This window comes from Kitasatospora sp. NPDC051702 (assembly GCF_040681575.1).
In the GTDB taxonomy this organism is placed as follows: domain Bacteria; phylum Actinomycetota; class Actinomycetes; order Streptomycetales; family Streptomycetaceae; genus Kitasatospora.
Map to the genome: position 1 here is coordinate 1 of NZ_JBFAZB010000049.1, position 56,806 is coordinate 56,806.

The window sequence follows — 56,806 nt, forward strand, 5'->3', positions numbered from 1 at the left end:
GCGTTCATCATCGGGATGTGCGGGTGGCGGTCGTGCCAGCGTCGGCAGAGGTCGGCGGGCAGGGCCTCGCCGGTGACCATCAGCCAGCGCAGGTCGGGGAGTTGCGGCGCGGTGCCGTCCACGTCCCAGGCGTCGAGGGCGGCGCGCAGGAGGGAGGGGACGACCTCCAGGACGGCGATCCGCTCGTCGCGGGCCATCCCGAACAGGGCGGTCGGGTCGGCGGCCATGTCGGTGCCGGAGACCCGGACGGTGCCGCCGACGACGAGCGGGGCCAGCATCTGCCAGACCGACACGTCGAAGGTGAGCGGGGCGTTCTGGACGACGCCCTCGCCCTCGGTGAGCGAGAGGTCGTCGACCTTGGCCCAGAGGTGGTTCATCATCCCGGAGCGCTGCACCATCGCGCCCTTGGGCTTCCCGGTGGAGCCGGAGGTGAACATCACGTAGGCGAGGTCCAGGCCCTGGCCGCGGGTCGGCAGGGCCGCACCGGCGATGCCGTCGGCCGGGTCGGTCAGCGGCAGCACGGCGGCCGCCCCGGCGGCGACCTCGGCGGCCTGGTCCCGGTACCCGGCGCCGGCCAGCAGGTGGCGGGCGCCGCTGTCGGTCAGCAGCCCGGTGTTGCGGGCGGCCGGGGCGGTCGGGTCGAGCGGCAGGTAGGCGCCGCCCGCGGCCAGGACGGCCAGGACGCCGGTGACGAAGGGGACGCCGGGTTCGGCGTACATCGCCACCACCGAACCGGTGGTGACCCCGGCGTCGCCCAGCCGGGCGGCCAGGCCGCCCGCGCGGGCGAGCAGCTCGCGGTAGGTGATCCGCTCGGTGCCGTCGGCCGCGGCGACCGCGTCCGGCCGGGCGGCCGCGACGTCGCGGATCCGCTCCACCAGTCCCTGGTCGGCGGCGGCGCCGCGGTCCCAGCCGCCGAGCAGGCCGAGCTGCTCGCCGGTGGCGCCCAGGCCCACCTGGCCCAGCGGGCGGTCCGCCGGCATGGTGGCGAGGGTGCCGAGGAAGGTCTCGAACCGGGCCAGGTGGGTGGCGAGTTCGGCGGCGTCGTACAGCTCGGGGTTGCCGTCGAGGTGGATCTCGACGGTGCCGTCGTCCGCGTTGAGGACCGTCATGATGAGGTCCTTGACGATGCCCGTGGACAGGTTGACCACGACCCCGCGGCAGCCCTCGCCGAAGGCCAGCTCCGGGTCCTGGTTGAGCACGTTGATGAACGGGCCGAAGGCGCGCTGGTCGTCGATCCGCAGACCGATGTCGCGGCGCACCCGGTCCCCGCGGTAGCGCTGGTGCTTCAGGGTGCCGGCGACCTCGATCCAGGCCGCGCGCAGCAGCTCGGTGCGGGTCATCTCCGGGCGCACCCGGACGGCCAGCGGCAGGTAGTTGGCGAGCATGCCGGGGATCTCGCGGCTGACCGCGCCGACCCGGCCGGTGACCGGCAGGGTGAGCAGCGGCGCCGGGACGCCGGTGACGCGCTGGGTGTAGGCGGCCATCGCGGCGACCATCAGGACCGGCATGGTGACCTTGCCGTCCTGGGCGAGGGCGTGCAGCGCGGCGGTGGTCTCCGGGGAGAGCCGGGCGGTCTCGCGCAGGGCGACCCGGCCAGGGGCCGGCTCCTGCTCGGAGAGCGACACCAGCTCGGGCACCGCGCCGTGCCGGGCGGAGGTGAGCCGGTCCGTCCAGTAGGCGCGGTCCTTCTCGACGCTGGTGGAGTCGAGGTACTTGCGCTCGGCGTCCAGCAGCCGGTGGAAGGCCGGCATGGCGTCGGCGTCCAGCTCGTCCGGGCCCTCGCCGGCGGCCAGCCGGGTGTAGACGGCGGAGAGCTTCGGGTACAGCAGCGAGCGGCTGAACCCGTCCGCGAGGATGTGGTGCATGCACAGGTAGAGCAGGTGCCGCTCGGCGTCCAGGGTGATCAGGGCGCCGCGGAACAGCGGGAAGTCGGTGACCTTCATCGGGTCGGCGTGGTCCGCCCGCATCCAGCGCTCGGCGGCCGCCAGCGGGTCCGCCTCGCCGCTGAGGTCCACCGTCCTGAGCGGGATCTGCGCGAGCGGGCGGATGATCTGGCCCGGCGCGCCGTCCTCCTCGACGAACTGGACGCGCAGCCCCTCGGCCTCGTGGCCGAGGCGCTGCAGCGCCCGTCCGAGCAGCTCGGGGTCGAGCGGCCCGCGGATGTCGATGTAGTCCGCCATGTTGTAGGCCAGCGGCCCGTCGGCGAACTGCTCGTCGAACCAGATCTCGGCCTGCGCCGCGGTCAGCGGCAGGACTGCGTTCCGGGTGGTGGTCACTGCTTTGCTCTCCGTCATCCTCGGCCTCGGCCCCGCCGCGACACTCTCGACCTCTGACACCGCTGTTCGCGCCCGTGCGGTCCGCTCAGCCGGACACGGGCTGCAGCCCGGCGGCGACGCCCGCCCCGAGCCCGCGGTGCTCGATCCCGGGCAGCAGGCCCTCCGGGCCGACCGTGTCGCGCACCCACGCGTCGTGGTAGACGGTGTCCATGTAGCGCTCGCCCAGGTCCGGGGCGATGGTCACGGCGGTGATCCGCTCGCGCACCCCGCCCGCGCCGTCGCCGTGGTGCTCGTCCAGCCAGCGCAGCGCCCCGCTGACGGCCGTCCCGGTGGACCCGCCGAACAGGAAGCCGCCGCGCATCAGCTCGCGGCAGGTGCGGACGGTGTCGGCCTCCTCGACGAGGATCGGGGCGTCGACCAGCGTGTCGTCGAGCAGCGGCGGACGGACGCTGGTGCCCAGGCCCGGGATGTGCCGGGTGGCCGGCGGGGTGCCGAAGGTGACCGAGCCGACGCTGTCGACCGGGATCACCCGCACCGAGGGGCGCCGCTCGCGGAAGTACCGGGCGCAGCCCATCAGGGTCCCGGTGGTGCCCGCGCCGACGAACAGCACGTTCAGGTCCGGGAACTCGCGGGCGATGGCCGGCGCGGTGGTCCGGTAGTGGGCCATCCAGTTCCCCGGGCTCAGGTACTGGTTCAGCCAGACCCGCTTCTCGTCGGCGGCGAGCAGCGCCTTGACGTGGCGGATCCGGGCACCGAGGAGGCCCTCGGTCTCGTGCGGCACGTCGATCAGGTGCACCTCGGCGCCGTACGACTCCATGGTGCGCCTGGTCACCTCGTTGCAGCGCGAGTCGGTGACGCAGATGAACTTGTAGCCGCGGCTGGCGGCGAGCACGCTCAGGGCGACGCCCATGTTCCCGGAGGACGACTCCACCAGGGTCGAGCCGGGGCCGAGCACCCCGGCGGCCTCGGCCTGGGCGACCATCTCCCGGGCGGCCTTCAGCTTGATGGACCCGGCGAAGTTGAACCCTTCGACTTTCAGGAAGAGACGGTGCCCGAAGAACGGCTGCAGATTCACGAAGAGGTCGCTGACCTCGAATTCGTGCGACGCGGAAATGACCGGCACTTGGAGACTCCTGGCCTTCGGTAACGAATTAGCCTCGGCGGCAAGCCTCTCGTCGCGCGCTGACGAGGGGCTGACGGATTGCTGACGGGGCCCGCCACCAGGGTTTCGGGCCGCCGGGGAGCCGCGCGTCAGCGGTCCGTCAGTTGCCGGTCAGTTGCCCGTCAGCGCCATCGGAAAACGTTTGTTATTCCGCACCATGCAGGCCTTCCATGAGGAGCCCGGTTTGAATCGGCCGTCCGCCATCAGTGAAGTCCTCCCGCTCTCGCCGCTGCAACAGGGACTGCTCTTTCTCTCGGAGTACGACCGCGAGGGGACGGACGTCTACACCATTCAGCTGGTGCTCGACCTCGAGGAGCTGACCGACGCCGACGCCGCAGCGCTGCGCACCGCGGCCGGCCTCCTCCTGGAACGGCACCCCAACCTGAAGGCCTGCTTCCGGCACCGCAAGAACGGCGAGGCGATCCAGGTCGTCCCCACCTCCGTCGAGCTGCCCTGGCGGGAGGTCGCGGTGACGGCCGCCCCGGCGGGGCCGGAGGAGGAGTTCGACCGGCTCGCCGAGGAGGACCGGCTGCGCCGCTTCGACCTCGCCCGCCCGCCGCTGCAGCGGATCACCCTGGCCCGTGCCGGGGGCGGCCGCTGCCGGCTGATCTGGACCGTCCACCACATCCTGGTGGACGGCTGGTCGATGGTCTCGCTGATCGGCGAACTCGCCGCGCTTGCAGAGGAGTTGAAGGCCGGCGGTACGCCGTCGAAGGAGCCGCGCACCGGCGCCGCCCGCTACCAGGCGCACCTGGCCTGGCTCGGCGCGCAGGACAAGGAAGCCGCCCGGCGGGCCTGGACCGGCGCCCTGGCCGGAGTGGTCGACCCGACCCGGCTGGTGCCGGCGGGCCGGGCCCGGGCCGAGGGGGCCGGCGCGCTGCCGCAGGCCGTCCCGCTGGACCTGACCCCCGAGGTCTCGGCCGCGCTGACCGCCTTCGCCCGCTCGCGCGGTCTGACCGTCAACGCCGTGGTGCAGGGCTGCTGGGCGCTGCTGCTGTCCCGGCTGACCGGCCAGGACACGGTGCTGTTCGGCGCGGTCACCTCCGGCCGCCCGGCCGAGGTCCCGGACGTCGAGCGGATGGTGGGCCTGTTCGCCAACACCCTGCCCGTCCGGGTGGACGTCGACCCGGCCCGCACCCCGGCCGAGCTCTTCGCCGACGTGCAGCGCTCGCAGGCCGACCTGCTGGCGCACGAGCACCTGACCCTGGCGGAGGTCCAGCAGCTGACCGCCGTGCGCGGCGAACTCTTCGACACCGCCCTGATGTTCCAGAACTACCCGATGGGCGGCCTGCCGCTGGCCACCGCCGGCGGCCCCCGGGTGACCGGCGCCGACGTCCGCTCCGCCACGCACTTCCCGCTCACCCTGACCGTCTTCCCCGGCACCCCGTTCGGCCTCGCGGTCAACCACGTGCCGGCGCTGGTGGACCGGGCGGAGGCCGAGCTGGTCGGGCGGCGCTTCGCCCGGCTGCTGGCCGCCGCGGTCACCGCGCCCGACGAGCCCTGCGGCCGGCTGGACGTGCTGGACGAGGCCGAACGGGACCGGGTCACCGAGGACCGCAACGCCACCGCGACGCCGCTGTCCGGGCACTGGCTGGCCCCGCTGCTGGACGCCCGGGCCGCCCTCGCCCCCGACGCCCCCGCGGTCCGCTGCGGCGACGAGCGGCTGACCTACCGCCGGCTCCACGAGCGCGCCGACGAACTGGCGGCCGCGCTGACCGCCGCCGGCGCCGGGCCCGAGCAGGTCGTGGCGATCGCGCTGGACCGCTCCTGCGACCTGGTGGTGGCCGCCCTGGCCGTCCTCAAGTCCGGTGCCGCCTACCTGCCGCTGGACCCGGACTACCCGGTCGACCGGCTGCGCTACATGCTGGCCGACGCCGCCCCGGTGGTCACCCTCACCCACCGCCGGGTCCGCGAGCTCCTCACCGCGGACGGCGGCTCGGCCACCGGCGAGCTGTGGGTGCTGGACGGCACGGAGACCGGGGCCGGTGCGCACGGGCAGCGCGCACGCACGGCCCCGCTCGCCGACCACCCCGCGTACGTGATCTACACCTCGGGCTCCACCGGCCGCCCCAAGGGCGTGGTGGTGCCGCACGGCGCCCTGGTCAACCTGGTCGAGGACATGGTCGCCCGCTTCGCGGTGACCCCCGCCGACCGCTTCCTCGCCGTCACCACCTTCGGCTTCGACATCGCCAACCTGGAGCTGTTCGTCCCGCTCGCCGCCGGCGCCGAACTGCTGGTCGCCGACCGCGGGACGGTCCGCGACCCGGCCGCGCTGGCCGACGCCGTCACCGGGCTGGACGCCACCCTGCTGCAGGCCACCCCCAGCCTCTGGCAGTCGCTGGCCGCCGACCACGCCCCCCGGCTGGCCGGGCTGCGCGCCCTGGTCGGCGGCGAGGCGCTGCCCGAACCCCTGGCCCGTACGCTCACCGCGCACTGCGCGTCGGTGACCAACGTGTACGGCCCGACCGAGACCACCATCTGGTCCACCGCCGCACCCCTGACCGACCCCGAGGCCGGCCCGCCGCCGATCGGCGGCCCCATCGCCAACACCCGGGTGTACGTCCTGGACGGCGCGCTGCGCCCGGTGCCCGACGGCACCTTCGGCGACCTCTACATCGCCGGCACCGGCCTGGCCCGCGGCTACCTGGGCCGGGCCGGCCTGACCGCCGAGCGCTTCGTCGCGGACCCGTACGGGCCGTCCGGCGCGCGGATGTACCGCACCGGCGACATCGTCCGCTGGGACGCCGCCGGCGCCGCCCTGGAGTACGCGGGGCGCAGCGACCACCAGGTGAAGATCCGTGGCTACCGCATCGAGCTCGGCGAGATCGAGTCCGTGCTCGCGGCGCAGCCCGGAGTGACGCGGGCCGTCGTCACGGCCCGCACCGACCGGGCGGGGGACGCCCGCCTGGTCGCCTATGTCGTACCGGCAGGGATCGACCGCGACCGGTTGCGGGAGCGGGCGTCATCGGTGCTGCCCACGCACATGGTCCCTGCCGTGTACGTTCCCTTGGACGATCTGCCGCTGACCCCCAACGGCAAGATCGACCGCAAGGCCCTGCCCGCCCCGCCGGACGAGCGGGCGGGCACCGGGCGCGCGCCCGTGGGCGAACGCGAGGAGCTGCTCTGCGCGGTCTTCGCCGAGGCCCTCGGCCTCGACCGGGTCGGCGCGGACGACGACTTCTTCGAGCTGGGCGGCCACTCGCTGTCCGCGACGAGGGTCGCCAACCGGCTGCGCGCCGCGCTCGGCGCCGACGTCCCGGTGCGGGCGCTGTTCGACGCCCGGACGGCCGAGGCGCTGGCCCGGGCCCTCGACCCGGAGGCGCCCGAGGCGGCCGGCGAACCGGCCGGCCCCCGGCGCCCCGCGCTGCGGGCCGTCCCCGACCGGCCGTCCTCGGTGCCGCTCTCGCACGCCCAGGAGCGGCTCTGGTTCCTGGACAAGATGGACGGCCCGACCGGCACCTACAACATCCCGCTGGCCGTGCGCCTCACCGGCCCGCTGGACGCCGCCGCGCTCGCCGCCGCCGTCCGGGACGTGGTGGCCCGGCACGAGAGCCTGCGGACCGTCTTCGCCGAGGCCGACGGGCTGCCCTCGCAGCTGGTGCTCTCCCCCGGGGAGGCCGACGGGGCCGGCGCCCGGCTGGTCGTGGTGGACCTCGCCGGATCGGAGCCGGGCGCGCTCGGGGCGGCACTGGCCGCCGAGGCCGCCCACCCCTTCGAGCTCTCGGCCCAGGTGCCGCTGCGGGCCCGGCTGTTCGTGCTCGGCCCGGACGACCACGCACTGGCCCTGACGGTGCACCACATCGCCGCCGACGGCTGGTCGCTCGGCCCGCTCGCCCGGGACCTCTCCACGGCCTACCGGGCCCGGCTGGCCGGTGCCGCACCCGGCTGGGAGCCGCTGCCGGTGCAGTACGCCGACCACGCGCTGTGGCAGCGCGAACTGCTCGGCTCCAAGGACGACCCGGACAGCCTGGCCAGCGCCGAACTCGCGCACTGGCGCGAGGCGCTGGCGGGCATCCCGGAGGAGCTGGAGCTGCCCACCGACTTCCCGCGGCCGGCCCGGGCCGGGCACCGCGGCGGCGAGGTCGGGTGCACCGTGCCCGCGCCGACCCACGCCCGGCTCGCCGAGCTGGCCCGGCGCGGCGGCGCGAGCCTGTTCATGGCCGTCCAGGCCGGTCTCGCCGCCCTGCTCACCCGGCTCGGCGCGGGCACCGACATCCCGCTCGGCAGCCCGGTGGCGGGGCGCACCGACGACGCCGTCCGCGACCTGGTCGGCTTCTTCGTCAACACCGTGGTGCTGCGCACCGACACCTCGGGCGACCCGAGCTTCACCGACCTGCTCGGGCGGGTCCGGGAGAGCGACCTGACCGCCTACGCGCACGCCGAGCTGCCCTTCGAGCACCTCGTCGAGGAGCTCAACCCGGTCCGCTCGATGGGCCGGCAGCCGCTCTTCCAGGTGATCCTGGCCTTCGAGAACAGCGCCGACCCGCTGCCCGCGATGCCCGGCCTGACCGCCGAGGTGCTGCCGGTCGGCTCCACCACGGCCAAGTTCGACCTGTCCTTCCAGGTGCTGGAGCGGACCGGCCCGGACGGCTCCCCGGCCGGGCTGGACATCCGCCTGGAGTACCGCGAGGACCTCTTCACCGGGGCGACGGCGGCCCGCCTCGCCGGGGCCCTGGCCACCCTGCTCGGCTCCGCGGCCGGCACCCCCGACGCCCCGCTCAGCGCCCTCGACCTGCTCACCGCCGAGGAGCGGCGGGTCCTGCTGGAGGAGTGGGCCGGCCCGACCGCCCCGCTCACCCCGGTCACCCTGACGGAGCTGTTCGAGGGCCTGGCCGCCGCAGACCCGGAGCACCCGGCCCTGATCGGCCCCGACGGCGTGCCGGCCGGACCGGCCACCATGCGGCTGTCCTACGCGGCGCTCAACGAGCGGGCCAACCGGCTCGCCCACCTGCTGCTGGAGCGCCGGGTCGGCCCGGGCGACGTGGTCGCGCTGGCCATGCCGCGCTCCGCGCCGCTGGTGGTCGCGCTGCTCGCGGTGCTGAAGACCGGCGCCGCCTACCTGCCGGTCGACCCGCAGTACCCGGCCGACCGGATCGCCTACATGCTGGGCGACGCGGCGCCCGCCCAGGTGCTGACCGTCGAGGCCGTCGCCGACCGGCTGCCCGGGCTGCCCGACGGCGTCGTGCCGCTGGTCCTGGACTCGCTCGCCACCCGCTCCGACCTGACCGGCCGGCCGGACCACGACCCCGTCGACGCCGAGCGCACCCGTCCGCTCGGGCCGGACGACGTCGCCTACGTGATCTACACCTCGGGCTCCACCGGCCGCCCCAAGGGCGTCGTGGTGCCGCACCGGGGGGCCGCCAACCTGGTCGCCAACCACCGGGCGCGGATGGGCGCCGGGCCGGACACCCGGGTGCTGCAGTTCGCCTCGTTCAGCTTCGACGCCACCGTGTGGGAGCTCGGGGTCTCGCTGTTCTCGGGCGGCACCCTGGTGTGCGCCACCGACGAGAGCAGGGTCTCCGGGGAGGTGCTGGGCGCGCTGCTCGCCGAGCACCGCGTCAACCACGTGGTGCTGCCGCCGACCGTGGTGGCCGGCCTGCCGGACGACGTGGTGCTGCCCGAGGGCCTGCACCTGCTGGTCGGCGGCGAGGCCTGCCCGCCCGCGCTGGTCGACCGCTTCGCCCCGCTGACCGAGTTCCGCAACGCCTACGGCCCGACCGAGGCCTCGGTCTGCGCGACCTGGAGCGACCCGCTGCTGCCGGGCAGCGGCCGCCCGCCGATCGGCCGCCCGCTGGACAACCACCGCCTGTACGTCCTGGACGCGGCGCTCGCGCCCGCGCCGGTCGGCGTCACCGGGGAGCTGTACATCGCCGGCACCGGCCTGGCGCACGGCTACCTGGGCCGCCCGGTCACCACGGCCGAGCGCTTCGTCGCCGACCCGTACGGCCCGGCCGGCACCCGGATGTACCGCACCGGCGACCTCGTGCGCTGGCGGGCCGACGGCACGCTCGACTACGTCGGCCGGGTCGACCACCAGGTCAAGCTGCGCGGCTTCCGGATCGAGCTCGGCGAGGTCGAGGCCGCGCTGGTGCGCCACCCGGTGGTGGTCCAGGCCGCGGTGCTGGTCGTCCCCTCGCCCACCGGGGTGCCCCAGCTGACCGGGTACGTGGTGCCGCTGCCCGGCGTCGCCGCCGTGGACGTGCCGGTGCTGCGCGCCTTCGTCGCCGAGTCGCTGCCCGCGCACATGGTGCCCGCGACCCTGGTGACGCTGCCCGCGCTGCCGCTGACCGCGAACGGCAAGCTCGACACCCGCGCGCTGCCGGCCCCCGGCTCGGCGCCCGCGGCCGGCCGGGGCCCGGCGCAGCCGCCGAGCACCCCGGCCGAGGAGGCCATCGCGGGGGTCTTCGCCGAGATCCTCGGGCTGGACGGGATCGGCGCGGACGACGACTTCTTCGCCCTCGGCGGGGACAGCCTGCGCTCGGTGCAGATCGTCAGCCGGGCCGCCAAGGCCGGTTTCACGCTCTCGCTGGCCGACGTCTTCACGCACAAGACGGTGGCGGCGCTCGCCGCGGCCGCCCGGCCCTCCGGGCCGGCCCCGCGGGTGACGCAGGAGCTGCTGGAGCCGGTCCTGGCGATCCGCCCGACGGGCTCCGCCGAGCCGCTGTTCTGCGTGCACGGCGGGGTGGGCTTCGGCCTGCCGTACGCCGAACTGGCCCCGCACGTCGATCCGGACCGGCCGGTGTACGCGCTGCAGTCCGACGGCGTCGCGGCCGCCGAGGGGGAGTGGGACCGGCCGGAGAGCGTCGAGGAGCTGGCGGAGCTCTACCTGGCCAGGGTCCGCCGGGTGCAGCCGCACGGCCCGTACCACCTGCTGGGGTGGTCCTTCGGCGGCCTGGTGGCGCACCAGATGGCGGTCCGCCTGCAGGCGGAGGGCGAGCGGGTGGCCTTCCTGGCGGCGCTGGACGTCTTCCCGGTGCGCGAGGGGGACCACGACCCGACCGACGAGGAGATCCGCTCGGCCTTCCTCGCCCACCACGCCGCGGGGGCCGGCATCGACGACCGGGAGCTCGGCCGGCTGATGACGGTGATGCGCCACCACACCGACATCGCGCGGGAGTTCACGCCCGGGCGGTTCGACGGGTCGCTGCTGCTGTTCACCGCGGCGGACGAGGTCCAGGGCGCCCCGGCCGCCGAACTGGCCGACCGCTGGCGCGCGCACCTGACCGGTGCCCTCACCCTGCACGAAGTCCCGTGCGGGCACGAGGAGATGCTCGCCCCGGCGGCGGCCCGCCGGATCGGCGCGGTGGTCGACACCGGGCTGCGCGGGTCCTGAAACGCCCGGTGGCCGGGCCCGGGAGACCGGGCCCGGCCACCGCCGGAGCGACGCACGAGAACGACACGCGCCGGAACGACGCGCAAGAACGCCGGCGGCCCCTGACGGAGCCGCCGGCGGACGGGGCGAGCTGCCCTCGCCCCGGGAGTCACCCCGGGAGCTGTCCGGGACCTACAGGGAGGGATCCTGCATCAGGATCGCCTGGTAGAGGTGGTGGAGCCGGCGGCTCGGCTTGAGCCCCAGCTCCTCGTCGAGCCACTTCCGCGTGCGGTGGAAGATGTCGACGGCCTCGGACTGTCTGCCGCACCGGTAGAGCGCGATCATCAGCTGCTCGCTGAACCGCTCCCGTTCCGGGTACTGCGCGAGCAACTGCTTCAGCTCGGCCACCACCGCGGCGGCCTCGCCGGCCTGGAGCTGAGCCGCGATCAGGTCCTCGCGGGCCGTCTTGCGCTGTTCGTCCAGACGCAGCGCGACGGCCCGGCACCAGGGCCCGTCGCTCGTGTCGAGCAGGGCCGGTCCGCGCCACATCGCGAGTGCCCCGCGGAGCGTGTCCATGGCTTCGTACGGCCGGTCGCCGACCAGCTGCGCGCCCTTCTCCGCCGTCCGCAGGAACCGGTACGCGTCGACCGACTCCTCCGAGACGTTCAGCATGTATCCGTTGTCGACCGTGCGGATGACCTCCTGGTCCGGCCCCTCCAGGCCGAGCTCCGCCAAGGACTTGCGCATGCGCTTGACGTTGGCCTGCAGCGCGTTGCGCGCGTTCTTGAGCGGTGCCTCCCCCCACAGTTCGTCGATCAGCTCGTCGAACGCGACGACCTGGCCGGCGTTGAGCGCCAGCATGGTCAACATCACGCGGTTCTTCTTCGCCCTTAGACCTACTGTGCGTTGACCGTCGCCGATCAACAGTGGGCCCAAAATGGAGATGTACACCAATTTCCCCGTCCCTAGCGGTGAACTCCAGCCACAAGCTTTTCTGTTGAGACCTCAGGCCCGCCACTACGAACAGCGGTCGACTTGTTTAGGGGGGCCTGAAAATGGGGAAAAGCCTGGGTATCATTCGCGCTGGTCAAGTATCGGTCACACGTGGCTCGTGCGGCCATGTACCTTCGTACATGAGTTGGTGGACCTGGGCCACCAGCCCTACCTGAAGCCGCGACTCCACACCGAGCTTCGCCAGGATGTTGGCCACGTGGGCCTTCACCGTGCGCTCGGTGACGTGCAGTCGGGCGGCGATGCCGCGGTTGGAGTGCCCGGCCCCGATCAGGTCGAAGACCTGTCGTTCCCGTCCGGACAGCGTCCCGACCCGGTTGAGCTCCTCATGCCAGCGCGTCGAGGCGAGGCTGCCGTCACTGTGCATGGCCACCCCCCTGACCGCCCCCTGCTTCCCCGTTGTGCGGTTGCCGGCCCGCCTCCCCCCTCGGAAGGCTCTCACGCACCGGCGAACGCGCATGCGATTCTACAACTCCCGTAACAAACCACCACAGGATAGGTGGAGTCAAACACCTTGTCATGGCCGTTATCAGACGGGTATGCGCACGAAAACGGCCGGGGGGAAGGATAGCCCTTCCCCCCGGCCGGTACGGGTGGTTCCGGTGTTACGGAAGTGTCGTCCGGGCCGCCGAGGCCGCCGCGGCGGCCGCCACGATGGCGGGGATCCGCGGGGTGCGGGTGGTGGTCTGGCGGGCCAGCCGCGAGGGCCACCAGGTCTTCCAGCCGAGCAGGGTGACCACGGCCGGCAGCACGACGATCCGGATCACCGTGGCGTCGAGCAGCACCGCGCAGGCCATGCCGACCCCCATCTGCTTCATCTCGATGAAGTTCAGCGAGGCCAGCAGGGCGAACACGCAGACCATCACCACCGCGGCGCTGGTCACCACCCCGGCGGTGCGGGTGATCCCCTGCTCCACGGCCTCCTTGACGGACAGTCCGCCGCGGGCCGCCTCCCGGATCCGGCTGACCACGAACACGTGGTAGTCCATCGAGAGGCCGAGCAGGATCACGAAGAGCATCAGCGGCAGCCAGGCGACCACCCGGCCGGTGGACTCGAAGTGCAGCAGGTCCTCCGCCCAGGTGTGCTGGAAGATCAGCGCGAGCAGGCCGAAGGAGGCCGCCGCGGACAGCACGTTGAGCACCACGGTGATCAGTGCCAGCATCACCGAGCGGAAGGCCGCGGTCATCACCAGGAAGGTCAGCACCAGGGCCACCCCGAGCACCCAGGGCATCTTGCGCATCACGTTCGCCCGGTAGTCGACGTCGAAGGCGACGTCGCTGCCGCCGACCGCGAACTGGGCGCCGGCGATCGCGCCGAGGGTCTGCGGGGCGAGGTCCTCGCGCAGCCGGGCGAGCGAGGCGCGGGCCTCCGGGGAGCCGCTGTCGAACCGGGTGCCGATCGCCACGGTGGCCACCGTCCCGCTCTGCGAGGTGCGCACCACCGGGGCGGGGGAGTGCACGAAGAGGTCGTCCCGGGAGGTGAGGTCGACCAGCGCGGTCACCGCGGTGGCCAGCTCCCAGGCCTTGCCGTCCGGGACCTTCACCGCGACGGTGTGGGTGTCCGCCGGGCTCGGGAACGACCTGGTCAGCCGCTCGTTGGCCTGCATCGCCGGGATCGAGCGGGGCAGGTCGTCGATCCCGGTGGCCTTGAGCTTCAGGCCGAGGGCCGGCACCGCGAGCAGGAGCAGGGCGCCGACCGAGAGCACCAGCGCGATCACCGGGTGGCGCAGCGAGGGCTTGAGCATCGTCGACCAGAGCCGCGGCTTCACCCCGCCGGCCTGGGTGAGCCGCCACACCAGCGGCACCCGGGGGGCGTCCAGGAAGCGGCCGAACCGGGAGAGCATGGCCGGCAGGACGGTCAGCGAGGAGATGATCGCGATCCCGACCACCAGCACCGCGCCGGTGGCCATCGACTCGAAGGCGATGTGACCGGCGAGGTAGAGCGCCCCCATCGAGATCATGACGACCACGCCGGACACCAGCACCGAGTGCCCGGAGGTGGCGGCCGCGATCTCGATGGCGTCGATGTTGTTGGCGCCCAGGGCCCGTTCCTCGCGCTGGCGCTTGAGGTAGAACAGCGAGTAGTCGACCCCGATGGCCATCCCCATCAGCACGATGACGTGGGTCACCGGCCCCGGGTCGGGCACCAGCTGGGAGGCCACCCCCCACAGGCCGAGCCCGGCGAGCACCGAGGACAGGCCGAGCACGACCGGGACGCTCGCGGCGACGATCGCACCGAAGACGAAGACCATGACGAGCAGGGTCACCGGCAGGCTCAGCACGGTGGCCTTGCCGAGGTCCTTGCTCAGCATCTCGTTCAGCCCGGCCTTGATCGACCCGGCGCCGACCAGCTCCATCCGCAGGTCGGTGTGCGACTCGTGGGTCCTCGCCACGGCGTCGATGATCGGCTGCACCCGGTCGGAGGCGGTCTCCGGATCCCCGTCCAGGGTCACCGGGACGAGCATCGCCGAGCCGTCCGGGGCGGACACCGGCTCGTCCACGGCGCTGATGCCGGGCACGTCGCGCAGGTCGCGGGCGGCGTCCGAGGCGGCCGCCCCGGCCCGGACCGGGTCGAGCTGCCCACCGCCCCACGGGGTGATGAGGACGTTCTCCACCGCGCGCTCCTGCAGACCGCCGCTGCGGGCGATCTCGGCCGCCCGGCCGGACTGCCCGATGGAGAGGTCGGAGGTGGTGGCCTGCCGGGTGCCCGTGACGCCGCCGACCACCAGGGCCCCCACGACGAACACCACCCAGAGCGTTATCGCCCACCAGGGGTGGACGGCGCTCCACCGAGCGGCCCTGGTGATCACGTTCCTGCCTTCCACGATCACGTTCCCCTCCTCAGAAGAAATGCCCGGATCGGCCACGGGCCTGACTTCCGAGTCCGGCCGGTGCGGTGCGACGTTTGCTCGCGTCCCTGAATCTAGTGACGCTCCGGCGCATGATCACGGGTACAACTTCGACGATTCGAGGGGGAGTTTCTTCTACTTGACAGCCTCGTCGAGAACCGACTCGGGGCTCGACGCGAGTACCGGTGGGAGAGTGTCGACACCGGATTCCCCAGGCGGAATTTGATACCACATCCGCCGGGACACGTTAAAGGGCCCGTCGCCGGTCAGTGCGACGGACCCCGCGTATCCCCCGGGCAGCGGCAGATCGACGACTCTCCACGGACCGGGCAACGGCCCGGAGCGTGCGTACACGGCGGCCTCCCGGCCGGGGTGGGCGACGGGGATCCCCATGCCCTGGGTGAGTCTGCCGCCGGAGGCCTTCACACAGGCCTCCTTCCTGGTCCACAGCCGGGTGAAGACCGGCTGCCCGCCGGCGGCCACCGCGGCCCGCTCCTCCGGGGGGAAGAAGCGTCCGGCCAGCCGGTCGACGTCGAGGTCCGGGCGGGCCAGCTCGACGTCCACCCCGACCGGCCGCGCAGCCAGCGCGAGCAGGGCGGTCTCGCCCGAGTGGGAGAGGCTGAAGTGCAGCCCGTCCGCCCCCGCGACGGCGGGCTTGCCCCACGGTCCGCGGGTGAAGCGCAGCCCGTCCGGGGGGAGCCCGAGGCGCTCGCCGAGGACGATCCGGGTGGCGGCGTGCGCGATCACGAAACGGCGCCGCAGGCCGGGCAGCCGCCCGGCCCGGGCGCGCGCCCGCTCCTGCTCGTCGAGCAGCTCCTCCAGGTGCGGCGGGTAGCCGTCCAGGTCGTCCGGCGCGGCGCCGCCGCCCCGGTCCCCGGGGCGGCGCGCGCCGTTCAACGGAATCCTCCAGATCTCGACCGAATCCCGAGCGGAGGACTGTTCGGTCCTGTTCAGAACCGGCCCACCTTTCCGGTGTGCAGCCCCTGGAACAGATTGAGCTTCTGGATGTTCCGTGTCCCCTCCATGAACTCCACGCCCCTTGCGTCGCGGGCGAGTTTGTCGAGGAGCGGATGATCCAGCCGCGCACCCGGTCCGAAGAATCCGAGTGCGCTCATCGTCACGTCCTCGGCGAGTTCGCAGGCGCGGGCCTTCGCCGCGGAGGAGAGGTGTCCGGCGGCCGGCCGGCGGTCCACCGCGAGGGCCGCGCGGTAGGTCAACCCCCGTGCGGCGTCGATCCGCCGGCCGAGCGACTCGAACAGCTCGCGCTCCGCCCCGCGCAGCTCCTTGCGGTTCTCGGCGACGTAGTCGTGCGCGGCGCGGGCGATGCCGAGGGCGATCGCGGCCACGCTGGGGCGGAGCTGGTTGAAGACCGAGACGATGCTCCACATCCCGCGCCGGGTCGGTGGCAGGTGCGTGCCGAGCACCCGCTCGGCCGGCACGTGCACCCGGTCGAGGGTGATCCGGGTCAGCTGGACGCCGCGCAGTCCGAGGGTGGGCAGCGGCTCGGCCCGGAAGCCCGGGTCGGCGGTGTCCACCAGGACGGCCAGCACGCCGAGCCGCTCGGTGCCCGCGACGCGGGCGAACACCGCGCCCAGGTCGGCGCGGGCGGCGTTGCCGACGTAGCGCTTCTCGCCGTCCAGGAGGTACGAGCCGTCGCCGACCGGGGTCAGCGTGGTGGTCATCTCGCCGATGGCCGAGCCGCGCTCGGGCTCGGTGAGGGCGAAGCAGGTCCAGCGGGGGCGCTCGGCGAGCCGGCCGTACACCCAGTCCTTCTGCGCCTGGCTGCCGAGCACGCTCAGCAGGACCCCGCACATCGAGGCTCCGGGCGAGCCGAGCATCATCCCGGCGTCGCCGCGCGCCAGTTCCTCGCTGACCAGGACGCGCTCCAGGGTGGCCAGGCCGTGCGCCGGGCCGGCCCCGGCCTCGGCGGACGCGCGGTCCCAGTCCGGCGGCACCTGGTGCCCGGCCAGGAAGCGCACCGCGGGGAGGTCCAGGAAGCGGTGGACGGCCTCCGGGTCCCGGTCGAGTTCGAGCGCGCCCGCCCGCAGGTCGTCGGCCCACCGCCGCACGTACCGGTGCGTGGTGTCGAGCGAGGCCGGCAGGCTGGTCACGCGTTGTCCTTCCGGGAGGTGGCGTTCGTGGCGGGGACCCCGGCGGGGCCCGGCCAGCCGCAGTAGACGTCGGCGAGCAGCTCGGAGGCGTACGCCGTCCGGCCCGGCCCGTCGGCGGTGAAGCCGTGGGCGCCGAGCAGCCGCAGCAGCGCCCGGTCCGCCTGGGTGATCTGGGCCTGGAGCCGGGCCAGGGCCGCGGCGTCCAGCGGCAGCACGGGGGCGAGCGGGGAGTCCGGGGCGACGCCCTCGGCGAGGTCGTCGAGGACGCCCTCGATCTCGAGGTGGTCGATCAGCACGTCGGCGAGCGCCCCCTTGACCAGCTGCTGCAGCAGCAGCGAGGTGCCCTCGACCTGGCGGGCCGCGAGGTAGGCGGTGCAGGCCTCGCGCAGCCGCTCGGACACGCCGAGCCGCAGCCAGGCGAGCCCGGTGCCCCAGTCGTGGGAGTCCGGGCCGGCCGGGGCCGGCGGGGTGGCGGCGGGGCCGAGGACGGCGAGTCCCGGCACCGGGTCCGCACCCCCGTCCCCGTCCTCCTCCTCGTCGAACTCGGGGAGGTCCCCGAGCAGTTCGCGCGGGACCACGGCGTGTCCGCGCGGGCCGCGCGGGGCCACCCCGGGGGACAGCGCGCGGGAGAGCAGGGTCAGCGCCGGGACGAGTCCGTCGTTGCGGGCACTCGTCCGTGCCTCCCGCCAGTGCTCGCGCACCTCGGCCGGAACCGTCATCGGACCCTCAGCTCCCCCGTGTCGAGCGTGCAGTAGGCCAGGAGGCCGCGCTCCCGGTCGTAGTCGGCCACCACCATCGGGCGGTCCCGGTCGGTGACGGCGAGCAGGGCGGCCCAGCCGCCGGTGGCGGGCTGCCCGTCCGCCACCCTGATCAACGTCCCGTCGTGCGCCGGAAGTTCAGCGCCGGCGTCGGAGAGGCCGGCGCCGGCCACCACCGACGCCCGGTCGTCCCAGTCGGCGAACAGCCCCGGCTCGGGGAGGCCCTGGGCGGCCCCGCCCAGGGCGGCGTCGCCGCCGTCCCAGTGCAGCAGCAGGGCGACCGCGGCGTCCGCGTGGACGGCGGACTGCCCGGTCGCGGGCAGCGGGAACGGCTGGGTGCCCTGGTCCACGACCAGCAGCAGCAGCCGCGACCAGCCGCAGCGCCGGGCGTACTCCACGGCCACCCGCAGCGCGCTGAACGGGGCCAGGACGCCCTGGTCGGACAGCGCGAAGGAGAGCGGCTCGCCGGGCAGCCGCCGCTTCACGCAGGAGGCGACCAGTTCGGCGTGGTCGAAGTCCGGCGCGGCGTAGGCGACCACCACCACCTCGGGGCACTCCTCGGGGGTCAGCGGCCCCAGCGCGTCGAGCGCGCCGTAGGCCAGTTCCACCGAGGTGCGCCGCCCCGAGGCGGCGAACTGGCCGCGGTCGAAGTCCGCCCCGTAGAGCGCCCCGAGCTCGCGGTAGAACTCCTCCCGCGCGCCCTCCGGCCGGTACGGTGCGCCCGGCCCCGGCGGCACGTGGGCGGCCGCCCGGACGAGCCGGGGCAGGGCCGCCGTCGCCAGGGCCGGTCCGGCCGGGCCGTCCGCGCCGACCGGGACGGGGCGCCGTACGGGCGCACTCGCGCGGAACATGCTTAGGCGCTCGCTTCCGCGGCGACGAAGCCGGCCAGCGAACCCACGGTCTCGAAGTGGGTCATGTCCAGCTCGTCGGCGTCGAACTGCACGTCGAGGATCTCCTCGATGGTGATGAGCAGTTCGAGCGCGCTGCTGGAGTCCAGGCCCAGCTCGTCGAAGAGGCGGACGCTCTCGGCCGCGTCGGAGACGTCCTTGTTGAGGACCTCGGACAGGCCCTTGCGGACGGCGTCGACGTACTTGGCGTCGGTGACGGTGGTCTCGGTCATGCTGTTCTCCTCGGTCCGGTCCCGGCCGTCGGTCGGCCGGCGGGTGGTCAGTTCTGGTCGTCGCCGGCGGCGTAGAGCCGCTGGCGGCCGAGCATCGCCTCGACGTCGTCGCGCTCCCGGATCAGGTGCGCCCGCCCGTCCAGGACGAGGACCTCGGCCGGGTAGCCGTGGCTGAGGAAGTGCACCGGCGAGGCGGTCGGCCCGTACGCGCCGGAGCGCTGCACCCCGACCAGCTCGCCGGCCCGCAGCGCCGGCATCGGCACCTTCTTGCCGATCACGTCGTTCGGCGTGCAGAGCGGCCCGGTGATGTGCCAGGGCTCGGTGGCCGGCTCGTCCATCCGCTCCAGCGCGACCATCGGGAAGTTGCGCTTGACGTACGAGCCGATGCCGACCGCCGCCATGTGGTGGTTGGTGCCGCCGTCGGTGACCGCGAAGTTCTCGCCCATCGAGGTCTTGGTGTAGCGCACCCGGGTCACGTAGGTGCCGGAGGCGGCGACCAGGAAGCGGCCCAGCTCCATGATCATGCGGGTGTCGGGGTGCCGCTCGCGGAAGTCCGCGATCAGCGGGTTCAGCCCGGCGGTCAGCTCCGCGACGTCGAGGTCCTTCTCGTTGTCGAAGTAGGCGATGCCCAGGCCGCCGCCGACGTCGACGGTCTCCAGCGGGAAGCCCAGCTCGGTGGAGAGGCGCTCGGCCAGCTCCAGGATCCGGCGGGTGTTCTCGACGACCGACTCCTCGATCAGGATCCGGGTGCCCAGGTAGACCTGGACGCCCATCAGCCGGATGTTGGGGTAGCGGGTGGCGAGGTCCTTGCCCTCGGCCAGCAGCAGCTCCTCGTCGGTGCCGAACTGGCGGGGCTTGCCGCCCATGGTCAGGCCGGAGCCCTTCACCGAGAAGCTCGGGTTGACCCGCAGCGCGACCCGGGCGGTGATCCCGCGCTCCCGGGCCACCTCGTCGATCAGGTCCAGCTCGCCGATCGACTCGCAGACGATGGCGTGGATGTCCTCGTCCAGGCAGGCCGCCACCTCGCCGCGGCTCTTGCCGGGGCCGAGGAAGATGATGTCCTGCGGCGCGACGCCGGCCCGGCGGGCGGTGACCAGCTCGGTCAGCGAGGACACCTCGGCGCGCGAGCCCAGGTCGTGCAGCAGCGCGCAGACGGAGATGTTGGGGTTGGCCTTGAGCGAGTAGAAGATCTCCAGCGCCGGGTGCAGCGACTCGCGCAGCCCCTGGAAGCGGGTGGTGATCTCCTCGCCGTCGTACAGGTAGAGCGGGGTGCCGAACTCCTCGGCGAGCCCGGTGATCCCGAGGCCCTGGACCTCGAATGCGACGCTCACGGTCAGCTCCCTTCCGAATGCGCCGCGAGGCGGCGGGTGATGTCGGTGTCGATCGCCTCGATCTCCTCGTCGGAGGCGCCGACGAGCACGCCGTACAGCCGGCCCTCGAAGCCGTCCGCGCCGGTGCCCGCGGCGGCGTTCACCGTGGCGTAGTTGTTCACGAACAGGCCGCGCGGTCGCGGGCCCCGCTCGGTCAGCAGCAGCCCGTCCAGGAGCTCCGCGAGCTCGGCGAAGGGCAGCGGGCGGGTCAGCCGCAGCGGGAAGTGCCGGGCGACGGCGACCTCCTCGGCCCCGGCCAGGCCGCCCTCGTGCACCACGTTCTGGTACGTGGACATGTTGTTGCGGGCGTTGATCTCGATGACCGGGTACAGGCCCTCGTCCGGGTCGACCATCGCGTCGACGCCGACCACGCCGTAGTAGCCGTCGGCGGCGAGCCGCTCGCCCAGCCGCAGCGCGGTCGCGGCGATCTCGGCGACCTGGCCGTCGGTCAGCCGGGCCGGGATCCGGTGGCCCTTGTGCACGCCGCCCTCGGTGAGCAGCTCCTTGACGAAGTCGAAGTGCGTGGAGCCGTCCCGGCCGACCGTGAACTGGTAGTTGAGGTCGCAGCGCTTGGCGACCCACTCCTCGATCACCAGCGCGGTGCGCGGCGCGCCGCCCTCGGCCTTCGCGGCCTTCTCGGCCTGCTGGACGGCCATCCGGTGCAGCCGGGCCAGCCGGGCCGCGCTGTCCAGCACGACGATGCCCTTGCCGGACACGCCGAACGCGTCCTTCAGCACCACCTTGCGGCCGGCTTCGAGCAGTTCGGTGGCCGCGGCGACCGCCCCGGCCAGCTCCTCCAGCGTCTCGCAGGCCCAGCCGCGGGCCTGCCGGATGCCCAGCTCGTCGGAGAGCCGGCGGCTGTAGACCTTGCTGTTGACCTTCTTGCAGACCGCGGCGGACGGGGCGCCCAGCGCCAGCCCGGTGCGCTCGGACAGCTCCTCCTCCACGGCGGAGATGCCGTGCGCGGTCAGCCGGGCGCCCTCGGCGGCGACGGCGGACAGCGCGCGCAGCAGCGCAGGGTCGGCGAGGGCGTCCTCGCTGACGGTGCGCTGCGGGTCCTGGCCGGCCACCACGTGGACGGTGGGCAGTTCCAGCCCGAGGCCCTCCAGGTAGCCGCGGTAGCCCTCGTCCAGCGGGGTCTTCAGCACGACGTGGTCGTCCTTGCCGCCGAGCAGCAGCGCGAACTCGTCCATCCGGTTCACCACCGCGCTGCCCGCGTGCGAGGCGACCCGGGGCAGCGCGGGCTCACCGATCGCCCAGTGGTTCTCCACCTCGAAGTTGCCCAGGAACACCAGCGGGGTGTCCGCGGAGCCGGTCACGGCGCGCTTGAGGCGCGCGCTGAAGCCGGAGGACGGTAGATGCATGTCGACCTCGTCATTTCTCGTGTGCGCCCGCTCGGGCGGCGCGGCGCGGCGGGCTCAGGGCCTGGCGGCCCTCAGTGCTCGAAGACCATGGCGGCGAAGGTCGCTCCGAGCCCCACGCTGGTCATCAGGTAGCGGTCGCCGGGGCGCAGCCGCCCCAGCTCGGTGGCCTTCTGCAGGTTGATGAAGGGGTCGGCGCAGAAGCAGTGCCCGGTCTCGCCGATCAGGTCGAGGAAGACCTTCTCGAGCGGCAGTCCGAGCGCCTTGCACACGCCGATCCAGGACAGCCGGTTGACGTTGTGCGGCAGCACCAGCGCCAACTCGTCCAGGCGGCAGTCGGCCTCCTCCAGGGCGGCGCCGATCACCTCGCAGAGCCCCGGCCCGTACAGGTCCTGGAACTCCTTGGCGGCGGCGTCGCCCATGATGAACTCGTCGCCGAACTGGGTGTGGGTGCGGGTCGCGTAGCCGATCATGCGGTCGGATCCGGTGCGGTCCGCGCTGACCAGGAAGGCCACCGTCCCCTCGCCCATGACGGTGACGTCCGGGATGGACTGCGTCTGGGTGGTGCACGCCTTCTCCCCGGCCAGGACCAGGGCGAGCGCGTCCGGGTCCGGGTCGGCGGCCAGCAGGGTGCCGGCCATGTCCAGCGCGAGCAGCCCGGAGGCGCACGCGTGGTGCGAGACGACGAACCCCGCGGCGTGCTCCAGGCCGAGTTCGGCCTGGATCGGCTGCAGCGAGGTCATCGGGTACGGCAGCGGCGACGGCATGGTCCGGGCCTGCAGGACGTACTTGACGCGCTGTTCCTGTCCCCGCAGCTCGACCAGCTTGGTGGCGGCGCGCAGCAGCAGCTCGGTCTCGGTCGCCGCGGGGTCGCGGCACACCTCGGCGAGCCCGTAGAAGCGCTGGTAGCGCCGGAGCTGCACATCCGTCAGCTGGAGTTCCTGTTGGAAGCGGGCGATCGGGATGGTGTCGGGAAGACAGCTGGAGACTGCCGTGATCGACGTCATGCCAACTACAGTCGCGTGACGCGCTGACGCTTAGCTGACGCTGCGCTGACCACCCGCTCCGACGGCCGCCGCGGGAGGGCGCGGGCCGGGGCCGGGCCGGCGGATCGCGGCCGGGCACGACGACGGAGGGGCGGGCCTTCCGGCCCGCCCCTCCGGGGGTGTGACGATGATCCGCTCGGTGCTACTCGTCGTCGCCGAGGTCTCCGCCGAGGTCGCCGCCGTCCGGGGTGCCGCTGATCGCGTAGCCCTGGCGGCGGGCCTCGTAGCAGGCCACCGTCGCGGCCGCCGAGACGTTCAGCGAGCCGACCCGGCCCAGCTGCGGCACGAACACCACCTGGTCGCAGAGCGCGAGCGCCTCGGGCGTGATCCCGCGGTCCTCGTGCCCGAGCACGAAGGCCACCGCCGGGGTCAGCTCGGCGGCGAACATCGGCACCGCCTCGTCCGCCAGCTCCAGGCCGACCACCTTGAAGCCGTCCGCCTTCGCCGCCGCCACCGCCTCGGCGACCGTCGGGAAGTGCTCCACCTTGAGGTACTTGTCGGTGCCCATCGCGGCCTTCTGCGCGCCCGAGGAGCGCACCGACGGGGTGTCCCCGGTCAGGTACAGCTTCTCGGCACCCATCGCCGCGCCGGTCCGGACCACCGAGCCGACGTTGAACGGCGACTGCAGGTTCTCCAGGATGATCGCGAGCCGGAACTCGTTGCTGCGCCGCCACGAGCGGTGCAGGCGCTTCAGTTCGGTCCCGCGCAACTGCTTCACGACGACGTTCCCCGTCCACTCTCCGGCCCCTCGCCCGCCTCCGGGCGGGGCCGTGCTTCCAGAATCCGGAACCCGTTGACCGACGCGACGCGGGTGGTCGGGTAGCCCTGGTCGTTCAGCCACTTCTGCAGCGAGTCCGACCCCAGGTGCTTCTGCACCACCAGGAACGCCGAGCCGTCCGGCGTCAGCCGGCCGAGCCAGTGCGTGAGCAGCCCGCGCAGCGCGGCCTTGCCGATGCGGATCGGCGGGTTGGAGTAGATCGTGGCGAACCGCACGTCCTCCGGGACGTCGTCCGGCAGCGCCGCCTGGACGTTGCCCAGGCCGAGCGCCCCGGCGTTCAGCCGCACCAGCTCCAGCGCGCGCTCGTTCACGTCCACCGCCCAGACCGGGAGGCGCTTGCGCCGGCTCGCCCAGGTCAGCGCGATCGGGCCGTAGCCGCAGCCGACGTCCAGGATCGGGCCGCGCACCCGCGGCGGCGGGGCGTGCTCCAGCAGGATCCGGGTGCCCGGGTCGAGCCGGCTGCGGGAGAAGACCCCGGCGTCGGTGGTCAGTTCGAGGGTGAGGTCCGGGAGGGAGACCGTGATCGGCCGGCGCTCGCTGGCGACCTCGGGTGCACCGGTGAAGTAGTGCGAGCCGGACATGCTTTCCCCGTCGTTCGTAAGGGCCTCGGGGCCACCGGGTGGGTGTGGGTAAGCCCTTGGTACGGCACCGATCGTACCCCCGGCGGCCTGCGGCGCGTTCCGCCCGCGGCCCGCCCGCCCGCGGGGGGCCGGTACCCCGGCGCCGGTGCGCCCCGGGCCGCCGGTGGTGCCGTGCCCCGTCGTGGCGGCGGCCCCGGGTGCGCGGCGCACCCCTCCCGGCGGCCGCTCGACCCCCTGCTCCGCGGGCCGGCCCCGGCCCGCCCGGCCGCCCCGGCAACACGCCGGACCGCCCGGGGCTTCGCGTCCGGCCGTCCGGCGGCGGATACTGCGAGTACCGCCATCCGGGCCCCGTGGGAGCCTCCGAACGAACAGTGAGGAAGGACGCCATGCCGCAGAATCACGAGGACTACCTGATCGACGAGACGGTCGAGACCGTCGAGCCCGACGACGACGCGGCCGAGGGGGACGAGTACGACGAGGTCGCCGAGCGGCGGGCCCTCGGCGCCGACCCCGCCACCGACGTCGCGGACGCCGCCGAGCAGAGCCGGGTCGTCCAGCTCGACGAGGACGAGTACCGCGAGTAGCCGGGCCTGGCGAGACGGGCGGCTACGGGCCCTACAGTGCCTTGCGGCGCTGCAGCCAGGTCATCGCCGCCCACCCCGGCAGCACCGGCAGGATCAGCGTCAGCAGGCGGAACATCGCCACCGCCGCCATCGCGCCGCCCTTCTCCATCGACGCGGTCTGCTGCAGCAGCGTGATCAGCGCGCCGTCCACCGCGCCGGCCCCGCCCGGGGTCGGCGCGACGTTGCCCGCGGCGTTGCCCACCAGGAACACCACCGCCACCGAGGCGAACGAGGGGGCCCGGCCGATCGCCCGGGTGCAGCAGTACAGGCAGGCGATCAGGCAGATCGACACCAGCAGCTGGCCGGTCAGGCCGACCGCCAGCCGGGTCGGGCTGCGCAGCAGGTCCAGCAGCCGGGGCAGCACCTCCGCGGTCAGCGGCCGCAACCGGGCCACCAGCCAGCGCCGGGCCGCCGGGACGGCCGACACCAGCGCCAGCAGGGCCGCCGCCCCGGCGAGCCCGCCGACCACCGCGGGCAGCGCGTCCAGCTCCGAACCGCCCGGCTGCAGGTCCAGCAGGTAGACGAAGGCGCCCAGCTGCAGCAGGTGCAGCACCAGGCCCATCAGCTGCCCCACCCCGACGCTGGACAGCGCCTGCGCGGTGGGGATCCCGGCCCGCTGCAGCAGCCGGGTGTTCAGCGCCACGCCGCCGACGCCCCCGGGCGACACCAGCTTCACGAACGCCCCGGCCAGCTGGGCCAGCACCGCGTTGCGGAAGTCCAGCCGCTCCGGCACGAACCCGACGAACCCCATCGCGGCCGTCACGTGGCTCGCCGCGGCCGCGACCAGCGCCAGCGCCAGCCAGGCCGGGTCGGCGTCCGCCACCGCCGCGATCGGGTTGTCCTCGGCGGCGAACAGCTGCGGGATCAGCAGCCACCCGGCCACCACCCCGCCGACCACGGCCAGCAGGGTCCGCGGCCGCAGCCGCTCCAGCCGCACCGGCCGGCCCACCGCCTGCGGCCGGGCCCGCAGCACCTCGGCCCGGATGGCGTCCAGCAGCCCGCTGCCGGCCGCGGCCGGCGCCGGCCCGTCCCCGGCGTCCGTCTCCGCGGCGGCCGGGGCGGGCCCCGCCCCGGCCCGGTCGGCCTGCTTCAGGGCCTGCCGGGTGGGCAGGGCCAGGGCGATCGGCTGGAGCAGCGGGAGGGCGGCGGCGACCGGGTCGGGCCCGAGGACGGCGATGGCGCTGCGGACGGAGCGGGCGGCGCCGGTGCGCAGCGCCAGGGTGGTGAGCAGCTGGGCGATGTCGCAGTGCAGGACGAGTTCGCTGGCCGCGATGTCGCCGTCGGCGAAGTCGACGAGGTGCACCGCGCCGTCGTCGTCGACGAGCAGGGAGGACGGCACGAGGGCCCGGTGGGCGATCTCCCGGCGCTGCAGCCGGGCGAGCTGCCGCCAGGCCTCGGCGAGCAGCTCGTCGGTGATCTCCGGCTCGGCGAGCTGGTCGAGGGTGCGTCCGGGGAGGTGCTCGTAGGCGATCAGCGCGGTGTCGTGGCCGAGCCCGGCGGTGGCCGCGATGCGGCGGGTGCGGACGCCGGCGGCGAGTGCCGCGTAGGTGACGAGCGCCTCGTGCTCGAGGCCGGTGCGGGGCGAGCGCAGGGCCCGCGGGTGCGGGGCGGTGCGCAGCCGCAGGCGGCGCCAGGCGCGTTGCACGGCGGCGGCGGTGACGGCCTGGCGCTCGAGCAGCAGGACGTCGAGGTCGGGCCTGCCGTCGGCCTGGTGGACCAGGTGGTGGTCGGGTGCCACGGCGCGGGCCCCGGTGGGGCGCAGACCGCTCTCGCGCAGGGCGCGCAGGATCTCCCGCGGGCCGGGCAGCGGGTCGGGGGTGCCGACGGCGTAGAGGGTGCCGTGGGCACCGGTCCAGCCGAGCAGCAGGCCGAGCAGGAGGGCGGTGGGGGTGGCGTAGCCGCCGGCGAGCCCGGCGAGGCCGGAGACGGCGAGGACGGCCCAGGGGGCGCGGCGTTCGCGGCTGCCGGAGGCCGTCATGAAGGCGAGGACGGGGGCGAGGTACCCGTAGACGGGCTCGGTGTGGCCCGGGACGCCGTCGGGCAGCGGCTGGGTGAGCGCGGCCAGCAGGGAGGGCGGGGCGTGCGCGTCGGCCCACAGGTCGACGCCGAGGGTGGCGCCGTAGGCGAGGACGGCGGCGAGCAGGCCGTCGGAGACCTGCTGCAGGGCGCGTCGCCGGTCCGGGCCGAGCAGGCGGCGGGCGGCGAGGACGACCGGCAGCAGGAGGACCGCGGCGGTGGTGAGGCCGTTGGCCAGGTGGGCGAGCGGCCGGGGCACCAGGGCGGCGGCCTCGGCGACGTCGGCGGCGATGCCACCGGTGGTGGCGCGGGCGTAGTCGGCGAGCAGCAGGGTGACCGCGACGGCGAGGAGCCCGGTGAGGAGCCGGATCAGGGCGACGGGCTGCCGGATCCGGCCCGACTCGGACACCGCCCGGCTCCGGCCGCCGCCGGTGCGTCCGGGTATGCCCCGGCGCGCTGCTGTGGGCGCCTCGGCGGTCGTGCCCCCGCCGGTGTCGCCGCTCGTACTCCCCGTCACGATCGCCACGGGTGGCATGGTCCCACGCCACCCGTGCCGTCCGGGACCGGAAGCCGGCTTCCGCCCGGCCGCGGGGCAGGCGCGGCCGGGCCGCTTCCGCCGGCCGCCGCCGGGCCGCCCGCCGGTCAGGCCTGCCGGGTCGGCAGGGCGACGAGGTGGCGCAGGTTGACGTGCCGGGGGCGGCTGACGGTGTAGGCGATCAGGTCGGCGACGTCCTCGGCGGTCAGCGCCGGGATGGCGGCGAACATCCCGCCGAGCTGCTCGCGCAGGTCGGGGTTGTCGATGTGGCCGCCGAGCTCGGTGTCGGTCAGCCCGGGCTCGACGGCGCTGACCCGTACGTCGCGCGGGCCGAGCTCGCTGCGCAGGGCGGCGGAGAGCTGGGTGAGCGCGGCCTTGGTGGCGCCGTAGACGGCGTAGTCGGGGAAGACGACGTGCGAGGCGATCGAGGAGACGTTGACGAGGTCGGCGGTGCGGCCCTCGGCGGCGGCCGCGGTGAGGTCGGCGCTGAAGGCGCGGACGATCCGCAGGGCGCCGGTGAGGTTGGTGTCGACCATCCGGGTCCACTCGTCGATCCGGCCGTCGGCGAGCGGGTTGGGCAGCATCACCCCGGCGTTGTTGACCACCAGGTCGACCGGCCCGTAGGCGGCGTGGACGGCCCGGGCGGCGGCGTCCACGGAGGCCTGGTCGGTGACGTCGGCGGTGACGGCGAGGGCCTGCCCGCCGGCGGCGGCGAGCTCGGCGGCGAGGGCGTCGATCCGGTCGGTGCGGCGGGCGAGCAGCGCGACCCGGGCGCCGCCGGCGGCGAGCAGTCGGGCGGTGGCGGCACCCATGCCGCTGGCGGCTCCGGTGACGACGGCGGTGCGGGCGGCGAGGCCGGGGTGGTTCACGGTGGCTCCTGGACGGGGTGTTCGGGTGGACGCCGTCCACTCTGCGCGGCCCGTCGCGGTCCACCCAGGGCCCTGGTCCTCCCCGGTCCGCCGGACCGGGGGTCCGGCAGGGCCACCCTGGCGGTTCACCCGGACGGGTGTGTCCCCGGCCCGCCGGGCGGGCGCCGTCACTACCCTGCCAGCATGAGCGCCTGCGAAGACCTCGCCGCGGCACCCCAGGACATCGCGCCCCTCCCGCCGGCCGGCGGCTGCGCCGACTGCCTGGCCCAGGACCGCCGGGACTGGGTGCACCTGCGGATCTGTCTGGACTGCGGGCACGTCGGCTGCTGCGACTTCTCGCCGCAGCGGCACGCCACCGCGCACTTCCACGACACCTCGCACCCGGTGATCCGCTCCTTCGAGCCGGGCGAGGACTGGCGGTGGTGCTTCGTCCACGAGGTGATGGGCTGAGCCGCAGCGGGGCGCCCCGCCCCGCCCGCCGCCCAAGGCCCGCCCGCCGCCCGCTCCCGGTGGCGGTCGGGGACGATCCGGATAAAATCCGGACAAGACGCCCGTGCGGCCCCTGGCCGACATCCGTCCGGCCGGTGACCGCCGAAGGGAGGCCGACGATGACCAAGCGAACCCCGGGCAGTACCGCCAAGCTCCGCCAGGGCACCCAGGAACTGCTGGAGCGCCGGGGCATGGCGAACCCACCGAGCAGGCTCGCGCCGCGGTCGGGCGGCGGGGCCGCGTCCTCCGCCACCACCGGGTACACCGCCCCCGACGCCTTCCGGCACGGCGGGCGCGACACCGCCGCCTCGGCGCCGCACGGGGCCCCGGCGATGCACGCCGAGCTCAAGGGCCACCGGCACCGCGGCGCGGAGAAGCACTCCGCGCACTGAACCGCGGCGACGCCCCGCGGCCGGGGGCGGGCGGAGCCGTCGGGCCCCGCCCGCCCCCGCCGTCCCTCCCGGGTCCGCACCGGCCCCGCCGTCCGCCGGGCCGGCTGTCGGTGGCCCGGGGTACCTTCGACGCGATCGAGCAGTGCGGGGCGGGAGGACGGGGGCACACCATGGCCGACGTGATCACGGAGGAGCCGGTCGAGCTCCAGCTGGAGCGGTACCGGACGGAGCTGACGGGCTACTGCTACCGCATGCTCGGCTCGGTCTTCGAGGCCGAGGACGCGGTGCAGGAGACGATGGTCCGCGCCTGGCGCGGTCACCGGGGCTTCGAGGGCCGGGCCGCGCTGCGCTCCTGGCTGTACCGGATCGCCACCAACGTCTGCCTGGACGCACTGAACGGCCGCCGGAACCGGGCCCGTCCGATGGACCTCGCCGGGCCCGTCACGGTGGCGACGGCGAGCGAGACCCAGCTGCCCGAGGCGACCTGGATCGGCCCCGCGCCGGACGGCAGGGTGCTGCCCGAGACGGGGGACCCGGCCGACGTGGCCGCCCAGCGGGAGTCGGTGAAGCTGGCCTTCGTCGCCGTCCTGCAACGGCTCGCGCCCCGGCAGCGGGCCGTGCTGATCCTGCGCGAGGTGCTCGGCTGGAAGGCCGCCGAGGTGGCCGAACTGCTCGGCGTGACGGTGGCGTCGGTGAACAGCGCGCTGCAGCGGGCCCGCGGCGTGCTCGCCGGGGACGCGGCCGCCCGTCCGGCGCCGGACCTGGACGACGACCACCGCGCGCTGCTGGACCGCTACGTCCGCGCCTTCGAGGCCTACGACATGGACGGCCTGGCCGCGCTGCTGCACGAGGACGTCACGCTCAACATGCCGCCGTTCGCGATGTGGCTGTGCGGGCGGGAGGAGATCCGGGCCTGGATGCTCGGGCCCGGCCACGGCTGCCGCGGCTCCCGGCTGCTCCCGGTCACCGCCAACGGCGGCCCGGCCTTCGCCCAGTACCGGCCGAGTCCGGCCGGCGGGCACGAGCCGTGGGCGCTGATCGTGCCGGAGGTGTCAGCGGGCCGGATCACCGGGTTCACCAACTTCCTGGACACCGACGTGCTCTTCCCGCTGTTCGGCCTCCCGCCCCGGCTGGACGCCGAGTAGCGCCGTCAGGCAGGGCGGGTCGGCGGCCGCCGGCAGCAGCGCCGCGAGCCCGCTGAACGCGAGCAGTTCGCGCAGCGGGCCGCCGGCGTTCCGCAGCACCACGCCCACGCCGTGGCGTCCGGCGGCGAGCCGGAGCCGGGCCAGGGCGTCGACGACGGCCAGGTCGGGCGCGTCCAGGGCGCCGAGGTCGCAGACCAGGGCTCGGTCCGGCCGGTCGGCCGGGGTGTTCCGGGTTTTCTCCATGCTGCTTGGACCGGTCCGGCGGCCCCGGCTCATCGGTGTGCGCGGAAGTTCCGGCCGGGCCGGCCCGGCCGAAGGGTCTCCGGGCGCCGTGCGAGGCCTCCCCGAAGAAAGTTCCGCGGGGAGCGATGAGTTCGCGGCGCGGCCCCGGTCCACCCCTGTGGAAGCGCCACCGAGGGCGCCGTGACGAGGAAGAGGACCGACACCATGACCGAGAACCCGAGCGAGCTGACCATCACCCGGGAGCTGCCGGCCACTCCGGACGCCGCCTTCCGCGCCTACGTCGAGCCCGAGCAGTTCGTCCGCTTCTGGGGCCCGGTCGGCACGCACGTCGAGCCGTCCACCGTGACCATCGAGCCGCGGGTGGGCGGGCGTTACGACAGCACCCTGACCATCGACGCGACCGGCGACGAGTACCCGATGCGCAGCCGGATCACCGACATCCGCCCGGGCGAGCTGATCGCCCTGGTCGAGGAGGGCGTCGGCATGAGCTCCACGCTGACCTTCCGGGACCTCGGTGACGGCCGCACCGAGGTGGTCCTGCACCAGACCGAGGTGCCCGCGATGTACTGCGGCCCGGAGGCCCGGGCGGGCCTCGACTCCAGCTTCGACCGGCTGGTCGAGCACCTCGCCGCGCGCGGCTGACCGGCACGGCCCCCGCCGCTGCCCGTCGGCCCACCGGGCCACCGGGCCGGCGGGCGGGTGGTGGCAGAGTAGGCGGTCCGAAAGCCCCGTGCCCGAGGAGGACCGCAGTGACGGCTGAGCCCTTGAAGTCCCGCGAGGAGTGGTTGGCCTCGCTGCCCCGGATCTACGCCGCGGCCGGCTGCCTGCTGCGCGACGACTCCGGCCGGATCCTGATCGTGAAGGCCGGGTACCGCGAGCACTGGCAGTTCCCGGGCGGGACGATCGACCTCGGCGAGGGCCCGGTCGAGTGCGCCGTACGGGAGTTGGAGGAGGAGACCGGCATCGTGAAGGAGGCCGGCGCCCTGCTGGCGATCTCCTGGACCCATCCCTCGGCCGAACTCGACCACCCGGCCGAGCACTTGATGTTCGACTTCGGCACCGTCCCGGACGGCACCCCGGTGACCGTGCCGGCCGGTGAGCTGGACGAGCACCGCTGGGCGCCGCTGGACGAGGCCCTGGAGCTGCTCGGGCCGGCCCGTTCGGCCCGGCTGCGGGCGGCTCTGGAGGCGTCCGTCGACGGCCGGGTCCGGATCGTCACCACGCACGTCTCCGGTTTCTGAGGAGCGCGGCGGAGCGCGGCGACCGGGCCGGGCGCCGCGCGGCGCGGCGGGCCGCACCGGCGGGCCCGTGCGGCCGACTGCCGGCCCCCGGGCGGGAGTTCCGCCCGGGGGCCGGTCCGGGTCACGCCTGCTCGGCGTTCCGGGCGGCGATGAAGGCGGCGACGGCCTCGGCGGTGAAGGTCTCCGCCTCGGACTTGTCGACGCTCAGGCCGGCGAGCACGCCGGCGCCGTTCTCCAGCTCCAGCAGGGCCAGCAGGATGTGCTCGGTGCCGACGTAGTTGTGTCCGAGCTTGAGCGCCTCGCGGAAGGTCAGCTCCAGCACCTTCTTGCCCTGCGCGTCGTACGGGATGAGCGCCGGCACCTCGGCGACGGCCGCGGGCAGGGCGGCGGTGGCCGCGGTCCGGACGGCCTCCGGGCCGACGCCCTGGGCGGCGAGCGCCTTGACCGCGAGGCCCTCGGGCTCGGCGAGCAGCCCGAGCAGCACGTGTTCGGCGGTGATCTCGGCGTTCCCGGCCCGCCGGGCCTCCTCCTGGGAGGCCATCACGACGCTGCGGGCCCGGTCGGTGAACCGGCTGAAGCCCTGGTTCGGGTCCAGGTCGGAGGGAGTGCCCGGGTCCTTGGGGACGAAGCGCTTCTGGGCGGCCTGCTTGCTGACGCCCATGCTGCGGCCGATGTCGGTCCAGGACGCGCCGGAGCGGCGGGCCTGGTCCACGAAGTGGCCGATCAGGTGGTCGGCGAGGTCACCGAGGTGGTCGGCGGCGATGACCGCGTCGGAGAGCTGGTCGAGCGCGTCGGGGTGGACCTTCTTGATCGCGGCGATCAGGTCGTCGAGGCGCAGGGGAGTGGTGCTGGGAACGACGGAATTCTCCATGCGTCAACCGTAGGTTGTCGACGCCTCATCGTCAACCATCGGTTGACGATGAGGCGGGAGGGGTTCCGGAGTCGCGGAAGCGGCGCGGTCCGCCGGGCGGCTGCTACTCGGCGGGCAGCAGGCGGGCCCGGACGGCGGCGACCTCGGCGGGGGCGGCCCCGGCGGCGAGCAGGTAGCCGGCCGGGTCGAAGTCGCTCAGCGCCGCCTCCAGGGCGGCCTCGGCGGTGGTGCCGGCCCCGGCGAGCACCGCGTCGATCCGGTCGTACTGGTCCGGGAGGCCCAGCATTCCGTACAGCGGCCGGACGTTGGGGCCGCTGATCAGGTAGTCCTCGACGATCGCGGCCCGCTCGACGCCGGCCAGGGCGAGCAGCAGCAGGGCCGCCAGGCCGGTGCGGTCGCGGCCGGCGCCGCAGTGCACGACCAGGCCGCCGGGGCGGGCGCCGGCGACGGCCGCGACCAGCGCGGCGGCGGCGTGCGGGCAGTGGTCCAGGTAGGGGCGGAGCGCGAGCGGGGTGCCGTCCAGTCGGCCGTAGGCCTCCCACCAGGCGGGGCCGGCCAGTTCGTCCAGCGGGACCCGGATCAGCTCGACGCCCTCGGGGAGCGGGAGGAGCGGCTTGTACTCCTCGGTGTTGCGCAGGTCGACCACGGTGCGGACGCCGTGGTCGAGGAGGGCGTCCCAGCCCTCGGCGGTGAGGCGGTCCAGGTTGTCCGCCCGGACTATCGCCCCGCGGGCGGTCGGTCGGCCGGAGGCGGTGGGCAGGCCGCCCAGGTCGCGGACGTTCAGGCAGCCGTCCCAGACGAGGGTGCGGTCCTCGGCGGTGGTCAGCGCGCGCGTCCGGCTCATGGGGTTCCCCGATTCCTCGACGGGGGTCCCGTTACCCCCTCGTTATGTAAGGACTCCCGGGAGATCCGGATGGTTCCTCGGCGTTCGGATCGCCGGCATCCGGCGTTCAGGACGCGGCGGGCGGTGCCGGGTGGTGCCGGGTGGTGCCGGGTGGTGCGGTCCGGGGCCGGGTCGGGGCCGGGTCGGGGCCGGGTCAGGCGGTGGTCGGGGCCTCGGCCTCGGCGATGACCAGCTTGGCGATCGGGTCGGTGGCGCTCTGGCCGAGCACCGAGCCGGCCGCGATCGCACCGACCAGGAACACGGTGGACAGCCAGGCCATGGTCGACACCGGCAGGGTGAAGGCGCCGACCACCCGGGCCGCGCACTCGGCCAGCAGCGCGGTGCCCCAGATCCCCGCGAACACCCGCTCGTGGCGGCGGAAGGCCCGGGAGCCGGCCGCCGCACCCCCGGTCAGCCGGTGCCAGGCGGCGGTGCGGTCCGCCCGGCCCCGGGTGACGAAGGGCATCAGCATCGGGGTCATCACCGACCGGCCGACCAGCCCCGAGAAGAGGATCGCCAGCGCCACGGTGCCGCTCAGCGCACCGTCCTTGGCGATCATCAGCCGGGCGTCGCCGGTGACGAAGGTGAGCGCCAGACCGGCCAGGTTGACGGTGAGCATCAGCGCGGCCCACAGGTTCAGCCGCCGCTCGCGCAGCAGGCCGAGGACGGTCCGGGCGGCCGGGATGGTGCTGCTCCAGGCCAGCGCGGCGAACTCGCTCAGGCCGCAGGCCGAGTGGAGCAGGAAGTAGCCGGCCAGCGGGGCGGCCACGTCGAGGGCGAGCGGGCGGAGCCCGGAGAGCAGCGGGTTCGAGGCCCGGGCCGCGGGAGCGGCGGCGATCGGGGCGGTGGTGGCGGTGTTGACGGGCTGGCTCACGGTGGGTTCCTCCCCGGCTCGGCGGCCGCGGGCCCCTGCCCGCGTCGTGCCTCCAGTCTTTCCGTCCGACCCTCCGTCAGAGCAGTGCCGTCCGTTGCGGGATCCGTGTGACAGCTGTCATGGTGCGGCCCGTGACGACCCGTCCGACCTGCGGGTTTCCCGGGGTGTGCCGCCGCGGGGCGTGCCCCGGCAGCGAGCCCCCGGGCACGCGCGACACGGCCTAACCCCGGTGGGGGAAGGCCCACAGTTCGCGACCCCGGGTGTCCAGGCAGCGGACGGTGCGGTAGCGCTCGTCCCCGGCCGAGAGGAAGCCCCGCGCGACGCCCTCCAGGACGGTCCGGGAGACGGCGTCGCCCCGGGTCCAGGCGCCGGTCAGGACGAGCTCCCCGGCGATCAGCTCGGCGCGCTGCACCCGGGCCACCGAGGCGGTCAGCAGGGCGGCGTTGACGTCCTCCAGCCCGGCGCGGGAGAGGTAGCCCTCTCCGGTGCCGTCCCGGTCCCGCGCCGCCCGGTGGCGCAGCTCCGGCAGGCCGTAGCGGCGGACGGCGGCGACCGCGTCCTCCAGCACCAGCGGCCAGCGCGGCCCGGGCAGGACCTGCCACCAGACGTCCTCGCCGACCGGCAGCACCTCGCCGATCCGCGCCCGCCAGACCTCCAGGCCGTACCGGGTGCGCGGGTCGGGCCGGTGGCCGGGGAGACCGGCGGCGGCCCAGTCGGCCCGGCGGACGGCACTGAGGTCGAAGGTGAAGGAGGTCCGGTCGGCGGAGGGGCGTTCCACCACGCCCAGCAGCAGCCAGTGGGTCTCGTCCGGCAGGGCGAAGGTGCGGCGCCACCCGCGCAGTCCCAGGGCGCGCAGGCCGGGTGCGAGGTGGTGGCGCAGCCCCTCCGCGTGGAGCTGGTGGGCGGTGGTCATCGCGGGCGTCCCTGCTGGTCGTCACTGCTGGTGGGGGCGGCCGGCCCGGCCGCCGGCCCGGGCGCGCGGCGGCGCGGGGGCGGGCGGACGGAGGGGCGGTGCGGCGGCCGGTCGTCGAGGCGGTCCGGGCGCGGCGGTGCGCACGGCGGCCCCGGGGCCCGACCGGGCCCGGACTGCTTCGCCCACGGACAACGTAGGCGGCGGAGGGCCTCCGGGGCCGCGGGCGAAGGGCGGCGGCCGACGGGACCTTGGGCCCGGCGGCCCGTGGTCCTTCGACCGGACCCGGACCCGGTCGCCCGGATGGCGCATGATGTGGCGGGTGCAGAGTGCAGAGCGCCCCGGAGCGGGCACCGACAGCCCCGTCGGCCGGTCCGGACCAGTCCCTTCCGCCGGCCCACCACCCGGCGGGCCCGTCGCCCCCGTCGATCTGACCGAGGCCGTCCGGGCCGCGCAGGCGGGGGACGAGGACGCGTTCCGGCTGCTGTTCCGGACGGTCCAGCCGGGCCTGCTGCGCTACCTGCGGGTACTGGTCGGCGGGCGTCCCGAGGACGCCCAGGACGCCGAGGACATCGCCTCCGAGACCTGGCTGCAGATCGCCCGCGACCTGCGCGGCTTCTCCGGGGACGGGGACGGCTTCCGCGGCTGGGCCGCCACCGTGGCCCGCCACCGCGCGCTCGACCACCTGCGCGCCCGCCGCCGCCGCCCGGTCACCGACCTGCCCTTCGAGTACCTCGCCGAGCTGGCCGCCGGGGACGACACCGCGCGCGCCGCGCTCACCACCGTCGGCACCGCCGACGCACTGGCGCTGATCTCCCGGCTGCCGCGCGACCAGGCCGAGGCCGTCCTGCTGCGGGTGGTGATGGAACTGGACGCCGAGAGCGCCGCCCGGGTGCTCGGCAAGCGGGCCGGCAGCGTCCGGATGGCCGCCCACCGGGGGCTGCGCAAGCTGGCCACGCTGCTGGAGCAGCCCTTCGCGGCCGGTACCGGCATCCCGGCCGCGCGGGCGGCCGCGGAGCCCGCCGAACGACCCGCGGGACGGGCCGCGGGGCGGTCCGCGAAAAAAAGTACTGCGCAGGGTGTGACAGAACGCCGGGCCGCGACGCTGAAGGACATGAGATGAGCACCAACCGATCCCGTCGGATCGACCGTGACACGGCCGAGCACCTGCTCGGCGGTGCCGTGGGCGGCCCGCCGGCCGGGCAGGACGCCTCGCTCACCGGACCGGACGGCGGTCCCGGGGCAGTCGCCCGGGTCCTCGCCGCGGCCGCCGCCCCGGCGACGGTCGACGAGCTGGCCGGGGAGGAGCACGCCCTGGCCGCCTTCCGGGAGGCCCGTCTCGCGTCCGACCCCGTAGTGACCGCACCCGTCCGGAGACGATCGATGGCGACCGCCACGCTGGCCAGGGCCTTCAGCACGAAGGCCGTTGCCGTCGTGCTCGGCGCCACGGCGCTGTGCGGGGTCGCGGTCGCCGCCGGCACCGGGAACCTGCCGTCCCCGCTGGGCGGCCCCGCCGAGCCGGAGCACATGCTCGCCACCGGCGGCGGCAGCGCGTCCGGCCACCCGTCCGGCACCCCGCCGCGCAGTGCCGCGCCGGCCGGGGCGTCCCCGCGCCCGTCCGGCACCGGCCCGTCCGGTGCCCCGCAGCAGGTCGCGCCGTCCACCGCCCCGGCGCCCGGCGCCCCCTCCGCCGGTGCCGACGGACGCGGCGCCCGGCAGGTCCCGCCCGCGCTGGTCCCGCTCTGCCGCGGGTTCGCCGACCGGACGGGCAAGGGCGAGCGCTCGCGCCAGCTGCTCACCGACCCGCTCTACGCCCCCCTGGTCGCGGCGGCCGGCGGGGCGGAGAAGGTGGCGGAGTACTGCGCGGACGGCGCCGGGAAGCAGGGCGACGACGACCACCAGGGCGCCGCCCCGCAGCCCCGCGACCCGGGCCGGGCGGTGCCGAGCCCCGGCGCCGGCAAGGGCGGCAACGACAACACCAACGGAAACGACAACGCCAACGGCAAGGGCAAGGGCGGCACGGACGCCGGCACCAACGGCGGCGACGCGGCCAAGCAGCCCGGCAGGGCCGGCGGCACCGCCTCCACGGTGCCGGCCGTACCGGTCGTGCCGGACGCCCGCCCGAGCCCGGTCAAACCGGACCGGCCCGAGGACGACCAGTCGGGCCGGCGGTAACCCCCCGGACTCCGGGTGGGCGGCGGGCGACTCCCCCCGGGCCCGCCGCCCACCCGGATCGCACCACCCGCACCACCCGCAGGACCTGCAGTACCCGCAGTACGCAGGACCACCCGAAGACCCCGGGTGGCCGGTCGGCTCCCCCGTGCCCACCGTCCACCCGGCCGGCCCCGGCCGGACCGGCAGGCGCATCACCCCGGACGCGCCGCCGGCCGGCCGGCCCGGAACGTGCGGCCCGCCCGCCCGCAGTCAGGGCGGGCCGCACCCCCCGTGCCGGCGGCCGGGGGACCGCTGCCCGGTCCCCCGACCGCCTCCCCGCCCCCGGCGGGGCGGTCCGGCCGGGCGGCTATCGTGCACGGGTGCACGAGGCGGCCCGGAACCCCGGGCACGGCACGTGAGGGGAGCTCCAGTGATCGGACGGGCGCTGAACGGGCGTTACGAACTCGTCGAGATACTCGGCGTCGGCGGCATGGCCACCGTCTGGCGCGGCGTGGACCACGTGCTGGGCCGGCAGGTGGCCGTCAAGGTCCTCAACGGAGGCCTCGCCGACGACCCCCGCTTCGCCGAGAGGTTCGGCCGGGAGGCGCAGCACGCCGCGATGCTGGTGCACCCGAGGATCGTCATGGTCTTCGACTCCGGCGTCGACGAGGGCACCCCGTTCATCGTCATGGAGCTCGTCAACGGGCGTTCGCTCGCCGCCGTGCTGGCGCAGCAGCCGGCCCTGCCGGTGGAGCGGGCCGTCGGCATCGCGGCGGCGGTCTGCGAGGCGCTGGCGGTCGCGCACGCGGCCGGGCTGGTCCACCGCGACATCAAGCCCGGCAACATCATGATCACCGACGACGGCGGCGTGAAGGTCGTCGACTTCGGCATCGCCCGGGCCGGGTCCTCCAGCAACCTCACCCAGACCGCGAGCGTGCTCGGCACGGCCGCGTACCTGTCGCCCGAGCAGGCCACGGCCTCGGCGCTGGACGGCCGCACCGACCTCTACGCCGTCGGCTGCGTGCTCACCGAGATGCTGACCGGCGCGACCCCGTTCACCGCCGAGAGCCCGGTGGCGATCGCCTTCAAGCACGTCGGCGAACAGCCGCTGCCGCCGTCGGCCCGCCGCCCCGGTCTGCCGCCGGCCCTGGACGCCGCGGTCCTGCGGCTGCTCGCCAAGAAGCCCGCCGACCGGCCCGCGGACGCGGCCGCGGCGCGGTACGAGCTCCTCTCCACCGTGCCCGGGCTCGCGGTCGGCGACCCGACGACCGAACTCCTCGCCACCGCCGCCGCCACCCAGCTGCTCCCGCCCGTCCCGGCGGCGAACGCCGACCAGCAGCACACCACTCTGCTGCCGCCGCAGGCCGCGGCGCCCGCCACCTCGCTGATGGCCCCCGTCCCGGCGGCCCCGCCGGCGCCCGCCGCCCGCAGCCGGCGCCGGCCGCTCGTGCTGGGCGCCCTCGGGGTGGCCGGGCTCGCCGGGGTCACCGCGCTGGCCGTCACCGCCTTCGACGAGCCGGCCGGCCACGCGACCCCGGCGGCCAAGCCGCCCGCGGCCACCGCCTCCGCCCGCCCGACGGCCACGCCCACCCCGACCCCGACCCCGGCGGCGCCCACCACCCCGGCCGCCCTCCCGACCACGGCGGCCCCCGTCGTCCCCCGCAACCAGGCCCCGGCGCTCCAGCTCAACGCCTTCCGCCAGGCCGTCGCGCAGGCCCAGGTCGGCAAGGACCGCGACCGCCAGGTCGAGCTGCTGCGGATCCTCGACGACGCCTCGGCCCGCCTCAACGAGGGCTCCCCGGACGACGCCGCCCAGGAGCTGAAAGACGCCCAGAAGGTGATCCGCGACATGGCGAAGAAGCACGCCATCGACCCTGCGACCAACGCCAACTGGAACGCCCGGCTGTCGGCCCTGCTGATCACCCTGCACGCGACGGCCGGCGACCAGAACGACTGAGGGACCGGCTGAGGGCCCGGCGCCGCAGGGGTGCTGGCGGGCCGTCACAATGGCGGGATGCTGACTCTCGGATCCGTCGTCCTCGGTGTCTCCGACATGCCGCGCGCGGTCGCCTTCTGGACCGCGGCGCTCGGCTACCGCGCGCGCGACGGCGAGGTCGGGGCGGACTGGACGGTGCTCGTCCCCGCCGCCGGCGGCGGCGTGCAGATCGCGCTGGGCGTCAGCGAGTCGCCCGTCCAGGAGCACCCGCGGGTGCACCTGGACCTCTACGCCGGCGACGCCGGCGACCAGGCCGCCGAGGTCGAGCGACTGGTGTCGCTCGGCGCCCGGCGGGTCGACTGGGACAGCTACCCCGAGGACCCGGACTTCGTGGTGCTCGCCTGCCCCGAGGGCAACCGCTTCTGCGTCATCGACACGAGCCGCTGACCGCGGCGCCGCGGGACCGTCTCAGAGCCAGCCGGCCTGGGCGGCGCGGACGCCGGCCTGGAAGCGGCTGCGGGCGTCGAGGCGCTCCATGAGGTCGTTGGCGATGCGCCGCGCGGTGCGCGGGGACACACCGAGGCGCTTGGCGATGGCCTCGTCGGTGTGGCCGTCGGAGAGCAGGGTGAGGGCGGTGTGCTCCTGCGGGGTGAGGCCGTGCTCGTCGGGGGCGGCGGCGTCGCCCAGGGGCTGCGCGCCGGCCCAGACGGTCTCGAAGAGGGCGCACAGCGCCGTGAGCATGCCCTCGCCGCTGAGGACGACGGCGCCGGCGGCGGTGTCGTCGCTCTGGACGGGGATGACGGCCGTGGAGCGGTCGACGACGATCATGCGGGTGGGGAGCGCCGGGACGGTGCGGACCTGGCCGCCGTGGGTGGCGAGCCAGTTGACGTAGTCGACGGTGTGCGGGCTGTTGCGCACGCTGTCGAGGTAGACGGTGCGCATCCGGATGCCGCGGGACAGCAGGTCCTGGTTGAGCGGCTTGGCGGCCTCGATGTTCTCGGGCTTCTGGGCGCCGTCGGGGGAGAAGGTCATCACCTCGTGGCGCATCTCGCGGGTGAGGGCGGAGAGGCGGTCCCGGATCCGGTCGAGGCCGACGAGGTGCTCGACGTCGGGGTGGGCCTTGGTGGGCCGCAGGTCGGCGTACTCGGCGATGAGCTGGGCGGCCGCGGCGCGGGAGGCCTCGATGCGCAGCTGCTGGGCCGCCAGCTCGGCCTGCTGGCGGGCCATCAGGATCTCCATGCCGACGTCCGGGGAGACGGCCCGCAGCTCGCCGGGGCGTTCGGCGGAGGGGCGCAGCAGGGCGAGCTCGCTGAGCAGGTCGAGGGCGTTCCTGACCTGCTCCTCGGTGAGTGAGAGCCGGGTGCACAGACCCTCCACCCCGTCGTTCGGATGGGCGAGCATGGCCCGGTAGACCGCCTCCGAGGCGGTGTCCAGCCCCAGCGTCGTCAGCATGTCCAAACCCCCGTGATGGACTCGTGTTCGAAGCGTAGACGATCATTCCACAGCAGGTCGGAGGGGTGCCACACCGCCCGGTGGACGGTTTCGGCCAAGGACGGGAGCGTCCATGTTCGGCCCCTGTGCATCGTTTGCCGGGTTCGGCACGCTCGTCGTATGTATCTCGTTCATGCCGTACTGCGGCCCGTGTCCCCGGGGCTGGCGCTGCCCTCCGACGCCCGTGAGCTGCTGCGCGGAGAGGTGTGGCCGGAGGACCGGATCGAGCACCTCGTCGTCCACCCGCACCCGGGCGCGGATCCGGTGCTGGGCGTCTACCTGCTGGCCGACCGGCTGGAGGACGCCGAGGCGCGGACCGACCGCTTCTGCCACCGGGCGCTGACCGCGCTCCCGCAGTTCGCGGGCTGGCGTGCGGCGCGCGGCGCCGCGCCGCTGCTGGCGCCCTTCTACGAGCGGCTGCTGGGGCTCTGAGACGGGCCCTGGCCGGAACGGTCCAGGGACGTTTCCGGCCAGCCGGATTCCCTTCCACTGCCGCTGAGCTGCGACGAAGCTAGTGATCGCCGCCAGGGAGCACCGCTCCGGACGGCGCCGGAGGATCCGTCACCGCGGGACGCGACCACCGGACCCACCCAGCCGTCGCACCCGTAGAAGAGGACACCGTCATGCTCCGCACCGTCATCGCCAAGGCCGCCGCGGTCGCCACCCTCGCCCTCGCCCTGGCCGGTCTGGCCCCCGCCGTCGCCGGCAGCGCCACCACCGCCAGTGCCGCCACCAGCACCACCGCCGGCGTCTCCGGCGCCCCCGTCGTCGCCTACGACATGATCTGGGGCTGATCGAGCCCCGCCCTGCGCAGCGCCGTCCGGGCCGTTCCGCCCGCCCGCTCCGCGTAGTGCCACCCTGCCCACCCCGCCCGCGCCGCCCGGCCCGGGCCGTTCCACCCCGGCCCCACGGGCCGCCGCACCCCGCCGCACCGGCTGCTCCTGCAGGGCAGCCGCCCGGCCGCGGCCCGCACGCCCTCCCCCCTCCGGCGGTTCGACGCCGCCGTCCGCTCCCGCCCGGTCCCGCCCGGTCGCGGGGGAGCACCACCGAAGAACTCTGACCCGATCATGACCATCAAAGGATCCGTCGTGTCCCGTCGCGCCCTCTCCCGCTCCCTCGCCATCGGCCTCGCCGCCGTCTCCGCCTCCGCGGTGTTCTCCGTCATGCCCGCCCAGGCCGACACCGTGGTCGCCTCCTGGCGGACCCCGACCTCGACCGGCACGCTCGGCAACGGCGCCGCCCCCGGCGGCACGGTGACCCGCAGCCAGGCCGTGGCCCGGGCCCAGGACTGGGTGAACAAGGCCGTCCCGTACAGCCCCAACGGCCTGGTCAGCCCGTACGGCTGGTGGGCCGACGCCGAGACCGGCGGTCGCTACCGGCAGGACTGCTCCGGCCTGGTCTCGATGGCCTGGCAGCTGACGGACAGCCTGAACACCAACTCGCTGGTCAACGTCTCCACCCGGATCGGCCTCGACGACCTCCAGCCGGGCGACGCCCTCAACAACATCGACACCCACACCGCGCTCTTCGTCGGCTGGACCGACGGCTCGCACAACGCGGCCAACATCATCGAGGAGTGGAGCCGCTCCGGCCCGACCCGCGCCCGGGTGATGAACCGCAGCGAGATCAACAGCCGGCACTTCTACGCCTACCGCTACAACCGGATCGCGGACGACTCCGCGCCCACGGTCAGCAAGACCAAGGGCCAGTTCTTCCACGGGACCCGCAACGCGGACGGCACCTGGACCGGCCTCGGCGCGCTCAACGGTGTCGCCACGGCCCCGCAGTTCAACGGCACCGAGGAGGCCATCGCGGCCGCGCCCGACGGCTCCTCGCAGGTGGTCGGCATCGGCCTGGACGGCAACGTCTACCACACCGTCCGTTACACCAGCGGCAGTTGGCAGCCCTGGGGTGCCCTGACCGACTTCAACGGCAAGCAGATGGCCGCCAGCCAGGTGTCGATCGCGGTCGGCCCGGACGGCTCGGCCCAGGTGCTCGCCGTCGGCGCCGACACCGTGCTCTACCACGCGATCCGCAGCGCGAACGGCTCCTGGAGCGCCTTCCAGCCGCTCGTCCTCAAGGACGGCTCCCCGATGAAGGCGGGCCGGGTGTCGATCGCGGTCGGCCCGGACGGCTCCTCGCAGACCCTGGCGATCGGCGGCGACGGCGTCGTCTACCACACCGTCCGCGCCGCCGACGGCTCCTGGACCCCGTTCCAGCCGGTGCTCGGCACCGACGGCGGCCCGGTCCACGCGTCCGACGTCTCCATCGCCGCCAACCGCGACGGCTCGGCCCAGCTCCTCGTCATCCCCGGCGACGGCAACGTCTACCACGAGATCCGCCGCTCCGACGGCAGCTGGACCGGCTTCGCCCCGATCGACGGCGTCGGCACCCCCACCATGGCGGCCAGCCAGGCCTCGATCACCATCACCCCGGACGGCACCGCCCAGGTCCTGGCCATCGGCAACGACGGCAACGTCTACCACCGGAGCCGCAACTCGGACGGCAGCTGGACCGGCTTCGCCCCGATCGCCGGCGCCTACGGCGCGAGCACCTTCAACGCCCAGCGCGTCGGCATCGCCGGCATGCCGGACGGCTCCGCCCAGATCCTGGTCACCGGCGGCCGCTGACCTCCACCGGCCCCGCCCGCCCCGTCGGCGGGCCCACCGGCACCGCCCCGCGAGCCCCGCCCGACCAGGGCGGGGCTCGCCGTCGTCACTCCGGGTCGTCACCCCCCGTGACGCCGGCCGCGCCGGGGCCGCCCGCCCGTCCCCTGGGCGATCCGGCTCTCCACGTTGCTGCGGACCGCCTTCGACAGCGTCCCGGCGGCCGCCGCGAGGAAGACGAAGTTGTAGGCGATCTGCATCGTCACGATGAGCCGCGCCGTCTGCCCCGCCGGGGTGATGTCGCCGTAGCCGACCGTCGCCATGGTGACGACCGTGAAGTACAGCGCGTCCAGCCGGGTCTCCAGCCCCGCGAACTCCGACTTGTGACTCCCCATCACGTAGTACGTCGCGGCGAAGATGGTCAGCGCCATGCAGATCAGGAAGATCAGCCAGACCACCGGCCGCTTGGCCGTCCCGCGCATCACGCCGGCCATCTTGGCCAGCAGCAGCCAGGTCATCCCGGCCACCGCCGCCGCGAAGAAGGTCCAGCTCACCACCGGTCGGCGGTTGCCGAACCACTCCAGCGGCAGGGTGAAGTACCCGACCATCAGCAGCGTGAACGCGAGGAGCAGATAGGACCAGGCCCGCAGGTCGACGGGCGCGGGAGGCGGCAGCGGGTTCTCGGACATCCCGCCCAGCCTGTTCCGCCGGGGCCTCCGGCGCCCGCCGGGCTGCTCCGTCCGGGTCGGGCCGTCGGGCCGGGCGCCGTGCGGGTCACCGTACGACGAAGCCCCCGGCGCCGTCGTCGGACGGTACCGGGGGCTCCGGGGGCGAGTGCGGGACTCAGGCGGTCGTCTCGGGCCGCTTCGTCTCGGTGGCCTTGGTCACGTTGGTCGGCGTGACGGCGGGCTGGGGGGCGGCCGTGCTCTGCGCGGTGCCGGCGGCCTGTGCGGCGTCCGCCGGGGCGTCCTCGTCGCGCAGAGCCTTGGTCTCCGCCTTCAGGATGCGCATGGACTTGCCCAGGCCACGGGCCATCTCCGGCAGCTTCTTCGATCCGAACAGCAGGACCACGACCGCCAGCACCACCAGGAGGTGCCAGGGCTCAAGACCGTTCCGCAGCATCCCTGGCCACCGGTCCCTTCTTGTCTAGAGTCACGAGGTGGGCTGTTGCCCGTGCTGGCCAGTATGCCTGGCACTGACGGCGAACGGATACACCGGCCGGGAAACGCTGGCCGAAAACCAGGTGCCGTTCGAGCGGAACGCAAGCGTCGTGTGCGTCGCCGACGCGGCCGCGGGGTCAGCCGGAGTAGCCGATGATCAGCCCGCACAGCACCGCCGCGACCACCGCGACCCCGGTGGACAGCACCAGCAGCACCCGGGTCCGCGGCAACGGCGCGCCCGCCCGCATCGCCGCCTCCACCTTCGTCCACCGCTGGTAGGCCGTCAGCCCCAGCACCGCGCCGCCGAGCGCGCAGACCACGGCCAGGGTGACCCGCAGCGGCTCCGGGGCGATGTCGGGGGTGAGCTGGTCCACCGCGATGCCGCCCGCGAGCAGGCCCAGCGAGGTGCGGATCCAGGCCAGGAAGGTCCGCTCGTTGGCGAGCGAGAAGCGGTAGTCGAGCGGTTCCCGCTCCTCGTCGGCCTCCCCGGGCTCCGGCATCACGGCCTCCTCGCGCTCCTCGCGCCCACTGCGCCAGAGCCTAGACCGCCCCGCCCCGGCCCGCCTTCCGCGGTCCGGCGGCCCGGGGCGGCGGTCGGGGCGGCGGTCGGGAACCGTCGGGAGGCGTACCGCGGCTGCCGGGAACGGCGGAGAGCCCCCGCCCGGGTAGGCGGGGGCTCTCGATGACTCGCGTGGACCGGGCCGGCCGGGTGGGCCGGTCAGGCGGTGACCGTTTCGGCCCCGGCCTTCGGGGCGGGGGCGGCGGCGGGGAGGTGGCCCATCAGGCGGCGGGCCAGCACCGCGGCGCCGAGGGCGAAGACCAGGCCGACGACGGCGGCGACGTGCAGGCCGTCGGTGAAGGCGGTCCGGGCGGTCTCCAGCAGGTCGGAGCCGAGCCGGTCGGGGAGGTGGGCGGCGGTGGTCACCGCGCCGCCGAGGGTGTCCCGGGCGGCCCGGCCGGCCTCGCCGTCGAGCCCGGCCGGGAGGGCGCCGTCCAGCTGGTGGCGGTAGACCGCGGCGCCGGCCGCGCCGAGCAGGGCGATGCCGAGCGAGCTGCCCAGTTCGACGGCGGTCTCGGAGGTGGCGGATGCGGCGCCGGCCCGCTCGACGGGTGCGGCGGAGACGACCATCTCGGCGGTCATGGTCATGGTGCCGACGGTGCCGGCGGCGAGCACGCCCGCCGCCACGAGGATGACCGCCAGCGGGGAGTGGGCGCCGACCGCGGTCATCATCGCGAAGCCCGCGGCGGCGACGAGGAAGCCGCCGCCCATCAGGACCGCCGGGCGGACCCGGCCGGCCAGCGCCGAGGTGATCCCGACGGCCGCACCGACGCCGAGGCTGGGCGCCAGCGACCAGAGCGAGGCGGTGAGCGGGCTCATCCCCTTGACCAGCTGCAGGTACTGCGAGGTGAAGAGGGAGAAGCCCATCATCGCGAACATCGCGATGGTGTTGACGGTGATCGCGCCGGTGAAGGTGCGGATCCGGAACAGGCCGAGGTCGAGCAGCGGGTGGGCGGCGGTGCGCTGGCGCCGGACGAACGCGGCGCCGAGCAGCAGACCGGCCGGGATAGCGAGGGCGGGCAGCGGGTGCCAGCCGTCGACGGCGAGGGTCTTGACCCCGTAGACGAGCGGGAGGATCGCGGCGATCGAGAGGGCGGCGCCGGGCAGGTCGAAGCGGCCGGCGGGGGTGGCGGCGCGGTGCTCGGGGAGCACGGCGGGGGCGGCGAGCAGGACCAGGGCCATCACCGGGACGGCGGGCAGGAACGCGGAGCCCCACCAGTAGTGGTCGAGCAGCAGGCCGCCGGCGACGGGGCCGAGGGTGGCGCCGGCGGTGAGGACGCCGCCCCAGGCGCCGAGGGCGGCCTGCCGCTGCCGCGGGTCGTGGAACATCGTGCGGATCAGCGCGAGCGTCGAGGGCATCACGGTGGCCCCGGCGACGCCGAGCAGGGCGCGGGCGGCGATCAGCCCGCCGGCGGTGTCGGCCCGGGCGGCCAGCAGTGAGGCACCGATGAACCCGGCCGCGCCGACCATCAGCAGCCGGCGCCGGCCGATGCGGTCGCCCAGCGCGCCCATGGTGATGAGCAGGCCGGCGAGCAGGAACGAGTAGATGTCCATGATCCACAGCTGCTGGGTGCCGCTGGGGGCCAGCTCGGTGGAGATGTACGGGACGGCGAAGAAGAGGACGCCCATGTCCATGGCGAGGACGAGCGTCGGGAGCAGGAGGACGGCCAGGCCGATCCATTCGCGGCGGCCTGCGCGGCCGGTGGTTGCGGTCATGGGGATGACAGTACGGATGTGTCAGACGCTTGTCTAGTACAGATGTGTAAATCGATCGTCCAAGACATTCGTGCAAGACATTCGTCCAGACCTTCCGTAGGATTCGGGGCATGGGAAACCGCGAAGACCTGATGGCCGGCGCCAAGCGCTGCCTGTACGAGAAGGGCTACGGACGCACCACGGCCCGCGACATCGCGACCGCCTCGGGCGTCAGCCTCGCCGCGATCGGCTACCACTTCGGCTCCAAGGACGCCCTGCTCAACGCGGCGATGATCGAGGCGATCGGGGACATGGGGGCGGCCCTGGGGGCCGTCGTGGACGCCGCCAACCAGGTCTCGGCCGACCCGGAGGAGCGCTTCGCCGCCGTCTGGGACGGCCTGCGCGGCGTCTTCGCCACGCACCGCGGACTCTGGGCGGCCCAGTTCGAGGCGCTCGCCCAGACCGGGCACGCCCCCGAACTGGCGGAGGCGTTCGCGGGCGCGCAGAAGGAGGGCCGGCTCGGCCTGGCCGCGCTGTTCCAGGGGCTGCCCGAGGTCCCGGACACCGAGGAGGAACTCGTCCGCGGCGCCTTCTACCAGACCCTGCTGGCCGGGTACGCCGCGCAGTGGCTGGCCTCCCCGGACCAGGTGCCGAGCGGGCGGGAGTTCCTGCGCGGGCTGCGCCTGGTCAGCGGCGGGGTGCTCGGCCCGGCCGCCGCCTGAGGGCGGGCGCCCTCACGGTGCGGTGACGGCGGTCACTCTCACGGTGCGGTGACGGCGGGCCTCATACGGTGACGACGGTCAGCAGCACCACCGAGTCGACGTGGGCCAGCAGCCCGTGCCGCTCCTGGGGCACCGGTTCCAGCCGCCCCGTCGGCAGTTCCAGGTGCCGGCCGGCGATGGTCAGCGAGACCCGGCCGCGCAGCACCTGCACGCTGCCGGCGGTGGGCGGGGTGTGCTCGTCCAGCGAGGTGCCGGCGGTCAGGGCGATCACGGTCTGCCGCAGGAGGCCGTCGTGCAGCACCAGGTGGGCGCTGCGCCCGTGCGGGCTCTCGGCCGCGCGGGCGGCGTGCTCCACGGCGAGCTGTTCGAGATCGGGCATCGGGCGTCCTCCCGGCCCCGCCGGCCGGGGTCCTGCGCCCAGGGTCGCGGACGCGTCCGCTCCGCGCACCCGGAGCCGGCGGTCCGCCCCCCGGTCCGCCCGGGCCGTCCACTCCGCCGGCCCGCCCGCCGCGGGCCCGGCGGAGCCTGTCCGGGGCCCGTCCGGGGCCGTCGACGCCCGCCCGGAGTCGTTCGACGTGCGACTCCCGCCGAGTGCCCGCATCGTGGAGGCATGGCGACCAACCAGAATCTTTTCAGCGGCTTCCAGGTCAACCGCCCGATGCTGGCCGGCGGTGCGGTGCTCAGCGGCGTCGGCGCCGTGATCGGCATGGCCGGCGCGGTGATGGTGTGCGCGGCACTGGCCACGGCCGGCCGCAACTGGATGCGCGGGCTCGACACCCCGCCGTCCGCGATGGCCCACCGGGCACTGCACGAGGCGAAGGTGGCGTCCAACGCCGGCTGGGAGGCCTGGCGCACCGAGCACAGCTCGCCCAACTGACCGCGGCCCCGCCGTCCGGGCGCACCCGACCGGCCGGCCCGCGCCGCCACCGCGCGGCGCGGCGGGCCGCCATGGGGGTGCGGCCCGCCGCGGCCGTGAACCGGACCGCGGGCCGGGCGACGCCCGCGGTCCGAGCAGCGCCTACAGCCCGAGCGACTTGGCGATGATGCTGCGCATGACCTCGCTGGTGCCGCCGTAGATCCGGAAGACCCGGTTGTCGGTGTAGAGCCGGGCGATCGGGTACTCCAGGATGTAGCCGTAACCGCCGTGCAGCTGAAGGCACTTGTCGATTACGACGGACGCCGACTCGGTGCAGAACAGCTTGGCGGCGGCCGCATCGGCCACGCTCAGCTCGCCGTTCTGGTACAGCTCCAGCGCGCGGTCGACCATCGACTGCTGCGCCACCACCTGGGCCTCGCAGTCGGCGAGGGTGAACTTGGTGTTCTGGAACTCCGCGACGGCCTTGCCGAACACCTTGCGGTCCTTGACGTACTGCACCGCGAACCGCACCGCGGCGGCGGCGGACGCGTACGCGCCGACCGCGATCGCCAGCCGCTCCTGCACCAGGTTGTGGGTCAGGTAGGCGAAGGCCATGCCCTCCTCGCCGAGCAGGTCCTCCACCGGCACCTTGACGTCGCTGAACGCCAGTTCGGCGGTGTCCGAGGTGCGCAGGCCGATCTTCTGCAGCTTGCGGCCCACGCTGTACCCCGCGGAGGCGGTGTCCACGCAGAGGATGGAGAGCCCGGCCCGGCGGTTCTCCGGGTCGTACGGCGCGGTGCGGCAGACCACCAGGACGAGGTCGGCCAGCACGCCGCCGGTGATGAAGGTCTTGGCGCCGTTCAGGACGTAGTGGGTGCCGTCCTCGGAGAGCCGGGCGGTGGTGGTGATGCCCGCGAGGTCGGAGCCGGCGCCCGGCTCGGTCATCGCGATCGCCGTCATGATGTCGCCGGAGACGAAGCCGGGCAGCCAGCGCCGCTTCTGCTCCTCGTTCGCGTACTCCAGCAGGTACGGCAGGACGAGCCCGGTGTGCACGCCCGAGGAGCCGAAGCTCACGCCGGCTCTGGCGGTCTCCTCGGCGATCACGGCCTGGTACTTGAAGCCGCTCTCGCCGGCGCCGCCGTACTCCTCCGGCACCTCGATGCCGTAGACGCCGAGCTCGCCGAGCTGGCGGTAGAAGTCGCGCGGCGGGTGCCCCTCGGCCTCCCAGCTCTCGTAGACCGGGACGACCTCGTTGGCGATGAAGTCCCGGATGGTCTCCCGGAAGGCCTCGTGGTCCTCGCTGAACACGGTGCGGCGCACGGTGGCGCTCCCTTCGGTGGCGACCGGCCGGTGGGGCCGGCGGAGGCTGAACGTGCCAGGTGATGGCCCCACAAGTTAATCCCGGGTAGCTTCGACTGTCCAGGGTCGACGAGGCCGGAAACGAGCGGTGGTCGCGGGCTCGCGGTGCCGTCAAGTGAATCCTTGCTAGCCTGATCCCAAGAGTCCGGGAGTCCGGGAGTCGGCGGGTCCGGGGGGCCGGCGGCGCCGCGGTCCGGCGGCCGGAGCGGACGGGGGAGGGAGGCGGCCATGGTGGTCCGGAGGCCGCCCGGTCGGCGCGCCCAGATCCTCGCGGTGGCGGCCGACCGCTTCCACCGCAGCGGCTACCACCAGGTCTCCATGAGCGAGGTCGCGGCCGGGGTCGGCATCACCGCGCCGGCCCTCTACCGGCACTTCCGCGGCAAGCCCGAACTGCTCGACCGCGCCGTCCGGTTGGGCCTGGACGCGCTGGCCGACGGGCTTCGCGCGGCCCGCACCGGCGGCGAGCTCGGTGCCGCGCTGGCCGCCGTCGCGGTCGGGCACCGCCCGCTCGGAACCCTGGTGCAGCGCGACGCCCGGCTGCTGCCACCCGCCCGGCGGGCCGAGCTGCGCCGCGAGCTGCGCGCCGACGTCCGGCTGATGGCCGCCGTGCTGGGCGCGGAGCGCCCTGAACTGTCCGCTCCGGACGTCGAGTTGATCTGCTGGTCGGCGCTCTCGGCGGCTGCCGGGCTCTCCTACCAGACGGTCGCGCCGCAGCCCCGCCGAGCCGAGGCGGTGCTGCGCGACCTGGTCGCCGCCGTCCTCGCGGTCGGCCCGGGTACCGCGGAGGCCGGCTCCGCCGCCCGGGGCGCCCGGGTCACCGAAGCCGTCCCGGCCTCCCGGGCCGTCGCTGCCGCCGACCCGCTGCCCGGCCCCCGGCCGCCGGCCCGCCGGGAGGAACTGCTCGCCGCGGCCGTGCGGCTCTTCCACCAGCGCGGCTTCGACAACGTCAGCACCGACCAGCTCGGCGCCGCCGTGGGCATCTCCGGCCCCAGCGTGTACCGGCACTTCGACAGCAAGGCCCAGCTGCTCGCCGCCTCGCTGGTGCGCAGCCGTGAGCGGCTCTGGCAGCAGGTGGACGGCGCGATCACGGCCGCCGACGGCCCGCGGGCCGCACTCGAGGCCGGCCTGGGCGCCTACGTCGGCTTCGCGCTGCGCAACGGGGACTACCTGGGCGCGATGCTCAGCGAGACGGAGCGGCTGGCCCCGCCCGACCGGCGGGCCGCGGTGGACTTCCGGCGCGACTTCCTGCGGACCTGGGTCGGCCTGCTGCGCGAGGTCCGGCCCGGCTACGACGCGGTCGAGGCCCGGATCCGGGTCCACGCCCTGTTCGCGCTGGTCAACGACGGGGTCCGGAACCGTCCGCACAGTGCCCGGCCGGACCTCGGCGAGTGCCTGCTGCGCCTGGGCCGGGCCGTCCTGGGCTCGTCCTGAACGGCCGCGGCCGGGCGCCCGCCCCCGCCCGGCGGGAGCGGGCGCCCGGCCCGGTGGGGCGCCCGGTGGCAGACCCCGGGAGCGGCGCCTGGGCCCTGTCGGGCCCGCCTCAGTACAGGACGTGCGGGTAGTAGACCCGGGCGTCGACGTTGCCGTTGCCCTGCAGGGCTCCGATGTTGCCGCCGTTGCCGGTCACGGCCAGCCCGTTGTTCTGGTTGGCGGCGCCCGAACCGGTCGCGGTCTGCTGGGTGTTGACCACGTTGCCGGTCACGTTGCCGATGATGTTGCCGGAGCCGGTGTTGTTCACGACGCTGCTGTTGGAGTGGTCGACGGCGCCGGCGCCGTTGTCGGCGTGGGCGGCGGTGGCGCCGATGCCCACGAGGAGGAACGCGCCGAGGGCGGTGACGGCGGCGGCTGCGCGAATACGGGACACGCTGGTCTCCCTGAGCTGGGGTGCGAAATGTGGCGCGATCCGGAGTGGCCGCTCCGTGGCGCCGTTGCCTGACGTCGCACGTTCAGCATTCACCAGCGGCGTGGACGAACTCCACCGTACGGGTGGCAATTCCCCCGATGGTGTCATGGCGTTGTCGTATCCGGGTTCCGCCGGACGGCCCGACGGGCGCCGTCCGGCCGGCCGAATCCGTTGTGGGAAGGGCCAGTTGAGGGCCAGGCCGGGATTCTTCGGCAACCCTCCGCTGTCAACCAAGAGTTGACCGGGTGCTCCCGAAGGTCCGGCGGGGCGGGACGGGGGCGGGGTGCCCCGCCCCGCCCGGTCGGGGAACCATTTCGGAGGCCGACGAGTCTTGGTGAATGCTTTACCTTTTCATTGCCAAGACTCGACCTCCCGGAGTGCCCGCACCGTGACCAGCCTCGCCCTCGGCCCGTCCTGGCTCGATCCGACCCACCTGATCTCGACCTTCGGCCTGCTCGGCATCCTGGCCATCGTCTTCGCCGAGTCCGGCCTGCTGATCGGCTTCTTCCTGCCCGGCGACTCGCTGCTCTTCACCACCGGCCTGCTGGTGGCCGGCGGCACGTACCTGCACCAGCCGCTCTGGCTGGTCTGCGCGCTGGTGGTGGCCGCCGCGGTGGCCGGGGACCAGGTCGGCTACCTGTTCGGCCGCAAGGTCGGGCCGGGGCTGTTCCGCCGCCCCGACTCCCGCCTGTTCAAGCAGGAGAACGTCGAGAAGGCCGCCGCCTTCTTCGACCGGCACGGGCCCAAGGCGATCGTGCTGGCCCGCTTCGTGCCGATCGTGCGCACCTTCACCCCGATCGTCGCCGGGGTGAGCAGGATGAACTACCGCACCTTCGTGGTCTTCAACGTCGTCGGCGGCGTCCTGTGGGGCGCCGGGGTCACCGTGCTCGGCTACTTCCTCGGCCGGATCCCGTTCGTCCGGGAGAACATCGAGGCCATCCTGGTCGGCATCGTGCTGGTCTCGGTGGTCCCGGTGGCCGTCGAACTGCTCCGGGCCCGCCGCTCCGGCGCGGCCGCCGCCAGCCGTCACCGCGCCGGGTAGGCGCCCGTGGGGACGGTCACGCTACGTCGCGTACATGTGCGTCCGGCTGTTCGATCAGGCAAGGTGTAACCCGAGATCGAACGGTGGCAGGCGGCCACCAGGGGTGGCGAGGAGCGGAAGTGCCGAAGCGGGGCCGACCGGGCGGCGGCAAGCGGGCGAGGGGGGGCCGGGCGGTCCGCCAGGCGCGGCGGACACCGCCGGTCCGGCCGGTGGACCCGGCCGAGGCACCGCCCACCGAGGGCCTGCTCGGCCACCCGGCCCCGCTCGTCGAGCCCGTCACCGTCGTCCCGCTCGTTCCGCCGATCCCGGAGACCAGGGGCCTGCTGAACCCGGAGCCGGAGCCGGAGCCGGAGCCGGAGCCGGAGTCCGAGGCCCAGCCCGCGTTCGAGCCCGATCCGGCCGTCGCGGCCGGGCCGCACCCCGGACTGGAGCCGTCGGGCGGGGCCGCCCGGCCGGCCCGGCGCCGCTCGGTCGCCGAGGACACCCTCACCCCCGAGGAGTGGCGGGCCGCCGGCTACACGCCGCCCACCGGCATCCCCGTCGCGGACCTCACCCCCGGCGCGCCCGGCGAGGCGCCCTGGCCGGACCGGATGCGCACCCTGCTGCGCACCCCGATGTCCGAGCGGCCCGCCTTCGAGCGGACCGCCCGCGAACTGCACCCCTCCGCGGCCGCGACCCGCAACGTCCCGCGCATCCTCGACCTGACGCTGCGCATCGGCGAGCTGCTGCTGGCCAGCGGGGAGGCCGCCGAGGACGTCGAGGCCGCGATGCTCGGCATCGCGCACGCCTACCGGCTGGACCACTGCGAGCCGCAGGTGACCTTCACCCTCATCGGCATCTCGCACCAGCCCTCGCTGGTCGAGCCGCCGATCACCGCCGACCGCGTGGTGCGCCGCCGCACCTCCGACTACACCCGGCTGAACGCGGTCTACGAGCTGGTCGCGGACATCACCGCCGAGAAGGTCACGGTCAACGACGCCTACCGCCGGCTCGCCGCGATCCGCCGCAACCGCCACCCCTACCCGGCCTGGTTCCTCGCGCTGACCACCGGTCTGCTGGCCGGCGCGGCCACCTTCCTGGTCGGCGGGCGGGCCGACGACAAGGCCTGGCTGGTCTTCGCCAGCGCCTTCGTCGCGGCCGTCCTGGGCGACCGGCTGGCCTCCATGCTGGCCCGGCGCCGGCTGCCGGAGTTCTACCAGTTCGTGGCGGCCGCGATGCCGGCCGCGGCCTCCGGGATCATCCTGTCCTTCAACGACTGGGGGCTGCGCGGTTCGGTGGTGATCACCGGCGGCCTGTTCGCGCTGCTGCCCGGGCGGGCCCTGGTCGCCGCCGTCCAGGACGGTCTGACCGGCTTCTACATCACCGCCGCGGCACGCCTGCTGGAGGTGATCTACCTGGTCGCGGGCATCGTGATCGGGGTGATGCTGATCCTCTACCTGGGCGTCGGCTTCGAGGCGAAGCTGCGGCCGGACGAGAGCCTGGTGGGCGTCAGCTACCCGCCGGTCCAGATGATCGCGGCGCTGGTGCTCACCCTGGCCTTCGCCACCCTGCTGCAGACCGACCGGCGCTCGCTCGCCCTGGTCACGCTGAACAGCGGCATCGGCTGGGCCAGCTACGGCGTCCTGGCCTACAACGCGGGCCTGTCCCCGATCGCGGCCACCGGGGTGGCGGCGGGCCTGGTCGGCCTCTTCGGGCAGCTGATGGCGCGCTACCGCAACGGCTCGGCGCTGCCGTACGTGACCGCCGCGATCGGCCCGCTGATGCCCGGGTCGGCGCTCTACCTCGGGATGCTCTCCTTCGCGCAGGGCCACTCCAGCGCCGGCCTGGTGTCGGTCTCCCGGGCGGCGGCGATCGCGATGGCGCTGGCGATCGGCGTGAACCTCGGGGGCGAGATCGCCCGACTCTTCATGAAACTCCCGGTCGGCGGCGAGCGCCCGTCGCTGTACCCGATGGGCCCGCGCCGGGCGGCCAAGCGCACCCGCGGGTTCTGACCGGGCGTTGGACCGGTGTTGGCCTCCGGGCCACGTCACGGCCGACCGGACGCAGGACCAGGAACGAAGGTAAGAAGCATGACCACACTGCTGGACGGCTACCGCGAGCACATCCTCGCCGCGCACAAGCAACCGCTGCTCCTGCTGCTGGTCGGCTTCATCACCTCCTTCGTCTTCATCCGCTTCAGCGTCCGGATGATCCGCGCCCAGGTCCGCTGGTGGCCGGGCAACGTCACCCCCGGCGGCCTGCACATCCACCACATGGTGTTCGGCCTGGGCTTCCTGCTGGCCGGGGGCATCGGGGTGTTCGCCACCTACGGCGGGCACCCGTGGATCGACTGGTTCGGGCTGGTCTTCGGCATCGGCTGCGGCCTGGTGCTGGACGAGTTCGCCCTGATCCTGCACCTGGACGACGTCTACTGGAGCGAGCAGGGCCGCAAGTCGGTGGACGCGGTGATCTTCGGGATCCTGTTCACCGCCCTGCTGCTGGTCGGGTACGTGCCGCTCGGCGTGGTGCCCGGCGAGGAGACCAGGTGGGGCCTGATCACCGTGATCTCGGTGAACGCGCTGGCCTCGGTGATCACCCTGATCAAGGGCAAGATGTGGACCGGCCTGCTGGGCATCATGGTCCCCGGCCTCTCCTGGATCGGGGCGATCCGGCTGGCCCGGCCCAGCAGCCCGTGGGCCCGCTGGCGGTACGCCACGCGCCCCCGCCGGCGGGCGCGTGCGCTCCGGCGCGAGCGCCTGCTGCACCGGCGCGCCGACCGGGCCCGCACCTGGCTCTTCGACCTGATCGCGGGTGCGCCGGACAAGGTGCCGGCGAACCACCCCGCCGCGCACCGGGTGGCCGAGCGGATGGCCGCCCGGGCCACCGCCCACCTCGACGCGCACGCCGCCCGGGCGCTGGCCCGGCGCCAGGCCCGGCTGGCCGACCGCCGCTCGGCGGCCGCCGCCGGCTCCCCGCTCGGCCCGGGGGAGGGCGCGGCCTTCGGGCCGGTCGGCCTCCCGGGCCCGTCCCGCGGCGCCCAGCAGCGCCGCCGGGCGGTCCGGGCGGGCCGCAACCGGACGTACGCGGTCCGGCCGACCGGGCTGGAGCGGCGCTCCTCGCGGCACCCCCACCTGCGGACCCACACCCCCCGGATCCACCGCTAGGCCGCCTCCCCCGGGGCGGGGCCGAAGCCGACTCCTGGTCGGATCATCCGATGGTCACCCGACCGGCGGACGGTGTTCGGGGTGGGAAAGGCGCCGGAGTTGAGAACATGATCGGCGAGTGACCGTTCTGTCACGTGATGGGATGATTCGCCGGAGCTCCTCGGACCGGCTGCCCGGCCGCCCGGCCGCCCAGGCCTTCGGACCGGGAGTCCCGAGGCCCCCGGGGCCCCGGGGGCCGTCCGGCCGTCATCCCCTCCGGACCCGTGAGAAGGGATGTCTCGTGGCACGCAGGCTCCTGCCGACCCTCCTGTTGTCCCTCACCGCCCTGCTCGGGCTGCTCCCCGCCGCCCAGGCCGCGCCGGCCGACCCCGCGCCGGCCGCCGGCCCGGGAGCCCCCGCCGGCCCCGCGACCGGCGACGACCGGTACCCGACCCCCGAGGAGATCGGCCGGTCCCGCGCCGAGGCCGACCGCACGGCGGCCACCGTCACGGCCGTCGAGGCCGGACTCACCGCCGCCCGGGACGAACTCGACCGGGCCGCGCACAGCGCCGAACGGGCCGTCGAGGCCTACAACGGCGCCCAGCTCGCCCTCACCCGGGCCCGCGCCGAGGAGACCGCCGCGGCCGGCCGCGCCACCGCCGCCGAGGCCCGGCGCACCGAGGCCGCCGAGGACGCCGCCCGGCTCGCCGCCGAGACCTACCGGCAGGGCGCGGGCGCCGAACTCTCCGCCCTCAACGCGCTGCTCGGCGCCCGCGGCCCGCGCGAGGCCGGCGACCGCGCCACCGCGGTCGGCGTCGCCAGCGACCGCACCCGGCAGATCCTGGACGCCGCCACCTCCACCGCCGCCGCGGCCGCCCGGGCCTCCGCCGCCGCCCGCACCGCCACCGGGGCCGCCGAGAAGGCCGCCGCCGAGGTCGGCGCCGCCAGGAGCAGGGCGGAGGCCGGGCTCGCCGCCCAGCAGAGCACCGTCGCCGCCACCGCGCGTCGCCGCGAGCAGCTGCTCACCGAACTGGCCGCCGCCCGGCACACCACCGTCGAGCTCGAACGCCGGCGCCGCGAGGCGGTGGAGGCGATCGCCGCCCGCGAGGCCGAGGCCGCCGCCCGCGCCGCCGCCGAGAAGGCCGCCGCCGACCGGGCCGCCGCCGACGCCGCGGCCGCGGAGGCCGTGGGGGCCGTGGGGGCCGTGGGGGCCGCACCGCCCGCGGACCGCCCGTGGTCCGCCGAGGGCGCCGCCGCCGCCGTCGCCTTCGCCCGTTCCAAGATCGGCCTGCCCTACGTCTGGGGCGGCGAGGGCCCGGACGGCTACGACTGCTCGGGGCTGACCATGACCGCCTGGCGCGAGGGCGGCCGGTCG

The 56,806-nt window shown here is 74.9% G+C and carries 51 protein-coding genes (1 of these 51 cut by a window edge); 21 read left to right on the plus strand and 30 right to left on the minus strand.

The annotated features are described in order from the left end of the window. Together AB0N04_RS31125 and sbnA are read right to left on the minus strand one after the other, a co-directional pair. Positions 1–2,276 (minus strand): condensation domain-containing protein (locus tag AB0N04_RS31125; RefSeq protein ID WP_360211125.1); only part of this gene is annotated, 2,276 nt, incomplete at its 3' end. A gap of 85 nt (positions 2,277–2,361) precedes the next feature. Beyond that, on the minus strand, positions 2,362–3,399 hold the full coding sequence (sbnA, locus tag AB0N04_RS31130) for a 2,3-diaminopropionate biosynthesis protein SbnA (protein ID WP_360211127.1): 1,038 nt from the start codon (positions 3,397–3,399) through the stop codon (positions 2,362–2,364). 223 nt (positions 3,400–3,622) lie between these two features. On the opposite strand from sbnA, the gene AB0N04_RS31135 reads away from it, so the two are divergent. After that, a complete protein-coding gene (locus AB0N04_RS31135) occupies positions 3,623–10,771 on the plus strand; it encodes an amino acid adenylation domain-containing protein (RefSeq protein WP_360211129.1) in 7,149 nt (2,382 codons plus the stop codon). A 171-nt stretch (positions 10,772–10,942) separates the two neighbouring features. On the opposite strand, the gene AB0N04_RS31140 is transcribed toward AB0N04_RS31135, so the two are convergent. From AB0N04_RS31140 to AB0N04_RS31200, 13 genes are all read right to left on the minus strand, one after another. After that, on the minus strand, positions 10,943–11,623 hold the full coding sequence (locus AB0N04_RS31140; protein WP_360211131.1) for an AfsR/SARP family transcriptional regulator: 681 nt from the start codon (positions 11,621–11,623) through the stop codon (positions 10,943–10,945). Positions 11,624–11,837: 214 nt separating this feature from the next. Then, complete coding sequence (locus AB0N04_RS31145; RefSeq protein WP_360211133.1) at positions 11,838–12,128, minus strand: helix-turn-helix transcriptional regulator; 291 nt, start codon at positions 12,126–12,128, stop codon at positions 11,838–11,840. 238 nt (positions 12,129–12,366) lie between these two features. Continuing rightward, on the minus strand, positions 12,367–14,592 hold the full coding sequence (locus AB0N04_RS31150; RefSeq protein ID WP_360211135.1) for an MMPL family transporter: 2,226 nt from the start codon (positions 14,590–14,592) through the stop codon (positions 12,367–12,369). Positions 14,593–14,745: 153 nt separating this feature from the next. Next, complete coding sequence (locus tag AB0N04_RS31155) at positions 14,746–15,507, minus strand: 4'-phosphopantetheinyl transferase superfamily protein (protein ID WP_360211137.1); 762 nt, start codon at positions 15,505–15,507, stop codon at positions 14,746–14,748. A 53-nt stretch (positions 15,508–15,560) separates the two neighbouring features. Beyond that, positions 15,561–16,721: an acyl-CoA dehydrogenase family protein gene (locus AB0N04_RS31160; protein ID WP_360211139.1), complete on the minus strand. Its 1,161-nt coding sequence runs from the start codon at positions 16,719–16,721 to the stop codon at positions 15,561–15,563. After that, entirely contained in the window at positions 16,718–17,440 is a 723-nt protein-coding gene (locus AB0N04_RS31165; RefSeq protein WP_360211141.1) for a hypothetical protein, read from the minus strand. The genes AB0N04_RS31160 and AB0N04_RS31165 overlap by 4 nt, the downstream gene beginning before the upstream one ends. Beyond that, positions 17,437–18,330 carry a hypothetical protein gene (locus AB0N04_RS31170; RefSeq protein ID WP_360211143.1) on the minus strand — a complete coding sequence of 298 codons (894 nt, stop codon included), beginning with the start codon at positions 18,328–18,330 and terminating at the stop codon, positions 17,437–17,439. Before AB0N04_RS31170 ends, AB0N04_RS31165 begins: the two co-directional genes overlap by 4 nt. Positions 18,331–18,332: 2 nt before the next feature. Then, complete coding sequence (locus AB0N04_RS31175) at positions 18,333–18,599, minus strand: phosphopantetheine-binding protein (RefSeq protein WP_360211145.1); 267 nt, start codon at positions 18,597–18,599, stop codon at positions 18,333–18,335. Between the two features lie 47 nt (positions 18,600–18,646). Next, entirely contained in the window at positions 18,647–19,930 is a 1,284-nt protein-coding gene (locus tag AB0N04_RS31180) for a type III PLP-dependent enzyme (protein ID WP_360211147.1), read from the minus strand. A gap of 2 nt (positions 19,931–19,932) precedes the next feature. After that, on the minus strand, positions 19,933–21,333 hold the full coding sequence (locus AB0N04_RS31185) for a hypothetical protein (protein WP_360211149.1): 1,401 nt from the start codon (positions 21,331–21,333) through the stop codon (positions 19,933–19,935). 71 nt (positions 21,334–21,404) lie between these two features. Next, a complete protein-coding gene (locus tag AB0N04_RS31190; RefSeq protein WP_360211151.1) occupies positions 21,405–22,337 on the minus strand; it encodes a 3-oxoacyl-[acyl-carrier-protein] synthase III C-terminal domain-containing protein in 933 nt (310 codons plus the stop codon). Between the two features lie 181 nt (positions 22,338–22,518). Beyond that, a complete protein-coding gene (locus tag AB0N04_RS31195) occupies positions 22,519–23,094 on the minus strand; it encodes a TrmH family RNA methyltransferase (protein ID WP_360211153.1) in 576 nt (191 codons plus the stop codon). Then, a complete protein-coding gene (locus AB0N04_RS31200; RefSeq protein WP_360211155.1) occupies positions 23,091–23,735 on the minus strand; it encodes a methyltransferase in 645 nt (214 codons plus the stop codon). Before AB0N04_RS31200 ends, AB0N04_RS31195 begins: the two co-directional genes overlap by 4 nt. Positions 23,736–24,121: 386 nt before the next feature. Here AB0N04_RS31200 and AB0N04_RS31205 point away from each other — a divergent pair, with 386 nt between their 5' ends. Beyond that, entirely contained in the window at positions 24,122–24,319 is a 198-nt protein-coding gene (locus tag AB0N04_RS31205; protein ID WP_360211157.1) for a hypothetical protein, read from the plus strand. 31 nt (positions 24,320–24,350) lie between these two features. Here AB0N04_RS31205 and AB0N04_RS31210 read toward each other — a convergent pair whose 3' ends face one another. Next, positions 24,351–26,900, minus strand: coding sequence for a lysylphosphatidylglycerol synthase domain-containing protein (locus AB0N04_RS31210; protein WP_360211159.1), 2,550 nt, complete (start codon positions 26,898–26,900; stop codon positions 24,351–24,353). A 116-nt stretch (positions 26,901–27,016) separates the two neighbouring features. Beyond that, positions 27,017–27,778, minus strand: coding sequence for an SDR family oxidoreductase (locus tag AB0N04_RS31215; protein WP_360211161.1), 762 nt, complete (start codon positions 27,776–27,778; stop codon positions 27,017–27,019). 183 nt (positions 27,779–27,961) lie between these two features. Here AB0N04_RS31215 and AB0N04_RS31220 point away from each other — a divergent pair, with 183 nt between their 5' ends. The 3 genes from AB0N04_RS31220 (at position 27,962) to AB0N04_RS31230 (ending at position 29,804) form a co-directional block, all read left to right on the plus strand. Beyond that, positions 27,962–28,228, plus strand: coding sequence for a UBP-type zinc finger domain-containing protein (locus AB0N04_RS31220; protein WP_360211163.1), 267 nt, complete (start codon positions 27,962–27,964; stop codon positions 28,226–28,228). A 158-nt stretch (positions 28,229–28,386) separates the two neighbouring features. Beyond that, positions 28,387–28,659 carry a hypothetical protein gene (locus AB0N04_RS31225; RefSeq protein ID WP_360211165.1) on the plus strand — a complete coding sequence of 91 codons (273 nt, stop codon included), beginning with the start codon at positions 28,387–28,389 and terminating at the stop codon, positions 28,657–28,659. 170 nt (positions 28,660–28,829) lie between these two features. Continuing rightward, a complete protein-coding gene (locus AB0N04_RS31230) occupies positions 28,830–29,804 on the plus strand; it encodes a sigma-70 family RNA polymerase sigma factor (RefSeq protein WP_360211167.1) in 975 nt (324 codons plus the stop codon). Here AB0N04_RS31230 and AB0N04_RS31235 read toward each other — a convergent pair. After that, the gene (locus AB0N04_RS31235; protein ID WP_360211169.1) at positions 29,712–30,047 is read right to left on the minus strand and encodes an STAS domain-containing protein; all 336 of its coding nucleotides are present in this window, start codon (positions 30,045–30,047) and stop codon (positions 29,712–29,714) included. The two genes, AB0N04_RS31230 and AB0N04_RS31235, sit on opposite strands and share 93 nt — an antisense overlap. 204 nt (positions 30,048–30,251) lie before the next feature. Here AB0N04_RS31235 and AB0N04_RS31240 point away from each other — a divergent pair, with 204 nt between their 5' ends. After that, positions 30,252–30,689, plus strand: a complete 438-nt coding sequence (locus AB0N04_RS31240; protein WP_360211171.1) for an SRPBCC domain-containing protein — start codon at positions 30,252–30,254, stop codon at positions 30,687–30,689. A gap of 107 nt (positions 30,690–30,796) precedes the next feature. Further along, positions 30,797–31,288: an NUDIX hydrolase gene (locus tag AB0N04_RS31245; RefSeq protein WP_360211173.1), complete on the plus strand. Its 492-nt coding sequence runs from the start codon at positions 30,797–30,799 to the stop codon at positions 31,286–31,288. Positions 31,289–31,409: 121 nt separating this feature from the next. On the opposite strand, the gene AB0N04_RS31250 is transcribed toward AB0N04_RS31245, so the two are convergent. From AB0N04_RS31250 to AB0N04_RS31265, 4 genes are all read right to left on the minus strand, one after another. Beyond that, the gene (locus tag AB0N04_RS31250) at positions 31,410–32,159 is read right to left on the minus strand and encodes a Clp protease N-terminal domain-containing protein (protein WP_360211175.1); all 750 of its coding nucleotides are present in this window, start codon (positions 32,157–32,159) and stop codon (positions 31,410–31,412) included. Positions 32,160–32,262: 103 nt separating this feature from the next. Continuing rightward, positions 32,263–33,003: a tyrosine-protein phosphatase gene (locus tag AB0N04_RS31255; RefSeq protein ID WP_360211177.1), complete on the minus strand. Its 741-nt coding sequence runs from the start codon at positions 33,001–33,003 to the stop codon at positions 32,263–32,265. Positions 33,004–33,196: 193 nt separating this feature from the next. Continuing rightward, positions 33,197–33,916, minus strand: coding sequence for a VC0807 family protein (locus AB0N04_RS31260; protein ID WP_360211179.1), 720 nt, complete (start codon positions 33,914–33,916; stop codon positions 33,197–33,199). Between the two features lie 220 nt (positions 33,917–34,136). Next, positions 34,137–34,829: a hypothetical protein gene (locus tag AB0N04_RS31265; protein ID WP_360211181.1), complete on the minus strand. Its 693-nt coding sequence runs from the start codon at positions 34,827–34,829 to the stop codon at positions 34,137–34,139. A 310-nt stretch (positions 34,830–35,139) separates the two neighbouring features. Between AB0N04_RS31265 and AB0N04_RS31270 the strand changes: the two genes are divergently transcribed. The 4 genes from AB0N04_RS31270 (at position 35,140) to AB0N04_RS31285 (ending at position 39,363) form a co-directional block, all read left to right on the plus strand. Then, positions 35,140–35,949, plus strand: a complete 810-nt coding sequence (locus AB0N04_RS31270) for an RNA polymerase sigma factor (protein WP_360211310.1) — start codon at positions 35,140–35,142, stop codon at positions 35,947–35,949. After that, the gene (locus AB0N04_RS31275) at positions 35,946–37,001 is read left to right on the plus strand and encodes a hypothetical protein (protein ID WP_360211183.1); all 1,056 of its coding nucleotides are present in this window, start codon (positions 35,946–35,948) and stop codon (positions 36,999–37,001) included. The genes AB0N04_RS31270 and AB0N04_RS31275 overlap by 4 nt, the downstream gene beginning before the upstream one ends. A 409-nt stretch (positions 37,002–37,410) precedes the next feature. Further along, complete coding sequence (locus AB0N04_RS31280; RefSeq protein WP_360211185.1) at positions 37,411–38,937, plus strand: protein kinase; 1,527 nt, start codon at positions 37,411–37,413, stop codon at positions 38,935–38,937. A gap of 57 nt (positions 38,938–38,994) precedes the next feature. Then, positions 38,995–39,363, plus strand: a complete 369-nt coding sequence (locus tag AB0N04_RS31285) for a VOC family protein (protein ID WP_360211187.1) — start codon at positions 38,995–38,997, stop codon at positions 39,361–39,363. 21 nt (positions 39,364–39,384) lie between these two features. Here the strand turns inward: AB0N04_RS31285 and AB0N04_RS31290 are convergent, their stop codons facing one another. After that, positions 39,385–40,368 carry a LuxR C-terminal-related transcriptional regulator gene (locus AB0N04_RS31290; RefSeq protein WP_360211189.1) on the minus strand — a complete coding sequence of 328 codons (984 nt, stop codon included), beginning with the start codon at positions 40,366–40,368 and terminating at the stop codon, positions 39,385–39,387. Positions 40,369–40,527: 159 nt separating this feature from the next. On the opposite strand from AB0N04_RS31290, the gene AB0N04_RS31295 reads away from it, so the two are divergent. From AB0N04_RS31295 to AB0N04_RS31305, 3 genes are all read left to right on the plus strand, one after another. Then, positions 40,528–40,839, plus strand: a complete 312-nt coding sequence (locus AB0N04_RS31295) for a hypothetical protein (RefSeq protein WP_360211191.1) — start codon at positions 40,528–40,530, stop codon at positions 40,837–40,839. A gap of 191 nt (positions 40,840–41,030) precedes the next feature. Beyond that, positions 41,031–41,201, plus strand: coding sequence for a hypothetical protein (locus tag AB0N04_RS31300; protein ID WP_360211193.1), 171 nt, complete (start codon positions 41,031–41,033; stop codon positions 41,199–41,201). Between the two features lie 294 nt (positions 41,202–41,495). Continuing rightward, positions 41,496–43,037, plus strand: a complete 1,542-nt coding sequence (locus AB0N04_RS31305) for a hypothetical protein (protein WP_360211195.1) — start codon at positions 41,496–41,498, stop codon at positions 43,035–43,037. Between the two features lie 98 nt (positions 43,038–43,135). Here AB0N04_RS31305 and AB0N04_RS31310 read toward each other — a convergent pair whose 3' ends face one another. From AB0N04_RS31310 to AB0N04_RS31325, 4 genes are all read right to left on the minus strand, one after another. Beyond that, the gene (locus AB0N04_RS31310) at positions 43,136–43,702 is read right to left on the minus strand and encodes a potassium channel family protein (RefSeq protein ID WP_360211197.1); all 567 of its coding nucleotides are present in this window, start codon (positions 43,700–43,702) and stop codon (positions 43,136–43,138) included. A 154-nt stretch (positions 43,703–43,856) separates the two neighbouring features. Beyond that, the gene (tatA, locus tag AB0N04_RS31315; RefSeq protein ID WP_360211199.1) at positions 43,857–44,135 is read right to left on the minus strand and encodes a Sec-independent protein translocase subunit TatA; all 279 of its coding nucleotides are present in this window, start codon (positions 44,133–44,135) and stop codon (positions 43,857–43,859) included. Between the two features lie 175 nt (positions 44,136–44,310). Then, a complete protein-coding gene (locus AB0N04_RS31320; RefSeq protein ID WP_360211201.1) occupies positions 44,311–44,673 on the minus strand; it encodes a DUF202 domain-containing protein in 363 nt (120 codons plus the stop codon). 218 nt (positions 44,674–44,891) lie between these two features. Continuing rightward, positions 44,892–46,448, minus strand: coding sequence for an MFS transporter (locus AB0N04_RS31325; protein WP_360211203.1), 1,557 nt, complete (start codon positions 46,446–46,448; stop codon positions 44,892–44,894). Between the two features lie 110 nt (positions 46,449–46,558). On the opposite strand from AB0N04_RS31325, the gene AB0N04_RS31330 reads away from it, so the two are divergent. Further along, positions 46,559–47,149 (plus strand): TetR/AcrR family transcriptional regulator, encoded by a 591-nt coding sequence (locus AB0N04_RS31330; protein ID WP_360211205.1) that lies wholly within the window; start codon positions 46,559–46,561, stop codon positions 47,147–47,149. Positions 47,150–47,210: 61 nt separating this feature from the next. Here AB0N04_RS31330 and AB0N04_RS31335 read toward each other — a convergent pair whose 3' ends face one another. Beyond that, a complete protein-coding gene (locus tag AB0N04_RS31335) occupies positions 47,211–47,528 on the minus strand; it encodes a cupin (protein WP_360211207.1) in 318 nt (105 codons plus the stop codon). Positions 47,529–47,759: 231 nt separating this feature from the next. Between AB0N04_RS31335 and AB0N04_RS31340 the strand changes: the two genes are divergently transcribed. Further along, positions 47,760–48,026, plus strand: a complete 267-nt coding sequence (locus tag AB0N04_RS31340) for a hypothetical protein (RefSeq protein ID WP_360211209.1) — start codon at positions 47,760–47,762, stop codon at positions 48,024–48,026. A gap of 141 nt (positions 48,027–48,167) precedes the next feature. On the opposite strand, the gene AB0N04_RS31345 is transcribed toward AB0N04_RS31340, so the two are convergent. After that, entirely contained in the window at positions 48,168–49,325 is a 1,158-nt protein-coding gene (locus tag AB0N04_RS31345; protein WP_360211211.1) for an acyl-CoA dehydrogenase family protein, read from the minus strand. A gap of 267 nt (positions 49,326–49,592) precedes the next feature. On the opposite strand from AB0N04_RS31345, the gene AB0N04_RS31350 reads away from it, so the two are divergent. Beyond that, a complete protein-coding gene (locus tag AB0N04_RS31350) occupies positions 49,593–50,795 on the plus strand; it encodes a TetR family transcriptional regulator (RefSeq protein WP_360211213.1) in 1,203 nt (400 codons plus the stop codon). A 109-nt stretch (positions 50,796–50,904) separates the two neighbouring features. Here AB0N04_RS31350 and AB0N04_RS31355 read toward each other — a convergent pair whose 3' ends face one another. Beyond that, entirely contained in the window at positions 50,905–51,228 is a 324-nt protein-coding gene (locus AB0N04_RS31355) for a hypothetical protein (protein WP_360211215.1), read from the minus strand. Between the two features lie 427 nt (positions 51,229–51,655). Here AB0N04_RS31355 and AB0N04_RS31360 point away from each other — a divergent pair, with 427 nt between their 5' ends. The 4 genes from AB0N04_RS31360 to AB0N04_RS31375 all read left to right on the plus strand — a co-directional run. After that, on the plus strand, positions 51,656–52,309 hold the full coding sequence (locus AB0N04_RS31360) for a VTT domain-containing protein (RefSeq protein WP_360211217.1): 654 nt from the start codon (positions 51,656–51,658) through the stop codon (positions 52,307–52,309). A 209-nt stretch (positions 52,310–52,518) separates the two neighbouring features. Beyond that, positions 52,519–54,300 (plus strand): threonine/serine exporter family protein, encoded by a 1,782-nt coding sequence (locus AB0N04_RS31365; RefSeq protein WP_360211219.1) that lies wholly within the window; start codon positions 52,519–52,521, stop codon positions 54,298–54,300. Positions 54,301–54,378: 78 nt separating this feature from the next. Next, complete coding sequence (locus AB0N04_RS31370) at positions 54,379–55,452, plus strand: hypothetical protein (protein WP_360211221.1); 1,074 nt, start codon at positions 54,379–54,381, stop codon at positions 55,450–55,452. Positions 55,453–55,732: 280 nt separating this feature from the next. Beyond that, a protein-coding gene (locus AB0N04_RS31375; protein WP_360211223.1) for a C40 family peptidase crosses the window boundary here: on the plus strand, positions 55,733–56,806 show its 5' portion. Its footprint extends 231 nt past the window's final position; the window shows 1,074 of its 1,305 coding nt (coding positions 1–1,074); the start codon lies at positions 55,733–55,735; its stop codon lies beyond the right edge, outside the window.

Bases quoted from the DNA above. Each gene is read 5' to 3' on its own strand.
- AB0N04_RS31235 (WP_360211169.1), bottom strand. From the start codon at position 30,047: ATGGAGAAAACCCGGAACACCCCGGCCGACCGGCCGGACCGAGCCCTG.
- AB0N04_RS31310 (WP_360211197.1), bottom strand. From the start codon at position 43,702: ATGTCCGAGAACCCGCTGCCGCCTCCCGCGCCCGTCGACCTGCGGGCC.
- AB0N04_RS31350 (WP_360211213.1), top strand. From the start codon at position 49,593: ATGGTGGTCCGGAGGCCGCCCGGTCGGCGCGCCCAGATCCTCGCGGTG.
- AB0N04_RS31225 (WP_360211165.1), top strand. From the start codon at position 28,387: ATGACCAAGCGAACCCCGGGCAGTACCGCCAAGCTCCGCCAGGGCACC.
- tatA (WP_360211199.1), bottom strand. From the start codon at position 44,135: ATGCTGCGGAACGGTCTTGAGCCCTGGCACCTCCTGGTGGTGCTGGCG.
- AB0N04_RS31270 (WP_360211310.1), top strand. From the start codon at position 35,140: ATGTGGCGGGTGCAGAGTGCAGAGCGCCCCGGAGCGGGCACCGACAGC.
- AB0N04_RS31190 (WP_360211151.1), bottom strand. From the start codon at position 22,337: ATGACGTCGATCACGGCAGTCTCCAGCTGTCTTCCCGACACCATCCCG.
- AB0N04_RS31285 (WP_360211187.1), top strand. From the start codon at position 38,995: ATGCTGACTCTCGGATCCGTCGTCCTCGGTGTCTCCGACATGCCGCGC.
- AB0N04_RS31265 (WP_360211181.1), bottom strand. From the start codon at position 34,829: ATGACCACCGCCCACCAGCTCCACGCGGAGGGGCTGCGCCACCACCTC.
- AB0N04_RS31145 (WP_360211133.1), bottom strand. From the start codon at position 12,128: ATGCACAGTGACGGCAGCCTCGCCTCGACGCGCTGGCATGAGGAGCTC.
- AB0N04_RS31340 (WP_360211209.1), top strand. From the start codon at position 47,760: ATGGCGACCAACCAGAATCTTTTCAGCGGCTTCCAGGTCAACCGCCCG.
- AB0N04_RS31175 (WP_360211145.1), bottom strand. From the start codon at position 18,599: ATGACCGAGACCACCGTCACCGACGCCAAGTACGTCGACGCCGTCCGC.
- AB0N04_RS31330 (WP_360211205.1), top strand. From the start codon at position 46,559: ATGGGAAACCGCGAAGACCTGATGGCCGGCGCCAAGCGCTGCCTGTAC.
- AB0N04_RS31295 (WP_360211191.1), top strand. From the start codon at position 40,528: ATGTATCTCGTTCATGCCGTACTGCGGCCCGTGTCCCCGGGGCTGGCG.
- AB0N04_RS31290 (WP_360211189.1), bottom strand. From the start codon at position 40,368: ATGCTGACGACGCTGGGGCTGGACACCGCCTCGGAGGCGGTCTACCGG.
- AB0N04_RS31320 (WP_360211201.1), bottom strand. From the start codon at position 44,673: ATGCCGGAGCCCGGGGAGGCCGACGAGGAGCGGGAACCGCTCGACTAC.
- AB0N04_RS31335 (WP_360211207.1), bottom strand. From the start codon at position 47,528: ATGCCCGATCTCGAACAGCTCGCCGTGGAGCACGCCGCCCGCGCGGCC.
- AB0N04_RS31240 (WP_360211171.1), top strand. From the start codon at position 30,252: ATGACCGAGAACCCGAGCGAGCTGACCATCACCCGGGAGCTGCCGGCC.
- AB0N04_RS31325 (WP_360211203.1), bottom strand. From the start codon at position 46,448: ATGACCGCAACCACCGGCCGCGCAGGCCGCCGCGAATGGATCGGCCTG.
- AB0N04_RS31230 (WP_360211167.1), top strand. From the start codon at position 28,830: ATGGCCGACGTGATCACGGAGGAGCCGGTCGAGCTCCAGCTGGAGCGG.
- AB0N04_RS31220 (WP_360211163.1), top strand. From the start codon at position 27,962: ATGAGCGCCTGCGAAGACCTCGCCGCGGCACCCCAGGACATCGCGCCC.
- AB0N04_RS31250 (WP_360211175.1), bottom strand. From the start codon at position 32,159: ATGGAGAATTCCGTCGTTCCCAGCACCACTCCCCTGCGCCTCGACGAC.
- AB0N04_RS31300 (WP_360211193.1), top strand. From the start codon at position 41,031: ATGCTCCGCACCGTCATCGCCAAGGCCGCCGCGGTCGCCACCCTCGCC.
- AB0N04_RS31205 (WP_360211157.1), top strand. From the start codon at position 24,122: ATGCCGCAGAATCACGAGGACTACCTGATCGACGAGACGGTCGAGACC.
- AB0N04_RS31370 (WP_360211221.1), top strand. From the start codon at position 54,379: ATGACCACACTGCTGGACGGCTACCGCGAGCACATCCTCGCCGCGCAC.
- AB0N04_RS31200 (WP_360211155.1), bottom strand. From the start codon at position 23,735: ATGTCCGGCTCGCACTACTTCACCGGTGCACCCGAGGTCGCCAGCGAG.
- AB0N04_RS31165 (WP_360211141.1), bottom strand. From the start codon at position 17,440: ATGACGGTTCCGGCCGAGGTGCGCGAGCACTGGCGGGAGGCACGGACG.
- AB0N04_RS31170 (WP_360211143.1), bottom strand. From the start codon at position 18,330: ATGTTCCGCGCGAGTGCGCCCGTACGGCGCCCCGTCCCGGTCGGCGCG.
- AB0N04_RS31275 (WP_360211183.1), top strand. From the start codon at position 35,946: ATGAGCACCAACCGATCCCGTCGGATCGACCGTGACACGGCCGAGCAC.
- AB0N04_RS31185 (WP_360211149.1), bottom strand. From the start codon at position 21,333: ATGCATCTACCGTCCTCCGGCTTCAGCGCGCGCCTCAAGCGCGCCGTG.
- AB0N04_RS31255 (WP_360211177.1), bottom strand. From the start codon at position 33,003: ATGAGCCGGACGCGCGCGCTGACCACCGCCGAGGACCGCACCCTCGTC.